The sequence below is a fragment of the Aeromonas sobria genome (assembly GCF_050266975.1).
Classification (GTDB): domain Bacteria; phylum Pseudomonadota; class Gammaproteobacteria; order Enterobacterales; family Aeromonadaceae; genus Aeromonas; species Aeromonas sobria_B.
In genome coordinates, this window is sequence record NZ_JBKISU010000014.1 from 57,672 (window position 1) to 112,224 (window position 54,553).

The following is a 54,553-nucleotide window of genomic DNA, read 5'->3' on the forward strand; positions in this document are numbered from 1 at the left end:
CGGTAGAGGGCGCCAAGCAGGCTGAGCCCCTGACTCCACTCCCCATGACCGGACTGGGCATTGATGTGGCCCACCTCGCCGGCATCGAACAGCGGCACCTGCCACTGACGACTCCAATATTCGGCTCGCTCGAAGCTCATCCAGGGATCGTTGCGGCTGGCGATGATCTGGGCCGACACCCTGATCGAGCCCGTCAGCGCCTCGTCAGGGATGCCGAAACGGGCCGGATCCGCAGGGGCCACTATCAGGAGGGAGGATACCTTGTCCGGTTGCAGCCGGGCGGCGGCGATGGCCGCCAGGGCACCGAAGGAGTGGGCCACCAGATGAACCCGGCCACGCCGGCTCCTGATCTTGCTCGCCAGCTTGGCGCTCCACACCGTCAGGTCCGGCTTGTCCCAGGGCAGACCAACCATGCGCTGCCAATGGGAAAAATGCTGGTGCCAGCGGCTCTGCCAATGATCCGGCCCGCTGTTATGCAGACCGGGAATCAGAAGAATCTTGTTCATCATGGTGCTCCTCTCTGTTAGCGCAGAGGCCGGTACGGCTCAGCGGCCCGGTTGATAAATCTGGTCAAACAACCCGCCCTGGGCGAAATGTTTCTTCTGTGCCTTGTCCCAATCCCCTTCCAGATCCTTGACGGTAAAGAGGGTCAGTTGCGGGAACTGGGATGCCGTCTCCTTCAGGATCGCCGGGTTGCTCGGGCGATAATGGTATTTGGCGATGATGCGCTGACCCTCGTCGGAGTAGAGGTGTTCGAGGTACGCCTTGGCGACTGCCTCTGTGCCGTGCTTCTTGGCCACCTTGTCCACCACGGCCACCGGCGGCTCAGCCAGGATCGAGACCGAGGGCACCACCAACTCGAACTTGTCGCTGGTCCCCGGCTGATTCAGCACCAGTAGGGCTTCGTTCTCCCAGGCCAGCAAGACGTCGCCGAGGCCGCGCTCGATGAAGCTGGTGGTGGCGCCCCGGGCGCCGGAATCGAGCACCTTCACGTTCTTGAACAGCTCGCCCACAAACTGCTTGGCCCCCTCCTCGCTACCGGTGCTCTTGAGGGCATAACCCCAGGCCGCCAGGTAGTTCCAGCGCGCACCGCCCGAGGTTTTGGGGTTGGGGGTGACGATGGCGACATCTTTGCGCACCAGATCGTCCCAATCCTTGATCTGCTTGGGGTTGTCCTTGCGCACCAGGAAAACGATGGTGGAGGTATAGGGGGAGGCGTTGTTGGCCAGCCGGCTCTGCCAGTCGGCGGCGATCAATCCCTCCTTGGCCACGGCTCCGACATCATAGGCCAGGGCCAAAGAGACCACATCGGCTTCCAGCCCCTCAGTCACAGCGCGGGCCTGCTTGCCGGAGCCGCCATGGGACTGGCTCACCACTACATCATCCCCCGTCTTGGCCTTCCATTCCTTGGCGAAGGCGGCGTTGTACTCCTGGAACAGCTCCCGGGTCGGGTCATAGGAAACGTTGAGCAACCGCACCTCGGCGGCATGGGCCTGACCGAGGGTCAGCAATGCGAAGAGGGTGAGGGCTGTCTTGGTCATCTTCATGGTGATACTCCTTTATCTGGGATGGAGTCAGCATGCCGTGACCTCGTTATGCACAGAACCAAGAATAAACGCTTTGCTTATCTCTTTTACTCATATCAATTCGGTGCAAAGCGCCAGTCGAGCGCAGTGTGAGCCAGACCCCGGCTCCCCCGTGCGCGCTGTGCCATCATGGGATCCAGGCAGAGGCGCATGAGCAAGGAGTTCGGCATGTGGATCGATGCAGACCCCATCAACGGGGCCCTGGTCTCCCTGGCCATCGGCCTCATCATAGGGCTGGAGCGGGGCTGGCAGGTGCGCCAGCTGGGGGACAACCAGCGCGTCGCCGGGATGCGCACCTATGGTCTCATCGGCCTGCTGGGCGGCGTCTGCGCCCTGCTGCTGCCGACCCTGGGCACCTGGCTGCCCCTGCTCGGCCTGCTGGCGGTGCTGATGGGCTGCACCCTCTCCATCTGGCTGGCCCAACGCTGGCAGGGGGAGTTCGGCCTCACCAGCTCGGTGGCCATGGTGCTCACCTATCTGCTGGGGCTGATGTCCGTGCTGCTGAGCCCGAGCGAGGCGGTGGCCTGCGCCGTGCTGGCGGCGCTCCTGATGGGGCTCAAGGGCAAGATCCAGCAAGGCATGCTGTTTCTGAGCGAGACGGAGTTTCACGCCACCCTGCGCTTCTTGCTCATCTCCCTGGTGCTGCTGCCCGTGCTGCCGAACCAGGAGATGGGGCCCCTCAACGCCTTCAACCCCTTCCAGATCTGGCTGATGGTGGTGGTCATCGCCGCCATCTCCTTCTCGGGCCACTTCGCGGTGCGCCTGCTCGGCACCCGTGCCGGGCTGGTGCTCACCAGCATGCTGGCGGGACTGGCCTCCTCCACCGCCCTCACCCTGCAATTTGCCCGGCTCAACAAGGAGCAGCCCGGGCTGGAGCGACTGCTGGCCACCGGCATATTGCTGGCGGGGGCCACCATGTGGCTGCGACTGCTAGTGCTGGTGCTGCTCATCCAGCGGGATCTGGCCCTGCGCCTGGCCCCGCCCCTGCTGATCCTGGGGCTGGTCGTCTACGGCTTTGCCTTCTGGTTCTGGCGCCAGCGGGAGGCAACCCCGGATGAGCCCGTCCAGCCCGAGACCCGCAACCCGCTGGATCTCGCCACCGCCATCAAGTTCGGCCTGCTGCTGGCCCTCATCGGCTTCCTGGCCACCCTGCTGCAGAGCGAGGTGGGCGACTCCGGGGTCTATCTGCTGGCCCTGGTGTCGGGGATCACCGACGTGGACGCCATCACATTGTCGCTCTCCCAGCTCACCAGCAAGGAACTGACCCTGGAGGTGGCCACCCGGGGCATACTGCTGGCCGGGCTGGTCAACTCCCTGGTCAAGGGGGTGCTGGCCCTGGTGATAGGGGGTCGCCGCCTGGGCAGCCGGGTGCTGGCGGCCTATCTGATGTCCGCCCTGCTGGCCCTGCCCTTCGCCTGAGGAGGATCCCGGACGCGGCCGGAGGTATACTGGCCGCCTCACAGACCAGCGGAGAAATCGACCCCATGAGCGACTGGGACAAGGTATTGGCGGGGGGCGCCCTCGACAGCCAGAGCGAGGAGATAGCCAGCGATCGCATTCGCGGCCAGGCGCTGCTGGCCCGGCTCAACGCCTCGGCGGCGGGGGATCAGGCCCTGCGCCGGCAGATCTGCGCCGAGCTGTTTGGCCACTGCCCCGACTCCTGCTGGATCAGCACCCCCTTCACCTGCGAGTTTGGCCGCAACATCCACATCGGCGAGCAGACCTTCTTCAACTTCAACGTCACCATTCTCGACGTGGGCGAGGTGCACATCGGCAGCCATGTGCTGCTGGCCCCCAACGTGCAGATCTACACCGCTACCCACGACATGGACCATCTGGCGCGGCGCAGCTGGACCGCCTACAACCAGCCGGTGCGCATCGGCGATGACTGCTGGATTGGCGGCGGTGCCATCATCTGCCCCGGCGTCACCATAGGGCCGCGTTCCATCATAGGGGCCGGCGCCGTGGTGACCCGGGACATACCGGCGGACTCGGTCGCGGTGGGTAATCCGGCCAACGTCATCCGCACCCTCAGCCCGGACGAGCCCCGGGATCAGGCGCTGCTGTCATGATGGCCCTGGCCCTGCTGCCCCTGATCTGGACCGCCTGGCTCGGCATTGAGGGGGCCAACTGGTGGCCGCTGGCCCTGGTCACCACCATGAGCCTGCTCACAGTGCTGGCCTACGCCCACGACAAGCGCCAGGCCATTCGCGGCGGCTGGCGCGTCCCGGAATCCCGCCTCCATCTGTTGGAGCTGTGCGGCGGCTGGCCCGGCGCCCTGGTGGCCCGCCACTGGCTGCGCCACAAGACCCAGAAGGGCAGCTATCGGCTGCGGTTCTGGTTTATCGTGCTGCTGCACCTCAGCCTGTGGGGGCTCTGGATCAGCCGACCGCTCTGGCAGGGGACATGAGCGGACAAGCTCCCGGGCATGGCCGCCAACGGATCGGCATGAGACAACAAGGCCAGCCGGTTATCCCGTTCAGTGCAAGGAGGTTCTTATGACCATGTGGACAGGCATAGTCCTGATCGTCTTTATCAGCGTGCTGTTCGGCTATCTCGGCAAGCGCGCCCGCTACCAGCTGGGGGATGCCCGCATCACGGATCGCCTCGGCAAGCAGGATCTCGTCATCAAGGAGCTGCAGGAGCGGGTCGCCAATCTGGAGGCCATCGTCATCGAGGAAGAGAAGCTCAAGCCATTCAGGGATCTCTGAGCCGGGCACCCAGTCTCCGTTATCCAGAGAGGAAACAATGAACATTCGACGATTCAACATCGGGGATGAAGCCGCGTTATTTAAGGTTTTTTTATCGGCAGTGCATGAAGTTGCATCGGCAGAGTACACAGCGGAGCAGATTCAGGCATGGGCGCCCGAGGATATTTCCCCGACGCTGTGGGCTGACCATATCAGGACATTACGCCCCTTTGTCGCTGACATTGATGGTGACATCGCCGGGTATGCTGACGTTCAGCCCAATGGCTATATCGACCACTTTTTCGTGGCTGGCTCTCATGCACGACAAGGGGTCGGCACCCGCTTGATGATGCGCCTTCATGAAGAGGCCAGGTTATTGGGTATCGACGAACTGACGGCCGATGTGAGCAAGACGGCGGAACCCTTCTTCGCACTGCATGGCTTTCATGTGGAGGAGAGAAGGTATCCAGTCCGCCGTGGCGTCATGATCCCCAATGCATTGATGCGCAAGGCATTGTAGTCCAGGCAGCCAGCCCCATGGCTGGTCTCGAAATGGACGCTATGGCGCCAGCCGTCTGGCCAATGATGCTCTGAACGGACGCGCCATCAACAACGGCAACCCATGGGTTGCCGTTTTACTATCTCTCCACATGGCGGAATGTATCGCTATCGCGGCGAGAGTGGTGACTGTTGCATCGCCTCCGCCAGCGCGGTCTGGCCCTTGGCCTGCAAAGCATCGACGACCCCCAGCCGGTCCCCCTCCTCCTTGTTCTGACTCAGCTTGAACTTGCCCACCAACCCGGTTATCTCGATTTCGATGCCCACCACGGCCGCCACCATGGCTTCGACATAGTCCCTCGGCGCATCCGCCATCTTCCAGGGCCTTGGCTCGGCAGCCTCCTGGGTGCGAGTCAGGGTGGCCAGCAGGCGGCGCACGAAGCGGGCATCGTCCCGCACCCGGATGCGGCCATGGGCATGTACCACGGCATAGTTCCAGGTGGGCACCTGCTTGTGGTGCGCCTGCTTGCTCGGATACCAGTTGGGGGAGATGTAGCCCTCGGCGGCCCGGAAGATCACCAGCACCTCCTGCCCTTCCTTCACCTCCTGCCAGAGCGGGTTGTTGCGAGCCACATGGGCCCGCAAGATCCCATGCTCCCCCTCATCGCCATCGAACTCGAACGGCAGGTGGTTGGCATCCAGCCCCAGCTCGCCAGAGGTGATCAGGGCGCCCAGGGGGTGGGCCTGCATCAGCTGGTGCAAAGAGGCGGGATCGGTAACGGCGAAATGGGGTGGCAGATACATGGGAGCTCCTTGGTTCCGGTTGGCGTGTCCATACGCAATACGGGGGATCATGCCCTGCCTGGCGCCGGCCGTCACCCCGAATCTGCCGACCGGCGCCGCCAGCGACGGGGCCAGCCACGAGCACCACACCGACGTAACGGCCAGGGGACTGACCCCTCCTCCCGCTCAGCCCCTCTGCCCTGTCACTCCCCCCTCCCCTTGGCCAGATAGCCGATACGATAGAGTTCGGCCTCCGGGGGCATTGACGAGGGGAGCGAGGGGAGAAAATCCGCCTCAAGCCACTCCCAGCGGGAGAGATCCCAGCCACTCACCATGGCCTCGCCATGCAGTCCGGCCAACTGGTCGTGGGAAGCGACCTTGGTGCGCCGCAGCCTGGCCATGCAGGTCCCGTCGAGGGAGGCCGGATCCGGCGCCCGCAGCAGCTGCCAGCTCTGGATGCGGGGCCAGCCGAAATGCCGGGTGAGCGCCGCGAATCCCTCGCTCGCCAGGAATCGGTCCATGGCCTCGGCGCTGTGCCACACATAGAAGGGGGCATAGCGGTTCTCCTGCCCCGGCAGGGCCCCATCGTCCTGGCGGCTGTAGAGATAGGCCTTGAACAGCAGACCGGGAAAACCATCCAGCTTGGCGCCATGGTTGGCGATCCTAGCCTCGATCAGTCCCATGTCGTAGTCCGCCGGCAGGGTAAATCTGTAGTGCATGGCGATCATAGGCTCACCTCCAGCCGGAACATCAGACCCCGTCCGAAACTCCACTCCTCACTGCCGTTCATCTGGATCACCACCATGAGGTTGTCGGGATGGATCCCAAGCTCAGCCTCAAGCCGCTCGGCGAGCCGGGCATAGAGCCGCTCCTTGACCGCGGTGCTGCGGGGCTTTCCCGCCAGGATCTGGAACAGGATGAAGCCTTGGTCCCGGCGGCCGGTCTGGTAGTGGGGGTGATAGATGAGGGCACCGGCCGGCAGGATCTCGAGGATCTGGAACTTGTCCTCCGGCGGCACCTCGAACACCTCCACCAGGGTCTGGTGATAGAGGGCGCTGAGCTGTTGCAGGCGCGCGTCGCTCATCCCCTCGCGCACCGTGATGCGGGTCAGCGGCATGGGGTCGCCTCCTCGCGGGCGGGCAGATAGCCCACGGCCGTCACTGCGGCGGGCAAACCGGCGTAGAAGGCGAGATGGGTGAACAGCTCTTCCAGCTCATCCCGCGTCAGGCCGTTTTGCCGGGCGAATGCGATGTGCCAGGGCAGCTGTTGCACCCGGCCCAGGGACGCCAGTATGGCCAGGGTGATCAGGCTGCGCTCGCGGGCTGACAGGGCGGGCCGCTGCCAGATATCGCCAAACAGCGTCTCTTCCGCCAGTTGGGCGAGTCGGGGGGCAAGCTGCGCCAGGGTGGCGCGATCGGGAACATCGGGTGTCATGGCAATCTCCTTGGTGGATGAAGCCACTCTCCCTCACTGCTACAATTTAAAAAATCGAAATATTCAAGACCAACAATCCCGATTATAAGGACGATAATGTCACCCCTTCCCCCCAGCCTGGATCTCGATGCCCTGCGCAGCTACGTGCTGGGGCTGGAGTGCGGCAGCTTCGCCCTGGCGGCGCAGCGGCTGTGCCGCTCCACCTCGGCGGTCAGCGCCCAGTTGAAGAAACTCGAACAGCAGTGCGGCACCGATCTGGTCATGAAGCAGGGCCGTCACCTGGTGCCGACGGCCAGCGGCGAGCGCCTGCTGGGCTACGCCAAGCGGCTGCTGGAGCTCAATGACGAAGCTCTGCTCGCCCTGAAGGGGGAACTGCTGCAAGGGGAGATCCGGCTCGGGGTGCAGGAGGACTTCGGCGAATCTTTGCTCCCCGCCGTGCTGGGGCCCCTCTGCCGCCAGCACCCGGCCCTGCGCATGACGACCCGCATCGATCGCAACGGGGCCCTGGTGCAGGGGATCAGGGCAGGCACCCTCGACATGGCTCTCGCCTGGCAACCACAGGGAGAGCGGGAGGATCTTCCCCTCATCGAGGTGGTGCAGCTGGCCTGGATTGCCCACCCCGAGTGGGATCCTGCCCCTTTGCTCGCGCGGGGGGAGCCTTTTCCCCTGGTGCTCTTCGATGCCCCCTGCCTGATGCGGGCGCGGGCCATCCGCGCCCTCGACGAGGCCGGGATCCCCTGGCGCATCGCCTTCACCAGTCAGAGCCTGGGGGGGATCTGGGCCGCCGTGCAGGCCGGGCTCGGGATCACGGTGCGTTCCGCCATCGGCATGCCGGCCAGTCTAGCGCCCCTCGGCGCCGTGCTGCCGTCACCGGGCACCCTGGGGGTGGTGCTGCTCGGCGCCAGCCATGAGACCGACGAGGCCAGGCGCCAGTTGCAACGGCTGCTCACGGACGCCGTGCATCAGGCCAGCGCCGGGCACAGAGGCTGAGTGCCTCTGCGAGGGTCGGTCACCCCGTCCAAGAAAGTGCATAAAAAAACGGCAACCCTGAGGTTGCCGTTTTTCTTGTCATTGCGCTGGCGCGCCGCGGGGATCAGCCCACCCGCTTGGCCAGCCAGGCTTCGGCGGCGGCCAGCGCGCCTTCTACCTGCTCGCGGGCGACGCCGCCCTTGGCGACCCGCTTGGCCAGAGTCGCTTCCAGCTCCAGGTTCGGGTAGACATCCTCGCCGATGACAGGGCTGAACCCCTGGAATTCGCAGAGGGACAGCTCCTCCAGCGGCTTCTTCAGCTTGATGGCCTGGACCACCACTTCACCGACGATATGGTGCGCCTCGCGAAACGGAATGCCCTTGGCCACCAGATAATCCGCCAGCTCGGTGGCGTTGGCGTAGCCACCCTGGGCCGCCGCCTTGGTGCGCTCGCCATTCACTTTCAAGTCGATCAGCACCAGGGCCGCCATGTCGAGACAGTCGTGCCAGGTATCCAGGGCGTCAAACAGCCCTTCCTTGTCTTCCTGCATGTCCTTGTTGTAGGCCAGCGGCAATGCTTTTAGGCTCATCAGCATGCCCATCTGGGCGCCCACTACCCGGCCAGTCTTGCCACGAATGAGCTCAAGAGCATCCGGGTTCTTCTTCTGGGGCATCAGGGAGGACCCCGAGGTGACCGCATCGGAGAGCTCCACGAAGCCCGCCTCGCCGGTGTTGTAGAAGATGAGATCTTCGGCAAAGCGCGACAGGTGGGCCATGGACAGCGACGCCACGTGCATCAGCTCCACCACGTGATCCCGATCCGACACCGAATCCAGGCTGTTGCGGGTGGCGCCGCTAAAGCCCATGTCGAGCGCCAGCGCTTCCCGGTCGATGGCATAGGCGGTGCCGGCCAGGGCGCCGCAGCCGAGCGGGCTGGTGTCGAGACGCTTGAGGGCATCCTGCAGGCGGGAATGGTCCCGCTCCAGCATCTCCACATAGGCCAGAGCCCAGTGGGCGAAGGTGACCGGCTGAGCCCGCTGCAGGTGGGTGTAACCGGGCAGCACCGCGGCCTGGTTGGCGCGGGCACAGGCCACCAGTCCCTGTTGCAGGGCGCTGATGGAGGCGAGCAGCAACTCGCCCTGGGCCTTGCACCAGAGTTTCAGATCGGTGGCGACCTGATCGTTGCGCGAGCGGCCGGTGTGCAGCTTCTTGCCGAGATCGCCAACGGCATCGATGAGCTTGCCCTCGACCCAGGAGTGGATGTCTTCGGCATCCGAGCTCAGGATCTGCCGGGGATCCTGCTGCACCGAGGCGAGCAGCACCTCCAGCGCCTGTTGCAGCCGACCCTGTTCGTCCTGGGTCAGCACACCCACCGTGACCAGGGCGCGGGCCCAGGCCATGGAGCCTTGAATGTCCTGCTCCGCCAGACGGTAATCGAAGCGCAGCGAGTCGTTGAATTGCTTGAACCGGCTATCGGCCCCCTGACTGAAGCGTCCACCCCAAAGTGCCATACTGCTCTCCTTGAATGCGTTGTCGGCGGCGCCTTGCGCCTGCCGCGGATTGTCTCGATGAAGGGTTATCTCATGAAAGGGGCGCCTGCGCCCCTTTCATCACGCTTGAGGGTCGCCCTGCCGACCCTCCCACCCCGATGGCTAAGGGCCCCTGACCCTTAGCCATCGCGGCGCCTTGATAAACGAGGGGGCCTGGCCCCCTCGTCTGGCTCATCGTCAGTGACGATCAACCGTGGGTATGGTCACCGCCGACCGCCAGATTCTGCTCTTTCAGGGCACGAATGCGGCTGGCCAGGGTGTAGAGGCGGATGAAGCCTTCGGCATGGCTCTGGTCGTACACCTCGTCGGCGCCGAAGGTGGCGAAGTCTTCGGAGTAGAGGCTGTTGCCGGAGCGTTTCTGGGTCGCGCTCACCTGGCCCTTGTACATCTTCAGCACCACTTCACCGTCCAGATCCTCGGCGATGGCATTGGCGGACGCCAGTACCGCCTTGCACAGGGGGGTGAACCAGCGGCCGTCATAGACCAGGTGGGAGAACTCGGCCCCCAGCTTCTCGCGCCAGGCGCGGGTGGGCTTGTCCAGCACCAGCTCTTCGATGGCGCGCAGGGCCGCCATCATGACGGTGCCACCCGGGGTCTCGTAGCAGCCGCGGGACTTCATGCCCACCAGACGGTTCTCAGTGATGTCGATGCGGCCGACGCCGTGCTTGCCGGCACGCTCGTTCAGGGTCACCAGCACCTGATAGGGGCTCAGGGGCTGGTCGTCCACGGCCACGATCTCGCCCTGCTTGACGGTCAGCTTGACGTATTCCGGCTCGTTCGGTGCCTGCTCCGGGGAGACGGTCCACTGCCAGACCGCTTCGGACGGCTCGTTCCAGGTGCTCTCCAGCTCGCCACCTTCGGTGGAGATATGCCAGGCGTTGGCGTCACGGCTGTAGATCTTCTTCAGGGTCGCCTTGCAGGGGATGTTGCGCGCTTCCAGATAGGCGAGCAGCTCTTCACGGGAACGCATGTCCCAGATGCGCCAGGGGGCGATCACTTTCAGCTGGGGCGCCAGGGAGGCCACGGCCCCTTCGAAACGCACCTGGTCGTTGCCCTTGCCGGTGCAGCCGTGGGCGATGGCGTCGGCCCCTTCGGCCTTGGCCACTTCCACCATGGCCTTGGCGATCACCGGACGGGCCATGGAGGTACCCAGCAGGTAGGTGCCCTCATAGATGGCGCCCGTCTTCAGGGTCGGATAGACGTAGTCCTTGACGAACTCTTCCTTCAGGTCATAGACCACACACTTGGCGGCGCCGGAGGCCAGGGCCTTCTCTTCCACCCCTTCCAGATCGTCTTCGCCCTGACCGACGTCGGCAACGAAGGCGATGATTTCGGCGTTGTAGTGCTCTTTGAGCCAGGGAATGATGGCCGAGGTATCCAGTCCGCCCGAGTAAGCCAGTACTATCTTGTTGATTCCGCTCATTTACTTCTCTCCATGATCAATCTTGAAAACATTAAAAACAGGGTCGGTCGCTCATTTGTGACCCAGCAGGGTCAGCAGCACGGCGTTCTGGATATGCATCCGGTTCTCTGCCTCGTCCAGAATGAGGGAGGCGGGGCCATCCATCACTTCCGAGGTGATCTCCAGTTCCCGATGGGCCGGCTGGCAATGCAGCACATGCGCGATGCCGGTCCGGTCGAGCAGGGCCTGGTTGATCTGATAAGGCATGAAGATCTCTTTTACCTGTTCCATCGGGGTGTTGTCACCCATGGAGACCCAGGTGTCGGTATAAACCACGTCAAAGCCTTCGATATCGGCGACGTCATCGCTGATATGGATGGTGGCCCCCGACTCGGCCGCCAGGGCCTGAGCCTCGAGGAAGATCTGGGTATCCGGGCCGTGACCCTTGGGGCAGATCAGGGTGACATCGGTGCCCAGCGTCGCCCCCAGCAGCAGCAGGGAGTGGCTGACGTTGTTGCCATCGCCGAGGTAGGCCAGTTTCACCTTGGACAGATCGTCGTAGTGCTCGGCGATGGTCATGAAGTCCGCCAGCCCCTGGCAGGGGTGGTAGAGGTTGCACAGGCTGTTGACCACGGGCACGGTCGCATACTGCTGCAGATCAACGAGCGTCTGGTGATCGAATACCCGGGCGACGATGGCGTCACACCAGCGGGACAGGTTGGCGGCGAAATCCTGCACGGATTCCCGCTTGCCCAGGGCCCCGTTCTGCTGATCCAGATAGACGCTGTGGCCACCCAGCTTGGCGATGCCGATGTCGAAGGTGACCCGGGTACGCAGGGAGGGCTTCTCGAACAGGGTCACCACGGCCTTGCCTGCCAGGGCATGGGCATACTTCTTGGGATCGGCCTTGACCTGTTTGCCCAGGGCTATCAACGCCAGGATCTGGGCCTTGCTGAGGTCGCTGTCTTTGAGCAGGTGTTGCATCGAATCGTCCTTTTGTCGTGCCTTAGAGGGTAACCTGGGTGCCGATGGCGGCGCCACCAAGCAGCTGGAGCAGCTGATCCGGGTAGCGCCAGCTGGCGACACAGACCGGCTTGCCCAGGGTCTCTGCGGCATGGAGCGCCGCCTTCACCTTGACCGCCATGCCATCGGTGATGACCCCTTTCTCCATCAGATCCAGCGCCGTCTGTTTATCGAGCTGCGGCACCAGCTTGCCCTTGCCATCCAGGATGCCGCTCACATCCGACAGCATCACCAGGTCGGCGCCCAGGGCTTCGGCAATCGCCGTGGCCGCCTGATCCGCGTTGACGTTCATCAGCTGACCCTCCGCCGTGATGCCGATGGAGCTGATGACCGGCAGGAACTGCTGGGAGAGCACCCCCTGCACCAGGGCTGGGTTGCCCGGGGTGCAGTCGCCGACCGCGCCGAGCTGCGGATCCAGCTGCACCACCTGGCACAGGCCGCCATCGGCCAGGCACAGGCCCACGGCCGGGATACCGCAGGCGATGGCCTTGGCCATCATCTGCTTGTTGGCGGTACCGGCCAGGGCACCGGCGATGAAGGGGATCTGCTCGAACGGGGTCACCCGCAGGCCGTTCTTCTTGCTGGAGGTCATCCCCAGCCCCTTGAGCAGATCATCCACCAGGCAGCCACCGCCGTGCACCAGCACCAGGGGTCTGTGCTGATCGTCCAGGAAGGTTTTCAGGGTGGCGAACAGGGCGGTCAGGGCCTCGTCGTTCTCGATGAGGGCTCCACCCAACTTGATTACCAGTGTCTGTTTGTCCATTTTCTTCACCCTTCCTTAAATCAGGCCCGTGGCCGGTTCAAAACCAAACTTGATGTTCACGCACTGGATGGCCTGGGAGGCCGCCCCCTTGAGCAGGTTGTCGATGGCGGAGACCACCACCAGCATGTTGCCCTGCTGCTGCCAGGCCAGATCGCAATAGGGCGTGCTGGCCACGCCACGGATGGAGGGCATCTGGCCGGTGAGGCGTACCAGAGGCTTGCCTTCGTAGGCGGCGAGATAGGCCTGATCCACCTGCTCCGGGGTCACGTCGTCCGCCAGCTGCACGTAGATGGTGGCCAGGATGCCGCGCACATAGTTGCCAAGGTGAGGCTGGAACAGCACCCCCTTGCCCAGGTGGTGGCTGATCTCCGGCTGATGCCGGTGAGTGAAGGTGCCGTAGGGGCTCAGGCTCACTTCGCAGAAGCTGGTATTGACCGCTGCCTTGCGGCCGGCGCCCGAGACACCGGAGACCGCATTGATGATGGGCTGCCACTCCGCCTTGATGAGACCCGCCTGCTGCAGCGGCTTGAGGGCGCACAGGGAGGCGGTGGGGTAGCAGCCGGGTACCGCAATCAGCTGGGCGGCGTTGATCGCATCGGCATTCCACTCCGCCAGACCATAGGCCGCCTGGGCGAGCCACTGCTCGTTCTCATGGGTGAAGCCGTAGTAATCCTGATAGAACTGCTGATCCTGCACCCGGAAGGCGCCGGAGAGATCGAACACCGGCAGCCCCTTGGCCAGGAACTTGGGGGCGAGCTCGGCGCTCACCTCGTGGGCGGTGGCCAGCAGCACCAGGTCGGCCTGGGTCAGGATCCGGGTCATGCCGTCTTCGTCCAGGGGCAGCAACGGCTGATCCAGCTCCCCCACCCACTGGGGATGCAGAGAGGAGAAGCGCTTGTGGGCGTCCTGGCTGCCGGCGGAAACATAGAGGCCGAACAGCTTGAGTTGAGGGTGGTTCTGCACCAGGGCGGCCAGCTCTGCTCCCGCGTAGCCACTGGCACCGACGATAACGGTGTTAAGCATTGATCGATTCCAAAATCTGAGGTCTGGGTTCACAGCATGATGCTGCATAAAGATTAAGAGGCCGTGAATCGCCTCTTCTGCCTTGCCAGGCAAGGGGCGATGAGCTGGCTGGCTCACGCGGAGACAATTCAGGCGGGGTTGCGTCGTCGGTGATAGATCAGGTGACAGAACATTGACTTTCCCTTACAACTAGAGCCTTATCGGTGAGCGCAAGAATAGAATATTCATTCACTCAGTTTGCATTTGTATTTTCTAACAGAAACCTTCCTAGGGTGCAAGGAGGAGCTAGTGGCCAATCAGGATTTTTTTTCACTTTATAAGAATATTATTGCAATTCCTTCCATCAGCAGCACGGATCCCAAGTGGGATCAGAGCAACGAGGGGGTGATCCGACTGCTGGCGGACTGGTTTGATCAGCTCGGCTTTCGCTGCGAAGTGACGGCCCTGCCGGATCTGCCCGGCAAGTTCAATCTGGTGGCGACCTATGGTCAGGGAGAAGGGGGGCTGCTGCTGGCGGGCCATACCGATACTGTGCCCTTCGATCAGGGCGCCTGGCGCAAGGATCCCTTCAAGGTGACCGAGGAGGGCAACCGCCTGTACGGCCTGGGCACCATCGACATGAAGGGCTTCTTCGCCTTCATCGTGGAGGCGCTCAAGGATATCGATCTCAAGACCCTCACCAAGCCCCTGCGCATCCTGGCCACCGCCGACGAGGAGACCACCATGGCGGGGGCCCGCGCCATTGCCGCGGCGGCCGAACTCAAACCCGACTATGCGGTGATCGGCGAACCCACCGGCCTGGTGCCTGTGGTGGCCCACAAGGGCCACATGTCCGAAGCCATCCGCATCACGGGCAAGAGCGGTCACAGCTCGGATCCCGCCAACGGGGTCAACGCCCTGGAGATCATGCACCAGGCCATGGGCCAGGTGCTGAAGCTGCAGCAGAGCCTCAAGGATAAGTATGCAGATCACCGCTTCAAGGTGCCCCAGCCGACCCTGAATCTGGGCTATATCCAGGGGGGCGACAGCCCGAACCGCATCTGCGGCTGCTGCGAGCTGCACATCGACATGCGTCCCACCCCGCAAGTGGGGCCGGACGAGCTGATGGGGATGCTCAAGGAGGCGCTCGCTCCCATAGAGGTTCACCAGCCGGGCTGCCTGCACCTGCAACACCTGCACGAACCCATCCCCGCCTATGCCTGTGACGCCGATTCCCAGCTGGTGCGCGAGGCGCAGCAGGCGAGCGGACACAAGGCGGAATCGGTGAACTACTGCACCGAGGCCCCCTTCATCCAGCAGCTGGGCTGCCAGACCATAGTGATGGGCCCGGGCCACATCGCCCAGGCCCACCAGCCGGACGAATACCTGGATCTGTCGTTCGTCGAGCCGACCAAGTCGGTGCTGCAACACCTGATCCGCCGCTTCTGCTGCTAGGCCTGGGCTGGGCTCCAGCCATCCACACGACTCACCCGGCGCCGTCATGATCAAAGGGGCGGGGTGAGGCGGCTACCGGGCGCAGGGAGTCGCAATCGGATATGTAGGAAAGTTACATGACAGAAGGCGGGACAACCGGACTCGGTCCAGTACCAGGATCATCGAAAATACATGTTCTTAATCGGCCTGTTATTTGACCTCGCGCAGACATTCTGGGTAGATTGTCCCCCTAAGATGACGGAGCATATGTTGTAATCGCACAACAATAAGTGAGGCTGTCTCTCACCTTGGAAGGAGAGAGGCACCAACCAGAATAAGGATGTGGAATGAACGAAAAGTACGCCGCTCTACGGGCCAACGTAGGCATGCTGGGCCAGCTGCTGGGTAAATCCATCAAGGATCATCAGGGACAGGCTTTCCTCGACAAGATCGAAACCATTCGTCAACTGGCCAAGTCCTCTCGCAAGGGCAACGAGGCCGACAGGGAGCGTCTGCTCGACACCCTGCGCACCCTCTCGGACGACGAACTGTTGCCGGTGGCCCGCGCCTTCAGCCAGTTCCTCAACCTGGCCAACGTGGCCGAACAGTTCCACACCATCTCCCGCCGCAGCGAAGAACAGGTCTGCACCCCGGATCCCCTGGAGCAGATGTTCGCCAAGCTCAAGGCGTCCAACCTGTCGCAAGAGGCCATCATCCAGGCGGTGCGCGAGCTGGATATCGATCTGGTGCTGACCGCTCACCCGACCGAGGTGACCCGTCGTACCCTGATCCACAAGCATGTGCAGCTCAACGACTGCCTGGAGGCGCTGGAGCTCTCCGATCTGCTGCCCCGTGAGCGGGACAAGATCCTCAATCGCATCGAACAGCTGGTCAATCAGGCCTGGCACACCAACGAGATCCGGGTACAGCGTCCCACCCCGGTGGACGAGGCCAAGTGGGGCTTCGCCGTGGTGGAAAACAGCCTCTGGCCCGCGATCCCCGAATTCATGCGCAACCTGGACGAACGGTTGCAGCAACACCTGGGGGTGCGCCTGCCCCTGGACGCAGCCCCGGTCAAGTTCACCTCCTGGATGGGGGGCGACCGTGACGGCAACCCCTTCGTCACCGCCAAGGTGACCGCCGAGGTGCTGGAGCTGGGCCGCTGGATGGCGGTGAGCCTGTTCTACAAGGACATCAAGGAGCTCACCTCGGAGCTCTCCATGTCCGACTGCACCCAGGCGGTGCGCGATCGCGTCGGCGACAGTGCCGAACCCTATCGCGCCCTGGTGCGCGAGCTGCGCGAGCAGCTGCGCGAGACCCAGGAGTTCCTCACCGCCAAGGTGCAGGGCCAGGTGAGCGAGAGCCGGGATCTGGTCAAGACCACGGCCCAGCTGCGCGAGCCCCTGGAGCTCTGCTACCACTCCCTGCACGCCTGCGGCATGGGCAACATCGCCGATGGCATGCTGCTGGACGTACTGCGCAAGCTGGCCTGTTTCGGCATCCACCTGGTCAAGCTGGACATCCGTCAGGACGGCGAGCGTCACGGCCAGGTCTTCTCCGAGCTGACCCGTTATCTGGGCATGGGGGACTACGCCGAGTGGAGCGAGGACGACAAGCAGGCCTTCCTGCTGAACGAACTGAACTCGCGCCGCCCCCTGCTGCCGAGCGACTGGACACCGAGCGACGAGACCCAGGAGACCATCGACACCTGCAAGGTGATCGCCGCCCATGATCCGGATGCGTTCGGCATCTACATCATCTCCATGGCCGGCGCCCCGTCCGACGTGCTGGCGGTGCAGCTGTTGCTCAAAGAAGCCGGCTGCACCTTCCGCATGCCGGTGGCGCCGCTGTTCGAGACCCAGGAAGACCTGATGGCGGGCACCGCCGTCATGGATCGCCTGCTGTCGGTGGACTGGTATCGCGGCTACATCCAGGGTCGCCAATACGTGATGATCGGCTACTCGGATTCGGCCAAGGATGCGGGCATGATGGCCGCCGGCTGGGCCCAGTACGCCGCCATGGAGTCCCTGGTGGCCCTGGCCGAGACCAACAAGGTGCGCCTGACCCTGTTCCATGGCCGCGGCGGCACCGTCGGTCGCGGCGGCGCCCCCGCCCATCAGGCGATCCTGTCCCAGCCGCCGGGATCCCTGCGCGGCGGCCTGAGGGTCACCGAGCAAGGGGAGATGATCCGCTTCAAGTTCGGCCTGCCCAAGGTGGCCATCAACAGCCTGAACCTCTACACCAGCGCCGTGCTGGAGGGCAACCTGCTGCCGCCGCCCAAGCCCAAAGAGAGCTGGCGCACCGTGATCGAGCAGGTGGCCGAGTCCTCCTGCGAGCACTATCGCAGCATAGTGCGCGGCCACCCGGACTTCGTGCCCTACTTCCGCGCCGCCACCCCGGAGATGGAGCTCGGCAAGCTGCCGCTCGGCTCCCGCCCTGCCAAGCGCAAGCCCAATGGCGGTGTCGAGAGCCTGCGCGCCATCCCCTGGATCTTCGCCTGGACCCAGAACCGGCTGATGCTGCCGGCCTGGCTCGGCGCCCACCAGGGGCTGCAACAGGCCATCGACAACGGTCACCAGGCCGTGCTGGAAGAGATGAGCCGCCAGTGGCCCTTCTTCCGCACCCGCCTCGAGATGCTGGAGATGGTGTTCCTCAAGGCCGACAGCTGGCTGGCGGAGTACTATGACACCCGTCTGGTGCCGGAGAACCTCTGGCCGCTCGGCAAGCAGCTGCGCCAGGAACTCGCCGACGCCGCCGATGTGGTGCTGGCCCTGCGCCCGCAAGGGGACCTGCTCGATGATCAGCCCTGGATCAAGGAGTCCATCAAGCTGCGCAACCCCTACACGGATCCCCTCAACGTGCTGCAGGCCGAGCTGCTCAACCGCTCGCGCCGCGACCCGGAGTCCCTGCACGAGGAGATAGATCAGGCGCTGATGGTCACCATCGCCGGTATCGCCGCCGGCATGCGCAACACGGGTTGATGGCTGGCAAGCTGGCAATCACATAGTCAAAGGGCGCCAATCTGGCGCCCTTTTTCGTTCCATGGATCCTGTGTGTCCTGCTGACCACAGACCCTATGCGATCCGGTTGCGCCCCCGGCGCTTGGCCTCATAGAGGCGCTGATCCACGCATTGCAGCCAGTCGTCCATGCAGCGATAACTCATCTGGTAGGGGGTAATGCCCGCGCTGATGGTGACGGCAATCTCCTGGCGCTGATGCAAGAAGGGGTGGTTCGCTATCTGCTGGCGGGTACGCTCCATGATGCCGTGGGCCGCTTCCAGCGCGGTGTGGCGCAGCAGCATGATGAACTCCTCCCCACCAAAGCGGGCCACCAGATCCTGACTGCGCACCGTCTGCATCAGCAACTGGGCCAGTTCCCTGAGTACGGCATCTCCGGCAAGATGGCCGTGTTCATCGTTGATCTGCTTGAAGAAATCGATATCGATCAGGGCCAGACAGCAGGCCTCCCCCTCGGCTGGGTGGCGCTGGATGTGCTCTAGCAAGAGGTTGGCCTGGCTGAAGAAGCTGCTGCGGTTGGGCAGCTTGGTGAGAAAATCGTGCTCGGCATTGAAGCGCAGCACCCGTTCCATCCGGCTGCGCTCATCTTCCAGGTTGCGGGCATGGATCAGGGTGCCGAGGGTGGTGGTGAGCGGCTCGAGCAGGGTGACCAGGGCCTCGTCGAAGCCGCCGGGACGATTCGCCAGGGCTATCATGCCGATGGCCTCCCCCTTGTGGCGGATCGGGATGCCGAGGAAGCTGTCCAGATGGGGATGGCCATGGGGAGAGACGCCGCGGCTCGCCGGGTGACGCGGCAGATCATTGCAGCACACCAGGGTGTTGTGGGTCACCACATGACCGAACAGGTTGTCGAGCTTGCTGAAGATGAGCCCCCCCCCTCTCCTGGCGCTGCTGCTCGTACCAGGCATGGGTGGCCTCATCCCAGGAGACATTGGAGATGGAGGGGATATAGAGGCTGAGCCCCTTCTCCTCGTGCTGGACTATGCCGATGAAGCCGTAGGCGCTCTGGCTCACGCTCAGCAACCGCTCGAACACGGTGTCGCAGGCGGAGGCGAGGTTGCGATCGAGCAGAAAACTCTGATGGGCGGCGACTATGATGTCGAACAGCTGGCTCTGCTGCTCGACACGCAGCTCGGCCAGCACCTCCGAGGTGATGTCGTGAGCCAGCTTGATCACCCCGAGCAGCGAGCCCGCCTCGTCGGTGATGGCCGTGTAGGTGGCATGGATCCAGACGCTCCTGCCGCTGCGCATGATGCGGCGGCACTTGCCGGCATAGATCTCGCCGCAGAGCACCCCCTGCCAGAAACGGCCATGTTCACCCCGTTGCTCGAAGGGAACCAGCAGGAGATGGGACTGGCCGATCAGCTCCTCGGGAGCGTAGCCGAGGATGGCACAGAACCTGGGGTTGACCGACACAATGCGACCGCTGAGATCGAACGCGACTATGCCATAGGCGCGGTCGATCGCGGTCAATCTGGCCTGGGCATCATAACGCCCAAGCGCGTCGGTATCCTCATCAGGAGGACGGATCACGGGGATATTCATGGCTACGATTCCTTTCGATAGTCCACATATAACCACAACAGGCATAGGCACGCGGGGCTGAGACCCCAGAGCATAGGTGCGAACATTCGACTGCGCTAATGTTGGTCGCCCCGGGAGGCGGCCAGGGGCGCGAGCTACTTGCCATACCAGCCCCCTGAGCGCACACTCTCTGACCTTGTCGCGATTCAAGGAATCTCCATGACCCCCGCAATCAACCTGCTGAAAAAGCTCAAGATCCCCCACAGGCTCTACCCCTACGAGTGTGAGGCCCACGACGACTTCGGCAAACATGCCGCGGCCCAGCTCGGCCTGCCCCAGGCCCAGGTGTTCAAGACCCTGCTCGCCCATCACGACAAGCAGGCGGTGGTGGCCATAGTGCCCTCCTCCGGTATGTGCAGCCTCAAGCAGCTCGCCAAGGCCACCGGGCTCAAGAAGGTGGAGATGATGAAACCGGCCGATGCCGAGAAGCTGACCGGCTACAAGGTGGGGGGCATCAGCCCCCTGGCCCAGAAGAAGCCGCTGCCGACCGTGCTGGACGACTCCGCCATGGCGTTCGACGAGATCCTGGTGAGCGGCGGCAAGCGCGGCCTCTCGGTGGGGGTGGCGCCCAAGGACATGATTGCACTGCTGAAGTGGCTCGCCGCCCCCATCGGCGAGCCCCACGAATAAACGCCACGAGCGAACGCCATGGACTGCATGCTCCAGAGCAAGGCACGAGCGAGCGCCATGGGTCGGCGCCATGGCTGGGCAGCTTGCAGCATGAGAGAGGCCCCGCAAGCGGGGCCTCTTCAGCTTTGCCAGTCAGGCGGGACCCCAGGCTTATGGCGTCACCCGGCAGGCGGCGGTCAGATCCGATAACCGCAGCCGCTGGCGCCCCTGTGCGTCGAAGTTGGCGTCGTCCAGCCAAAGCTCGAAGCAGCGTTGCAGGGCGGGCCATTCGCCGTCGAGCACCGAGAACCAGGCGGTATCCCGGTTGCGCCCCTTGTCCACCCTGGCCTGGCGGAAGGTTCCCTCATAGCTGAACCCCAGCCGCAGTGCCGCCTGGCGGGACGGCACGTTAAGCCCGTTGCACTTCCACTCGTAGCGGCGATACCCCAGGGCGAAGGCCCGCCCCATCATCAGCGCCATGGCCGCCGTGGAGAGGCGGGTGCGCTGCATGGCGGGGGAAAAATGGAGCCAGCCCACCTCGATGCTGCCCGCCCCGGGGTCGATGCGCAGGTAGCTGGCCAGCCCCAGTCCCTGGCCGCTCGCCTCATCGACGATCGTGTAGAACTGGGGATCCCCCTTGGCGGCGCACTGCTGCAACCAGGCCAGCATGGCCGGCTCGTCCGCGAAGGGGCCGCTGGTGAGATAGGTCCACATGGCGCCATCATCGGCGGCAAAGGCCTGCCAGAGCGAGGGGCAGTGGCGCGCGGGATCCAGGGGCTCCAGGCGGCAGCCCCAGCCGCTCATGATCCGCTGGGGTGGGAACTCGGCCCCCGCCCAATGTGCCAGCTCGGCGCCGACCGCCTGGCCGAAGCCGTTTATCTCCACCTCAGCAGCCACAGTCGCTCCCCCCTGCCAGCAGGCGACCGGGCGCTTGGCCGGTGGCGACGGCAAAGCCGTCCTGCCGCCACCAGTGCAATCCGCCGATCAGCTCCTTCACCTTGAAGCCCAGGGCCGCCAGTTTCAGGGCGCCGCGGGTCGAGCCGTTGCAGCCGATGCCATCGCAGTAGCAGACATAGACGAGATCCCGATCCAGGGAGGCCGTGCTGGCCGCGTCCATGGTGCGGTGGGGCAAGGAGAGGGCGCCGGGAATATGGCCCTCGGCATAGTGCCCCGGGGAGCGGGTGTCGATGACGACGATGGCGGCCTCCCCCGCCAGCAGGTCGGCGGCGAGGTCGGCCGGGTCGGTGCGATAGGCGAGCTGGTCGGTAAAGAAGCTGACGGCAGCCTGGGGGCTGGCCAATCCGGTGGCGAGAACGGCACTCATGGTTATCTCCCTCTACATGATGCGGGTGGTCAATGAGCCTAATCTAGCGCCATAATGGCCCTGCCAAGATAGCCAATTCTGGCAGACAGACCAGACCAATTCACCACCCGGAGCCCACCATGCCCGCCCTGCCGACCCTGTTCGCCAATCTGCAGCAGGGGGACTTGCCACTGCACGAGCAACTGGTACGCGCCCTGCGCACCGCCATCCTGGCCGGTCAGCTGCCCCTCCACAGCCGCTTGCCCGCCAGCCGGGCCCTGGCCCGGGATCTCGCCCTGTCCCGCAGCACAGTGGAGCTGGCCTACGCCAGGCTCGAGGCCGAGGGCTATCTGGTGCGCAAGGTGGGGGCCGGCAGCTTCGTCGCCATAGCGCCGCGCCAGACGCCCCCCAGGTCCGTCCCGCTCAGGGCGGCGCGATCCCTTTCCCGGCGCGGCGAGGCCATGCAGGCCAGCGGCAGCTGCCGCGAGGAGGTCAACCCCAGGCCCAATTTCGGGGCGGGTCAGGCCGATGCCCTCGCCTTCCCCGGCGAGCTGTGGGGCAAGCTGTTGCAGCAGCGCTGGCGCCGGGAGGGGGAGCAGTTGATGCGCTACGGCGATCCCCAGGGATTGCCGGCCCTGCGCGAGGCCATCGCCGGCTATCTGATGCAGTCGCGGGGAGTCAACTGCGATCCGGAGCAGATCCTGATCCTCACCAGCTCCCAGCAGGGGATCCAGCTCGCCGCCCAGCTGCTGACGGATCCGGGCGACTGCGTCTGGCTGGAGGAGCCGGGCTACCCGGGGGCCCGCAGCGCCATGGTGAGTGCCGGTGCCAGGGTGCATCCCGTGCCCGTGGACGAGGAGGGGCTCAATCCAGTCGGCTCCTTGCCCGCCCCCAGGCTCATCTACTGCACTCCCTCCCACCAGTATCCCCTCGGCATGGCCATGAGCCTGCCAAGGCGGATGGCGCTGCTGGCCGAGGCGGCGCGCCACAACGCCTGGATCATAGAGGACGACTATGACGGCGAGTTCCAGTATGACCAGCGTCCGCTCCCCGCCCTGCAGGGGCTGGACAGCCAGGGGCGGGTGCTCTACGTGGGCACCTTCAGTAAGGTGCTTTTCGGATCCCTTCGCCTCGCCTATCTGGTGCTGCCCCACGCCCTGATGGCCCCCTTCTGCCAGGCCCGCGCCGCCATCGACGGCCACAGCAACCAGCTGTTGCAGGGGGTGACGGCCGACTTCATCCAGGGGGGCCACTTCGCCGCCCACCTGCGCCAGATGCGCCCCCTCTACCGCAGCCGCCGCGACCTGCTGGTGGAGACCCTGGCCAGCCAGTGCCCGGCCCTGACCCCCATCCATACCGGTGCCGGCTTGCAGCTGTGCGCCCTGCTCCCCCCGGGGGAGGAGGCGCGCTGGACGGCCCGGGCCAATCGCCAGGGGCTGGGGCTGCGCCCCTTGAGCGACTTCTACCTGACCCCGCCAGACGCGGCGTCGCCGCCCCGCCACGAAGGCTGGCTGCTCGGCTATGGGGCGCTCGACAACGCCAGCCTGCGCCAGCTCTGCCGCGCCCTGGGCCGGCTGATGGCCCAGGCGCCGGACGACCCGGCTCAGCCCGGGGCCAAGGCCGACCCTCCCTGCTGACGCTCGCGGCAAAGGGCCAGCCAGGCCTCGGCACTGCGGGAGAGGTAGCGGCCCCTCGGCCAGATCACCCCGAGCCGCCAGCTCATCTCCGGCAACAGGGGGCGCAGGATCAGACCATCCTGGGTCAGGCGGCGGCAGACGGGTTCGGGCAGGAAGGCGATCCCCATGCCACTGCGCACCATGGCGGTGAGGAAGTCCCACTGGCTGCTGCGCGCCGCCACCTGGGGGGTGAATCCCTCGGCGAGGCAGGCCTGCTCGATGCGCTCGCTCAGGGTGAAGGCCTGGGTGTAGAGCAGCAGGGGCTCTTCCCGCAGATCCGAGAGGCGTACGCAGGCCCGCTCGCGCCAGCGGGGCTCGGCGGGCAGCACCAGTTGGATCGGGTAGCAGTCGAGATCCAGGGTCTCCAGCTCGGCCGTCTCCCGGGCCGGCAGCATGGTGATGGCGAGATCCAGCTCCCCCTCCAGCACCGCCTGCTCGATGCGCCGACCGCCATATTCGACGATGGAGAGCTCGATGGCGGGGTAGCGGCTGCGATAGCGGCGAATGAGATCCGCATAGACGTGGCCCACCATGGGGGGCATGCCCAGGGCCAGCCGTCCCCCCTTGAGGCTCTGCAAGTCCGCCAACTCCGTCTCCAGCTGCTGCATCTGGGCCAGTATCTCCTGGCCCCGGGCAAACAACACCCTCCCCCCGTCGGTCAGGGTGAAGCGGCGGCCCACCCGGCTGAGCAGGGGCTGGCCCAGCTCCTCTTCCAGGTTGCGGATCATCTTGCTGATGGTGGGCTGGGTGACGAACAGCCGCTGGGAGGCGCGGGTGAAACTCTGCTCGCGCACCAGCTCGACGAAGTAACGCAGGGCTCGGATATCCATGGACTCTCTCCGCTGATGGGGGTCATATCATGCCAATTTGGCATAATTTTGATAATTTAAATTCATTTTTTGCAGGTTTGTCCCGGCGCTACACTGGTGCCAGTCTCAACAACCGGCCCGCCCCCATGTCACTGCCCTCCTGGTTGCTCACCCCCTTGCAGGTCTCCCTGCTGGCCGCCATCTGGTGGCTGGCCGATGGCGCCGTGCGCCTGTTCCACCTGCCCCTGCCCGCCAACCTCACCGGCATGCTGGCCCTGCTCGCCCTGATCCTGCTCGGGGTGGTCAAGACCCGCTGGTTCAGTGCGGGATCCCGCTGGCTGCTGGCGGAGATGCTGCTGTTCTTCGTGCCCGCCGTGGTGGCCGTGGTCAACTACCAGGAGCTGATGCTCCATCAGGGGGTGCGGATCCTGCTGGTGATAGGGCTCAGTACCGTGCTGGTGCTCGCCACCACGGCCCTGGTGGTGGACAGGGTCTACCGGCTCGAGCTCAGGCTGGCCCGCAGGCATCGCCGCCATGACTAGCCAAGCCTTGAGCCTGCTCTGCCTGGCGCTCACCCTGCTGTTCTACTACCTCAGCAAGTGGCTCTATCGCCGGGTGCAGATACTGCCGCTGATGCCGCTGCTGCTGGCCCCGGCCCTGCTGGTCGCCCTGGTGCTGCTCTGCCACATCCCCTACGAGGCCTATATGGCCGACAGTCACTGGCTGCTCTGGCTGCTGGGCCCGGCCACGGTCGCCTTCGCCATTCCCGTCTATGAGAACCGGGCCCTGATGCGCAAGCACTGGCTCTCCCTCTCCCTCGGGGTACTCGCCTCCGTGGTGATGGCGGTGGGCAGTTCGGTGCTGCTGGCCCGCTGGTTCGGCTTGTCGGATCTGCTGCAACGCAGCCTCGCCATGCGCTCCATCACCACGCCGTTCGCGGTGGAGGCGAGCCGGAGCGTCGGGGGCCAGAGCGATCTGACCGCCCTGTTCGTGGTGCTGACCGGGGTGATCGGCATGGCGGTGGGGGAGTGCGTGCTGCGCCGCCTCGCCATCCGCAGCCGGCTCGGCAGGGGGGCGGGCTTTGGCGCCTCGGCCCACGGGGCGGGCACGGCCCGGGCCTATCAGATGGGCAAGGAGGAGGGGGTGGTCGCCAGCATGGTGATGATGATCGCCGGCATGGTGACTGTGCTGCTCGCCCCCCTGCTCGGCCAGCTACTGTGGTGAGCGCGCCCCGAAGCGGCGCCATGATCCGGGGCTCTTCCCCAGGGAGCAGGAGCAACAAATAGGGCGCCATAAGGCGCCCTTTTGTCGTTCCTTGCCCGGCCTCACAGCGCGGCGCAGATCTGCCACAGATCGTACTGGATGGCCCCGGCGGTCACCTCGCGCCCCGCCCCCGGCCCCTGGATCACCAGGGGATTGGTGCGGTAGCTGTCGCTCTCGATGGCGAACACGTTGTCGCAGGGCAAGAGGTTCGCGAACGGGTGGTGGGGCTCCAGCGCCTCCAGGCCGACACGGGCCTTGCCCCCGCGCTCGATCCGGGCCACGTAGCGCAGCACCTTGCCGACCCGGCGCGCCCCCTCGAAGGCGGACTGGATGGGGCCGTCGAGCTCATCCAGCCTGTCCATGAAGCCCTCCACCGACAGCGGACGCAGGGCCAGGGGCACCAGGTTCTCCAGCGCTATGTCGGCGGAGTCCAGCTCGAACCCCGCCTCCCGCGCCAGAATGAGCAGCTTGCGGCGCACGTCCTGGCCGGAGAGATCCTCCCGGGGATCCGGCTCGGTCAGCCCCTGCTGCCAGGCCGCGTCCACCAGCTCGGAGAAGGGGCGGCTGCCGTCATATTGCTGGAACAGCCAGGAGAGGGTGCCGGAGAAGATCCCCGAGACCCCCTGGATGGGGTCGCCGCTCTGGCGCAGCATCTGGATGCTGGACTGGATAGGCAGGCCGGCCCCCACGGTGGCGTTGTAGCGCCACTGCACCTGATGGTCGCGGCAGCTCTGCTTGATGCGCAGGTAGAACTCGCTCTCGGCGGCGCCGGCGAACTTGTTGGCGGCGATGATGTGGCAGCCGAGCTGGGCAAAATCCGGGTAGTAGCGGCTCACCGTCTCGCTGGCGGTCAGATCCAGCGCGATCAGGGCGTCAAAACTGTGCTGCTCCAGCTGGGTCAGCAGCTCGGGCCAGATGAGGGGGCTGGGCTCGAAGTGCTTCTGCACCCTGATGGGATCCAGCCCCTCCTCGTCCAGCAGGCCCCCCTGGGAGTTGAATACCCCGTACAGGGTGAGCGCCACGTTCAGCTCGCGCTCGAGGCGGGCCTGCTCGCGGCCATAGAGGCTGAGCCACTGGCTGCCGATGTTGCCCTTGCCAAACACCACCAGGCCGACCCGGGTCGGGCGGCTGAACAGGGCGCTGTGCAGGGCGATGAGCAGGGGCTCGAGTACCACCTGACGCAGCACGGCCACCAGGCTCAGGCCGTCTCTGGCCACCTGGACGAACTCCTGGGGCTGATCCGACAGCAGCTGGTAGAAACGGTGACACTGCTCGGCGTTGTCGGTCACCCCGGCACCCACCAGGGCCACCAGGCTGTAGCCCTCCTTCTGGATCAGGCCGGTGAAGTTGCCCTGCAGCTGGAAGTCCCGCAGCAGATCATAGGCGCCGACCGCCACCTCCAGGGTGTAGGCGAGGCGCAGCACCCGCCGGTCCGGCTGGCGTTGCAGGGTGAGGGGGCTCAGGCGATGGCGGGCCAGGTGGGCCTCTATGGTCTTGACCGCCTGGTCGAAGTCCCCCTGGGCCAGCACCTTGAGTTCGATCAGGGCTATCTGATCCACGGAGCTGACGATGCGGGCCCCGTTGCTGCGCGGCGCGCGGCGCAAGATGTGGGTGCAGCCCTCGTCGGGGTTGTAGCTGCAGCGCAGGGTGAGGCGCTGGCGGCTGTCTGCCACCGGTTGCAGGGTGCGGGAGTGGAGCACGGAGGAGCCCAGGCGGGCCAGCTCGTTGGCCTCGGCCAGGCTCAGGCGCTCCAGCAGGCGCGCCTCCTTCACCCGGCGCGGATCCGCGCTGTAGACCCCGGCCACGTCGCTCCAGATGGTGGTGGATTCGCCCTCCGCCAGCAGGGCCAGGAGGCTGGCGCTGTAGTCGGAGCCGTTGCGCCCGAGCAGCAGGGAACGTCCCTCCATGTCGGCGGCGATGAAGCCGGTCACCACGATGCGGCCGTCATGCTCGGCCAGACGGGCCTTGAGCAACTCGCTGGAGAGGGCCTCGTCCACCTTGACCAGGGCGCCATCCTCGGCGCGCAGGAAGCTGCGGGCGTCGAGCCAGATGGCGGGTTCGCCCCGGCTGGTGAGCAGGGCGGCCAGCAGGCGCGCCGACCAGACTTCCCCGAAGGCGAGCAGGCCGTTGCGCTCGAAGCGGTCGAACTGCCCCTCCAGGGTCTGGCCCAGGCGGCCGAGATCCCCGTTGAGCTGCTCGGTCAGGCTCTGGTGCAGCTCCCCCTCCAGCAGGCCGTCGATCAGCCCCTGCTGGTAGGCACGCAGGGCATGGAGGGCCTCACCGGCCGCTTCGTCCCCCGCTTCGGCCAGCTCCACCAGCTGGATCAGCCGGTTGGTGGTCTTGCCCGCCGCCGACACCACGATCAGCTCGCTGCCATCTCCCTGCTGTTCGACGATGGCCGCCACCCGGCGATAACAGACGGGGTCGGCCAGGCTGCTGCCGCCAAACTTGTGTACCTGTCGATGCTTCACCCCTGCCGTCACGCCAACCTCCTTCACGCTGTCTCGCTTGTTGTTCACTGCTGCCTGCCCACTCAAGGGGGCGTTCTGCTCGGCCTGACTCATTTCGCCGCCTCCCGCTCTGCCGCCGCCAGGGCCTGGGCCAGATCCGCCACCAGATCCTCGCCGTGCTCTATGCCCACCGAGATCCGCAGCAGCTGGGGACTGATCCCCGCCGCCTGCTGGGCCTCGGCGCTCATGGCCCTGTGGGTCATGCTGGCCGGGTGAGCCACCAGGCTCTCCACCCCGCCCAGGGACTCGGCCACCGAGAAGTAGTTGAGGGCGCCGAGGAAGGCCCGCAGACCCGCCTCGTCGCAGTCGAGCTCGAAGCTCAGCATGGCGCCGAAGCCGGATTGCTGGCGACGGGCAATCTCGTGGCCAGGGTGACTGGGCAGGCTGGGGTGATAGATGGTCTTGACCAGGGGCTGTGTCTGCAGGAAGGCCAGAATGTGCTGGGTGTTCTCCTGATGGGTGCGCAGGCGCGGCCCCAGGGTACGCAGACCGCGCAGGGTCAAATAGGAATCGAAGGCGCCGCTGGTCAGCCCCAGGCAGTTGGCCCACCACAGCAGGCTGTCGGCCAGCTCGGCCTCCTTGGCGATCGCCACCCCGCCCACCACGTCGGAGTGACCATTGATGTACTTGGTGGTGGAGTGGACCACCAGATCGGCCCCCAGGGCCAGGGGTTGCTGCAACAGCGGCGAGAGGAAGGTGTTGTCCACCGCCACCAGGGCGCCCACCCCGTGGGAAGCCTCGCAGATGGCCGCCACGTCCACCACCCGCAGCAGCGGGTTGGAGGGCGTCTCCACCCACACCAGCTTGGGCCCCTCTGCCAGGGCGGCGGCCAGGGCCTGCTCGTCCCCCTGATCGACGAACTTGACGCGATAGTTGCCCTTGGCGGCCAGGAATTCGAACAGGCGCCAGGTGCCGCCGTAACAGTCATGGGGGGCGATCAGCAGATCCCCCGCCTGCAGCAGGGCCTGGGTCACCAGATGGATGGCCCCCATGCCGGTGCCGGTCACCACGGCGCCCGCCCCCCCTTCCAGGGCGGCCAGCGCGTCCGCCAGATTGCCACGGGTCGGATTGCCGGAGCGGGCATAATCGTATTGACGGGGCACGCCGAAGTCGGCAAAGGTGTAGTTGCTGGAGAGATAGATGGGGGGCACCACGGCGCCATGCTGGGTATCTGTCTCTATGCCGGTGCGCACCGCCAGGGTTGCCTTGTGGGTCATCTCTCTCTCCTCATCCTTGCGCGAGTCCACTCTCGCCATTGCCCGAGACATTACGCCACCCCAAGAGGGCCGTCAACACTTCTAGACGTCTAAATGGCTTTGCTGTTGGATTGCCATTGAATTCCTTAAGGGTTAAAATCCGCGCTCAAGGCCAAATGAGAACAGGTGAATCATGGGTACAGAGTGGAACGGCGACTACGTCAGCCCCTATGCGGAACACGGTAAGAAGAGTGAACAGGTCAAGAAGATTACCGTCTCGATCCCGCTCAAGGTGCTGAAGGTGTTGACCGACGAGCGCACCCGTCGCCAGGTGAACAACCTGCGTCATGCGACCAACAGCGAGCTGCTCTGCGAGGCCTTTCTCCATGCGTTCACCGGTCAGCCGCTGCCCTGCGACGACGATCTTCGCAAGGATCATCCGGACAGCGTCCCGGCAGAAGCCCGCGCCATCATGGAGGCCTTGGGCAAAGAGATCGAAGACTACGACGCCGAGTGATCTGGCGGCCCATGGCAGATGATCTTTCCCCTTCGATGACGCGGCCTTGTGCCGCGTCATCCTTATCCAGCCCCCCGTTCAGCCTGCGCCGCTACCAGAGCAACATCCAGAGCCACAGTCACGACCATGCCCAGCTGGTGATCCCCCTGGACGGCCCCCTCGAGATCGAGGTGCAGGGTCAGGGGCGGCGCCTCGCCCCCGGCTTTGCCTGCATCATAGCCCCGGGCCTGCGTCACGACTACGCCGCGGATCCGGCGCTCTCGTTTCTGGTGCAGGAGAGCCTCTGGCTGCCGGAGTCCCTGGACGAGCGCCCCTTCATCCCCCTGGACGATCCCCAGCGCCACTACCTCGCCTTTCTCCATCAGATGGTGCGCCAGGGTCGCCATCTGGCCAGCATGGAGCAGATCTGGCTGAGCCTGCTGGCCGAGGGTCAGGGCATGGGCCCCGCCCTCGCCCCGCGCATGACAAGAGTGCAGCGCCACATCGAGGCCCACCTCGCCGAGCCCCTCGGCAACGAGCGGCTCGCCGCCATCGCCTGCCTCGGCCAGAGCCAGTTCAAGCACGCCTTTCGCCAGCAGTTCGGCCTGAGCGCCTCCCGCTACATCCGCGGGCGGCGCATGGCCCTGGCGCGTACCCTGCTGGCCCAAACCGCCCTGCCCATCGGCGAGGTAGCCAGCCGCTGCGGCTATCAGGATCAGGGGGCCTTCGCCGAGCGCTTCCTGGCCGAGACCGGCCTCACCCCCACCCGCTGGCGCCGGCAAAACGGCCCGCTGCCGTAACCGGTCGGCTCTTTGCCGAAGACAATCCCCGGGCATTCGAGGCATGCTGAGGCTCATGCAAGGTATGGGCAACGAGGAGCCAAGATGCAGACCATAAGCTGGCAAGAGTTCGAGATGGTGGAGCTGAGAGTGGGCACCCTGGTGCGGGTCGAGCCCTTCCCCGAGGCGCGCAAGCCCGCCTACAAGGTGTGGGCGGATTTCGGCCCCGAACTGGGGGTGCGCAAGAGCAGCGCCCGGATAACGGATCTCTATCAGCCGGAAGATCTGGTGGGACGCCAGATCGTCGCCGTGGTCAACTTCCCTCCCAAGCAGATAGGCCCCGTCCAGTCGGAGTTTCTGCTGACCGGCTTCTACCGGGCCGATGGCGCCGTGGTGATGGCCATCCCGGAGCAGGCGGTGGAGAACGGCGCCAAGCTGGGCTGATGACCCCATGAAAACAGAGAGGCGACCCCGGGGTCGCCTCTTCTCTTTCTGGCCGCAGCGCCGCTGTTACTTCAACAGGCTGAACAGCAGGGCCGAGACCGCAAGGGTCCCGGTCAGCAGGATGAAGCCGTTGGCCCAGCCCTTGCGAAAACGGGCCAGCGCCTCCACCCGATAGATGGCCACCACCGGCATGATGAACAGGATCATGGCGATGACGGGGCCGGAGAGGGTCTCCATCAGGCCGAGGATGCCTGGGTTGATGACCGCCGCCCCCCAGATGGCGAAGAACATCAGGGCTATGCCCAGCCGGTCCGCCCTGGCCAGCGACAGCCCTGTGGGCTTGGCGATCAGGCTTTTCAGGCTCTCCCGGGCGCCGAGGAAGTGGCCGAGGAAGGAGGAGCTGATGGCGATGAAGGCGATGAGCGGCCCTAGCGTCACGATCACAGGGTTGTCGGTGATGTTGGCGAGGTAGGAGAGCACCGAGACGTTCTGGGCCTTGGCCTCGGCCAACTGGGCCGGGGAGAGGCTCAACACGCAGGAGAAGACGAAGAAGAGCACGAAACCCACCAGCATGACGGTGGTGTTGCGCAGGATCAGGCCGCTCCTGGCTTCGGCCTGCTCGCCATACTCGCGGCGCTGCACGTTGGCAAAGCCGGAGATGGCGGCGGCGTGGCTGAAGGCGAACACTGTGACCGGCAGCGCCAGCCAGACGGTGTTGAGGAAGCTGGCCCCCTCGAAGGCGGTCATTTGTGGCAAGTGCCACTGGGGAATGAGGTAGACGGAGAGGGCCGCCAGAATGGCCGCCAGCGGATAGACCATGAAGGCGAAGGCCCGCAGCATCGCCTTCTCGCCGGCCATCATCACGGCGATCATGGCAAGCACCAGCAGGCCGGAGAGCATGACCCGGTTCGGAGCAGCCATGCCGAGCTGGTTGACCATGAAGCTCTCCACCGTGTTGGTCAGGCCGACGCCATAGATGAGCAGGATGGGGAAGATGGAGAGGAAGTAGAGCACGGAGATGAGGCGACCGGCCATCTTGCCGAAGTGCTCCTCGGCCACCTCGGTGAAGTCGGCGTGGGGGCGCGACGACGAGAGTACGAAGCGCGCCAGCCCGCGGTGGGCCAGGAAGGTCATGGGACCGGCCAGCACGGCAACTATCGCCAGGGGCCAGATGCCCCCCAGACCCAGGTTGATGGGCAAAAACAGGATGCCGGCGCCGACCGCGGTGCCAAACAGGCTGATGACCCAGTGGGTGTCGTGACGGCGCCAGCCGGTGCGGCCGATGGATGGGGAGCCTGATAACGCCCGGGAGACCTCTGCAGATGAACTCATTAATAAACCACTCATGCCCAGTATTAAAATCTGGAAGCATTGTGCTCCTTTAGCATTTAATTCTCAAAAATCCGCATTGGCAGATCTCACTGGCAAAGCGCGCCTCAGCCAGTGGGATTGGGCAGGGGATGGGAAGTGGATAATTCAGTTGAACCGTACACAGGCAATAATGCGAAATATAAAACCAAAATATTAATAAATTTTGACGTTATATTTTGAAGAAATGGACGTTGTCGGAATTACATGAAAAAACATCCCAGCAGCGAGCGGGAACTTGTGATGATCCACTGTTATCGCCGGGCATAGCCAGCGGATATCCCTGAATATGTCGCGTTAAAGCAGCGGATCACACCAGGCAAACCGGCGACCAGCGGGCCGCCTGTTTGGCTGACATGCTTGAATATCAACCGCCTCAATGGGCCAGGATCTTGTGCCAGGCGAGATCCGGATCCCCCATCACGATGAAGTCCGGGTTCTCGAGCGACTCGGTCTCGTTGTAGCGCAGCGGTTGCAGCGCCAGGCTGAGGATGCGCCCCCCGGCCGCCTCGACGATGCACTGGGCGGCGGCGGTGTCCCACTCCCCGGTGGGGCCGAGGCGCACGTAGCAATCCGCCGCCCCCTCCGCCACCAGACAGGACTTGAGGGAGCTGGAGCCGAGCGGGATCAGATCGTAGTGGATGGCCGGGTTGAGGCGGCGGGTCAGATTCTCCAGCTTCTGGCGGCGGCTGATGGCCACCACCAGGGAGTCCGGCTGGTCGTGCTCGTGGTGCACGGCGCTGATGGGATGCACCTCGCCGTTCGCCTCCTTGAAGGCGCCGTGGCCGCGCACCGCCCAGTAGAGCACGTCGGATTCGGGGGCATAGATGACCCCGAGCACGGGCACATTGTCCCGCACCAGGGCGATCAGGGTGGCGAAATCGCCGCTGCCGGCGATGAACTCGCCGGTGCCGTCGAGGGGATCCACCAGCCAGTATTGCCGCCAGTTGGCGCGCTGGCTGAAGGGCACATCGGCCGCCTCTTCGGTCAGCACGGGGACATGGGGGGTGAGCGCCGACAGCGCCTGCTTGAGGTAGGCGTCGGCCGCGAGATCGGCACTGGTGACCGGGGAGTCATCCGCCTTGAGCTCCCGCTCGAACTGGCCCCCCCGATAGATCTCGTGGAGTATCCTGCCGGCCTCGCGGGCGATCTCCTTGACCCCGGGCACCCAGCTCAGTAATTCCTGCATCTTCTCATCCTCCATGGCACCGCTCGTTATTTTTCCTGCCGGGCCAACCACTTCTGGGTCAGCAGCAGGGCACTGATGCTGCGTGATTCGGTGAAGTCTTCCCGCTCGAGCAGCTCATCGATGCGAGAGAGGGGCCAGGGGATCACCTCGAGGGGCTCGGGCTCGTCGCCGAGCCGCCACTCGGGGAAGAGATCCCGTGCCAGCAGTATGTCCATCTTGCTGGCGAAGTAGCCCGGGGCCAGGGAGACCTGTTTGAGCGGGATCAGGCTGCCTGCCCCGAAGCCCGCCTCCTCCATCAGCTCCCGATTGCCCGCCGTCAGGGCATCCTCGCCGGGATCGATCAACCCCTTGGGAAAGCCCAGCTCGTAAGAGTGGGTCCCGGCGGCATATTCACGGATCAGCAGCAGGGTGTCGGCGTCCAGCATGGGCACCACCATGACGGCGCCCCGGTTGCCGCCACGCATCCGCTCATAGACCCGCTCCTCGCCATTGGAGAACTTGAGATGCAGGGATTCCACCTTGAACAGGCGGCTTTCGGCCACGATTTCGGCCTTGATGATGTCGGGTTTGCGCTTGTTGGGATCCATAGCCGGGCCACTGGCGAGAGTCATGACTCAAGAGTAAACGAGTCGCAGGACGAACACCACGGGCAAAGGGGCGCAAGCTCCCGCCCTCCGCCCCCTCCCCTTCGCAACCCCCATGGGGATGCTTCACCGCGGCCAGCTCACCAGCCGGTACTGCTTCTTGCCCCGGCGCAGCAGCAGGTAGCGACCAAACAGCCGATCCGCAGCCCCCAGCCGCTCATCCTGTCTTATGGCGCCGTTGAGGCTGACGGCCCCCGCCGCCAGCAGCTCGCGGGCGATGCGCTTCGAGCTCGCCAGACCACTCTCCACCAGCAGGGTGACCAGGTCTGTTTCCCCCTCGATGCGGCAGCAAGGCAGGCCATCCTGGGCCAGCTGGGCGAGATCGCTCTCCCCGAGCCCGGCCACGTCGCCACTGAACAAGAGCTCGCCGATGCGCCGCGCCGCCGCCAGCGCCCCCTTGCCGTGCACCAGTTCGGTCAGCTCGTCCGCCAGCACCTGCTGGGCCAGCTTGCGCCCCTGTCGCTTGGCGTCTTCCGCCTCCAGATCCCTGATGGCCAAGAGCGGCATAAAGCTGTAGTAGCGCAGGAAGCGGTAGACATCCTCGTCAGCGGTGCCGAGCCAGAACTGATGGAAGGCGTAGGGGGAGGTGAGCGCCGGATCCAGCCAGATGGCCCCACCCTCGGTCTTGCCGAACTTGGTGCCGTCCGCCTTGGTGATGAGGGGCAGGGTCATGCCGTGGACCTGGGTCTGATGCAGCCGCCGGGTGAGATCCATGCCGCTGGTGATGTTGCCCCACTGGTCGTTGCCGCCGATCTGCAGGGTGCAACCGAGGCGCTGGTTGAGCACGGCGAAGTCCTGGGATTGCAGCAGGGCATAGGCGAACTCGGTGAAGGAGATGCCCTGATCCGGACGGGCGAGGCGCTGGCGCACCGATTCCCGCGCCAGCATGGCGTTGACCGAGAAGTGCTTGCCGACGTCTCGCAGAAAATCGAGGGCGGACATCTGCCCCATCCAGTCGGCGTTGTTGACCAGCACGGGGGCCGTCAGCCCCTCGCTCGCCGGCAGCAGTGCCCGGATCTGGGCCGACAGGCTGGCCACCCAGCCCTGCACGGTATCGGCGCTGTTGAGGCTGCGCTCGGTCGCCTTGAAGCTGGGATCGCCGATGAGGCCGGTGGCGCCGCCCACCAGGGCCACAGGGGTGTGGCCGGCGAGCTGGAAGCGGCGCAGCATCAGGAGCGGTACCAGATGGCCGATGTGCAGGCTGCCGGCGGTGGGATCGAAGCCGCAGTAGAGGGTGCGTGGCGTGGCCAGATGATCCCGCAGGGACGCCGGGTCGGACATCTGGGCCACCAGGCCGCGTTCGGTAAGATCGTCAAGCAAATGGGGGTCTGTCATGGGGTCTCCAACCTCAGGGGAAAGCGCCCATCCTCGCCCCTCAGGCCGGCGGCGGATATGTCCCCCAAGGGACAGTTTTGCCACTCCCGTGCTAGCATGCCGCCATCATGGGGAGCCTGTCCCCGCCACCCGGAGCCCGTCGCCATGACCCCACCGCTTGCCGCAGATGCGCTGACCGCCAGCCTGACCGCCGTCGTCGATGCCCTGCACAGCCCGGCCTTTGCACCGGCCCTGGTGCGCCTCATCCAACAGCAGGTGGCGTTCGACTGCGCCCTGCTGCTCGGGGTGGGCCAGCGCCCCGTCTACCTCTATGACAACCTGAGCCACCAGCGGGCCCTGCTGTTCGAGCGCTACCTCACCAGCCACTTCAGCCAGGATCCCTTTATGCAGGCGCTGGAGCAGGGGCTGGGGGCCGGGGTCTGGACCCTGGCGCAGGTGTCGAAGGGGCGCCTTGACCCCGAGTATCGCCACCACTTCTATCAGGCCACCGGCTGGCAGGAGGAGGTGGGGCTGATCCTGCCGGTGCGCAGTGGCCTCACCCTGATGCTGTTTCTCGGCCGCCTCGACAAGCGCCAGAGCCTGCGCCCGGAGGAGCGGGCCCGACTGGAGGCCATCTTCCCGCTGGTCCACTCCCTATGTCGTCAGCACTGGTGCCAGGAGGAGGTGCGGCTGGCACAGAGCCCCCAGCCCGAGGGGACCGACCTCAGGGGGGCGGTGGAGCAGGCCATCGCCAGCGTGGGCGGGGACAGGCTCACCCGCCGGGAGCGCCAGGTGGCAGGATTGCTGCTGCAGGGGCTGGATACCGAGGCCATCGCCGCCGAACTCGGCATCGGCGGCGGCACGGTCAAAAATCACCGCAAGCACCTTTACGGCAAGCTGCGGCTCGGCTCCCGGGCCGAACTGTTTCGCCTCTTTCTCAACCACCTCATCACCACGCCCCTGAGCGGCGCCCCACCCGAGGATCCCGCTCCATAACGACACCACCCCGCCGAGGCGGGGTGGTGTTGATGCTGGCCAAACCAACCGGCTGCGCCGTCAGATCCGGCCCTGATAGCGCAGCGGGAAGCGGCCCTGACCGTCGGGCTGACCGAGGAAGGGCAGCCCCTGCTTCATCTGATCCGGCAGCGCGGGCCCGGGCTTGAGGCTGCCCAGGAACAGGTACTGGCGATTGGCCTTGAGCTCCAGCTGGCCCGCCACCTGCACCGCCTCCGACCCCTGCTTGAGATCCACCTTCAGGGTCGAATCCAGGCAGGTGAGCCTCGCCTCGGGATCCCCCAGCAGCAGCTTGCCCGCCGGCGTCTGGGTCTCGGCGCCGTACCAGTAGAGGTTGCCATACAGGCTGTCGCACCAGGGCTGGCCCTGGGCGAACTGATCCACCTTGAGCTGCAGCTGGCCCGCCGCCGTCAGGGGGAAGGGCAGGCGCATGGGCAGCCGCGCCAGCAGCCAGGGGGCGGGGGCGTTCAGGGTGAGGTCGCGACCGAAGGCGGCGCCATTCCAGCCGATCACCCCCTGGCCGTTGAGGCCGTCCCGCTCGCCGAAGCGCAGGGCGACCTCGGGGGCCAGCCGCAGCAGCGACCAGCCGTCGAGATCCCAGCGCAGCCGGGTCAGGGACTCGCTGGCGTATTGCAGCCGGGCCACCTCCCCCTGCCAGAGGGTGCCGCTCACCCCTTCCAACCTGACCATGGGGGGCAGGGGCAGATGACGCGCCACCAGGCTGGCGGGCACGCTGATCAGCAGGAAGCCGAGCCAGGCCAGCAGGAAGACGACCAGTATCCAGATCTTGCGTTTCATTGCGGGCGACTCACCTGTAAGCGTCTCACCTTGACCATGCCGGCGGGCAGTTGCTCGCGGGCCACCTCTATCACTTCTACCTTGACACCGTACTTGTCCGCCAGCTCGGCCAGCCACATCAGCAGATCGTCGAAGGCGACCTGGTCTATCCAGACTTGCAGCTCCTGGCCCTGGGGTTGCAGCCGGGCGATCTTGATCTTGTGGTTGAAGGCGGTGCGATTGACCACGCCATCCAGGGTGCCCCCCAGATCCAGGTCGCGGCCGCTGCCCGCCTGGGCCGCCAGCACCTGCTCTCCCTTCTCTTTCAGCCAGATCAGGGTCTGCTGCTGGCTCTTCACCTGGCGCTCCCGCTCCTCGATGCGATTGCCGAGAGGCTGCCACACCAGCCAGTAGAAGAGACCGATGAGCAGCACGCTGCCCCCCACCGCCAGCAGCCGCTGTTCCCGGGCGCTGAGACCACGCCACCAGAGTTCAAACCTTGCCATCATGATGATTTATCCTTGAGCACCAGCGCCCCTTCTACCCTGCCCTCGGTGCTTCGCACCTCTCCCTGCTGCACCTCGAAGCGCTTGCCCGCCAGCTCGCGGAAACGCTCGATCTCGGTGAAGCCGGGGGCCGTCACCTGCAACCTGAGCTCGCCCCGGGTGGCGTCGAAGCGCAGCACCTCGGGTTTGAGCCCGGGCACCTCGGCAAACACAGGGGCCAGCTCGGTCAACAGCAGCAGCACGCCGCTCTGGGGCGCCGCCCCCAGCAGCCGCAGGTGCTGCTCCATCTGGCTGCGCACGTTCACTATCCGGCTCTCCCCGGGGAAGATGCGGGTGTAGACCTGCCGGATCTCCCCCTTGAGGACCTTGTCCTGCTCCGCCAGCTGATACAGGGCCAGCCCCCGCTGCCCCAGGGTGACCAGCAGCAGGGCCGCCGCCACGCCCAGCACCTTGCGCCACTGCAACCAGTGACGGCCGTATTCGGTCTGGGGCCGGAAGGGACCCTGCAACAGGTTGATCTGGCCGCGTAGCGCCTCCCGCGCCAGCAGCAGCATGGGCAGTTCCGGATCCGCCGCCTGCCAGTCGGCGCCCGCGATGGCGGGAGCCGGGGTATGGCTATGGAGAGTGACGGGTTCGGCCTGGGCCGCCAGCAGCAGGCCGAGCAGGGTCTGGTCGGCCACCAGCCCCTGATGGGGGCCTTGGCGCACCAGCCAGTGCCTGCCCAGTTGCAGGGCGGACCAGCCGTCCGCCGCCTGAGGCAGTGCCAGCACGTCTGGCAGCATCTGCACGCAGCCGAGCCCGGCCGCCTCCAGCCAGCCGAGCCAGCGGCGCATCTGCTGGCTGTCCACCGCCATCAGATCCACTTCGTGTCCCTCATGACCCAGCACCACCAGATGCAGGGACTCCACGTCCGAGGCGATCTGCTCCTCCAGCAGGTAGGGCAGGGCCGCCGCCGATTGGCGGTTGTACTTGCCCGGCAGGCGTACCCGCCGGAAGATGACGGCGCTGCCGGGCACCAGGGTCACCACGGGGCGCCCTCCGGCCCGCTCGCGCAGCTCGTGCAGCCCATGGGCCGAGGCCAGGGTGCCGGAGGCGATGATCTCCCCCTCCCGCGCCGACCAGACCAGCCAGTCGACCGGCTCTTCCTGGGTTGTGCCCAGACGGATGACCAGACTCTCGTTCAACACTCTCTCCTTGGTCTGCCCCGACGGTGCGGCGGCTGACGCTTGCTATTGGCTGCGGGGTGGCGCGCCGGGTCGGAGCCGCTCACTCGGCGCCCCCATTGACCCGGCGCAGCACCACCGGCTTGTTCTCTTTGCTGCGCTGGAAGTAGGTCTCCAGCCTGGCCCGGGTATCGGCCACCTCGGCCAGCAGGTAGGCCGCAAAATAGTCGCTCTTGACGCCGAGCGCCTCGTTCAATCCGGTCAGCCCGGCGCCAGCCGCCAGAGCGGGCAGGGATGTCATCTCCTGCTTGTCCTGCCACCCCTTCCTGGGGCGGTCGCTGAGCACGGCCCTGGCATCGTCCCCCCCTATCTTGCCGAGGTAGAGGGCCGCCAGCAGCTCGGCCTGCTCCGGGGCTAGGGTGTTGATGTTGACCAGCAGCTTGTCGTTGGGCAGGGCGCAGACATAGGGCGCCAGCCTGGCGTAGAGGGCACTGCCCACCCCGCGCACCGCCCGCAACTCATCCACCCCCAGCATCTTCTGATTGGCGGGCAGATAGGGGGGATCCAGCCCCTCGTAGTAGGCATCCTCGGCGCCGTAGCTGGAGACCAGCACGGTATCGCCGTCGGTCCAGTCACGCACCGCGTCCGTCAGCTGTACGGCCTCATACTCATCCACCTCGAGCAGGGTCAGCAGGGTGCGAAACACCTTGACCGGATAGGGCGGGTTCGCCTCATCGTCCGTGCCGTCCCCCTTGCGCGCCACGCTCAGGCTGTTGAGGTTGAAGCACCCCTGCAGATCCCGCACCTCCCCCTTGAGGGTGCCATCCTCCACCGGGAAGACCCCGTCCTTGCGGGCCCAATACTGGCCCAGGCTCACCACCTTGGGGTCATCCTTGAAGTCCTGGGCCAGGACCTTGCTGACCAGGGCCTCGGCGGACAGGGCATACCACCAGGCCTGCTTGCCCGTGGTGAGGTTGCTGGTGCGACGCAGCTCCAGCTGCAATCGCCCGCTCATATTGCTGGCGATGATGACCATCACCGAGAGGATGAGCAGCACCACCAGCAGCGCCATGCCCCGGTTTCGGCCAGGCCCGCGCCCCTCAGGATTGCGTCGGTGCATCTTCGATCCTCGCCCCTGGGGCACCGATCAGGAACTGACGGCGCAGGGTGCCGTAATCCTCCAGATCCAGCTCCACCGCCAGCCCCTCGGGCAGACGATCGGCCGTGGTCCACTCCGAGCGCCAGCTCCCCTCGGCATAGAAGAAGATCCGCAGCCCGCTCACCTTGCCGAGCAGGGGCTGCACCCTGGGTTCGGTGCCGATCACGGGATCCGGATAGAGGTAGCTCAGCCGCTCCAGGGTCTGTCCCTTGAGCCGCCAGCCCACCCGCTGCAAGCCGGAGCGCGGCAAGATGCCGTCCGGGTTGAGCCAGCCGCCGCGGATGAAGGCCATGCCCCAGTCGTCACTCTCCTGACCGAAGCGGGTCGCCGCCAGCAGCACCCGGTTGCTCTCCCCCTCGATGCGGCCGGTGCGCGGCACCATCTGGCCCACGTCCCGCTCCAGCAGGTCGAAGGCGCGCTGCAGCTCGGCCAGACGCAGCTCCTTCTTCCTGGCCACCTCGTCACTGGTGAGCACCCCCTGCAACACCTGATAGGCCCCCAGGCTGAGGCCGGCGAAGATGGCGATGGCCACCAGCATCTCAAGCAGGGTAAAGCCGGTGTGACGGGGGCGAGGAGGGAGACGCATCATCGGCTGATATAAGTCCGCATCATGGCGACCGGGTTGTCGGCCTTGGGGGCGCTGCGCACCTCCAGATCCAGCGCCTTGAAGTTGGCATCGCTGGTGGCGACGCCACGATAGCGCCAGAACCAGAGCTGGCCGGCCATCTCCTCCTGCCCCTCGACCCAGCTGTCGCTGGGCCACCTGGCCTCGAGTTTCTGCTGCACCAGCTGGTTCTGGGCGACCCAGGTGGCCAGGGTCTTCTGCTCCAGATGGCTGAGACCAGAGAGGTGCTCGCTGGCGCTCTTCATCACGGCGAGCCCGGCGATGGCGAACACCACCAGGGCCACCATCACCTCCAGCAGCGTCATGCCGCGCGCCTTCATGGGGTCGCCTCCCCGGATTCATCAAGGCTCAGGGTACCGAACTCGTCGGCGCGCACCACACGCACATACTGGGCATCATCGACCCGCTGGTTCAGAGTCAGCACGAAAGGGGTCAGCTCATCACCGGGGAAGATGAGCACCTGGGGACGGCTTGCCTCTCCCCGCTCGTCCTCCTGTGGTTGCCAGGCAAAACCGGCCAGCTCCAGGGTGAGGCGGATATCGTCGCCGAGCTCGACCGGGCCCAGCAGCTTGTCTCCCTCCAGGGGTTGCCAGCTGCGATCCTTGCCCTGGCGGCGCATGAACTGCCAGCCATGGTCATCGAGGCGCAGCCCCAGCAGGCGACCATCCATCACCGCCTGCTGCTGGGCCTGCTGCAACACCGCCATGAAGCGACGCGCCTGCTTGTCCAGCTCCCTGTCCCCCCGGGCGCCCCCCATGCTGAGGGTGACGGCGGTGGCCACCAGTCCCATCAACATGGCGACCAGCAACACCTCCAGCAGAGTAAAACCGGCCTGGCGACTCTGCTTCATGGCATCTGCCTTAGCTGCATGGCGGTGGCCCCGGGCCATCCCATCAACATGGCGACCAGCAACACCTCCAGCAGAGTAAAACCGGCCTGGCGACTATGTTTCATGACGTCGGCCTTAGCTGCATGGCGGTGGCCCCGGGCCATCCCATCAACATGGCCACCGGCAAGACCTCCAGCAGGGTGAAACCAGATTGACGACGAGCAGATGGTGCAACCCTCATTCAGGCTGCTCCAGCAAGGAGGAACAAACGGGGCGGCCAAGCACTTATTGGAAATCCTTCAGATTCCAGTTGCCGATGTCGTCATCGCTGCCCGCTTCCCCGTCCAGTCCCATGGAGAAGATGTCAATCTTGCCGAACTGGCCCGGGCTCAGCAGCTGGTACGGATTGCCCCAGGGATCCTGTGGCAGGCGCTTGATGTAGCCGCCGTCACGGTAGCTGCGCGGCTCGGGGGCGGCGCTCGGCTTGTTGACCAGGGCGTCCAGCCCCTGCTCCGTGGTGGGGTAGCGGTTGTTGTCCAGCTTGTACATGTCGAGGGCATTTTCCAGCGCCACTATGTCGGAGACCGCTTTTTGCTGGTCGGCCTTCTCCTTGTTGCCCATCAGGTTGGGCACCACCAGGCTGGCCAGGATCCCCAGGATCACGATGACCACCATGACTTCCAGCAGGGTGAAACCGGATTGACGACGCTTTTGCATGACTGACTCCCTAACGAATGAGATGGCGCAGGCCATCAGAAAGTGATCTGTGGGTCGACGTATCGCCGGGTGGCACCATCGAACACCGGAAACTTACAACTTCACCATATTGTTGAGCTCGAGCGAATTGACTGCAGGATTGACCGACATCACCTGCACGCCAGCATCACAGATTGACCATGTTGTTCAGCTCCAGGATCGGCTGCAGGATCGACATCACGATAAAGAGCACCACCCCGGCCATGGAGACCACCAGCATGGGTTCGAACACCCCGAGGGCGATGTTCACCTGGCTCTCGAACTCCCTGTCCTGGTTGTCCGCCGCCCGCTCCAGCATGCTGTCGAGCTCGCCGCTCTGCTCGCCGGAGGCGATCATGTGCAGCATCATGGGCGGAAAAATTTTGGTTTCATCCAGCGACTTGCGCAGGCTGGTCCCCTCCCGCACCCGCTCGCTCGCCGCCAGGATGCGGGCGCGGGCAAAATCGTTGGAGAGCACCTCCCCCGCGATCTTCATCCCCTCCAGCAGGGGCACGGCGCTGGCGTTGAGGATGCTCAAGGTACGGGCGAAGCGGGCGGTATTGAGGCCGCGGCTGACTCTGCCTATCACCGGCAGGCGCAGCAAGAGCCCATGCCAGCGCTGGCGGCGCGCGGGATCCGTCAGCCACCAGCGCCAGATCAGGCCGCCCAGGCCGAGCAGCAGCAGGAACCAGAGGCCGTAATGCTGCATCAGCTCGCTGGTGCCGATGAGAAAGCGGGTCGTCATCGGCAGCTGCTGGCCCATGTGCTCGAACTGGGCCACCACCTTGGGCACCACGGCGGTGAGCAGTATGGAGATGACGCCGATGGCCACCAGGGTCAGCACCATGGGGTAGATCATCGCCTGCAGCAGCTTGGTGCGCATGTGCTGGCGCTGCTCCGTGTAGTCGGCGAGGCGGTTGAGCACCTTCTCCAGGTGCCCCGATTTCTCGCCGGCCGCCACCATGGAGCGAAACAGCTGATCGAACACATGGGGGAAGGCCCCCAGCGAATCGGCCAAGGTGTACCCCTCGACCACACGACCGCGCACCGTGGCCACCAGGCTGCGCAGGTGCGCCTTCTCGCACTGCTGGGAGACGGCCCTGAGCGCCTCTTCAATGGTGAGACCGGCCCCCACCAGGGTCGCCAGCTGGCGGGTGATCAGCGCCAGTTCCGCCGTGCTGGCGCCGCGGCGAAACAGCACGAAGCGGTTCGCCTCCCGCTTCGCCTTCTCCGTGGTCTCGCTCACCTCCAGCGGGGTCAGCCCCTGCTCGCGCAGCTGCTGGCGCACCTGGCGCGCCGAATCCCCCTCGGCCACCCCTTGCTTCTGGCGGCCCTTGTCGTCGAGGGCCTTATATTCGAATGCAGCCAAGTCCTATCCTCAATCTTCCCGGGTCACCCGCAGCACTTCTTCCAGGCTGGTCTGGCCCTGGAGCACCTTGTCGATGCCGTCGCGGCGGATGCTGGGGGTGTGGGGGCGGATCAACCGCTCGATGGCCAGTTCGCCGCTGGCCGCGTGGACGGCTTCGCGTACCGCCTCGTCCACCACCACCAGCTCGTGGATGCCGGTCCGGCCGCGATAGCCGGTGTGGTTGCACTGCTCACAGCCCACCGGGTGCCAGATCTCTCGGGCGGCCTCGTGGCCCTCGATGCGCATCAGCTCACGCTCCTGCGGGCTGGCCGGGCGCGCCTCCTTGCAGTCGGGGCAGAGGGTGCGCACCAGCCGCTGGGCCAGCACGGCCAGCAAGGATGAGGAGAGCAGGAAGGGCTCTATGCCCATGTCCCGCATCCGGGTGATGGCGCCGATGGCGGTGTTGGTGTGCAGGGTCGACATCACCAGGTGACCGGTGAGGGACGCCTGCACTGCTATCTGGGCGGTCTCGAGATCCCGGATCTCCCCCACCATGACCACGTCGGGATCCTGACGCAAGATGGCCCGCAGGCCGCGGGCGAAGGTCATGTCCACCTTGGGATTGACCTGGGTCTGACCCACCCCTTCCAGGTCATATTCGATAGGGTCTTCCACCGTGAGGATGTTGCGATCCCGCGAGTTGATCTCGGACAGGGCCGCATACAGGGTGGTGGACTTGCCCGAGCCGGTCGGCCCGGTCACCAGTATGATGCCGTGGGGCTTGCGAATCAGCTCCCCGATGATCTCGCGGTTGGCGAGCGTCATGCCGAGCTGCTTGAGCTCGAGGCGCACGTTGTTCTTGTCCAGCAGTCGCAATACCACCCGCTCGCCGTAGCTGGACGGCATGGTGGAGACCCGCACGTCCACCGCCCGGCCGCCGATGCGCAGCGAGATGCGGCCATCTTGCGGCACCCGCTTCTCGGCGATGTCCATGCGCGACATCACCTTGATGCGCGACACCAGCAGGGAGGCGAGCTTGCGATGGGGGCGCAGTATCTCCCGCAGCACCCCATCGATGCGAAAGCGAATGACCAGGGCCCGCTCGAAGGTCTCGATATGGATATCGGACGCCTCTTCCTTGATCGCCTCGCTCAGCATGGCGTTGATGAGACGGATGATGGGGGCGTCGTCGTCGGCGTCCAGCAGATCCTCGCTCTGGGGCAGCTCCTCGGCCAGGGCGAAGAAGTCCATCTCGTTGCCGAGATCCTCCATCAGCTGGCGCGCCTCGGAGGAGTCGCGCTGATAGTGGGCCATCAGCCGCTGCTCAAATTCCTCCCCCTCCAGGGGTTGCACGGTGAAGTCGCTGCCGGCCACCCGCTGCACCTCGAGCAGGGCCTGGGGACTGACCCCGGGTCGGCACAGCAGCACGGGAGCGCCGGCCTCCTCGGTCAGGATGACGCCGAAATTGCGGGCGAAGGCGAACGGCAGCTCGGGCAGCGCCGCCGGCAGTTCGCCATCATCGAGTCGATAGGCCGCCATCAGGGCTTGCTCTGCACGAAGGGCTTCACGCTGTCCGCCGTGGCCTGTTGCCGGTTTCTCATGGACTGGATCTGCTGCTGCACCTCGGGGGAGACCATGACGTCCTGGCCATAGGCCGGCAGGACCTGGCGCGCCGGCGAGGTGAGATAGCCCTCCTCGGCGGCCCTGTCCAGCTGCTCGGCCCTGAACAGGGTGTACTTGTTGCTGGAGATGCCGGAATAGACGTTGGCATCGCGCAATATGGTCGGCCGGATGAAGATCATCAGGTTGCGCTTGGAGGTGGTATTGGAGGTGGAGCGGAACAGGTAGCCCAGCACGGGAATGTCACCCAGCAGGGGCACCTTGGAGACCTGCTCCTTGGTCTGTTCGTCCATCAGCCCCCCCAGCACCACGGTTTCGCCGCTCTTGACCAGCACCGCATTCTTGACGGTGCGGGTGTCGAAGGTGGGGCCGAGATCCGCCGTGCCGGTGGCCTGGGTCTGGGCCACGCTGGAGACCTCCTGCTCGATATTGAGCAGCACGGAGTCCCCCTCGTTGATCTGGGGTGTCACCACCAGCTTGGTGCCCACCGTCTTGCGCTCTATGGTGTTGAAGATGTTGTCCCCCGAGGTGGAGCTCTGGGATCCGGTCTGCACCGGCACCTCCTGACCCACGTTGAACGACGCCTCCTTGTTGTCCATGGTGACTATGCTCGGGGTCGACAGGATGTCGTTCTTGGTGTTGGTGGAGAGTGCGGTCACCAGCATGGCCCAGTCCCCCTGATAGAAGCCGGCGGCCATGCCGCTGAAGCTGCCCACCAGGCTGCTCAGGGTGTCGATGTCGTCATTCTCCTTGTAGTCGATGGCCCCCGCCGCCACGCTGCCGATCGGCAGATTGGTGTTGGTGAACTGGGTGCCACCGCCATTGGTGTTGGCCCACTGCACCCCGAGGTTGAGGCCGTCGCCATCGGCGACCTCCACTATGATGGCCTCCACCAGCACCTGGGCACGGCGGATGTCGAGCTTGGCGATCACCTGCTCCAGCTCCGCCATCACGTCCGGCTGGGCGGTGATCACCAGGGCATTGGTGGTCTCGTCCGCCGAGATGGCGAGCTGGCCGCCCCCTATGCTGCTGCCGGCACCGGCTGCCGCCGTGCCGCCCTTCTTGTCGGCCTCTATGCTGGAGCTGACCCCCTTGAGCACATCCACCAGATCCTTGGCCTTGCCATATTTGAGGTAGAAGACCCGGGTATTGCCCTGGCTCTGCAGGTCGCGGTCGAGCTGGTGCACCATCTGGATGATGCGGGCCCGCGCCTTGGGTTCGCCACTGACCACCACCGAGTTGGTGCGCTCGTCCGCCACCACCTTGGGGGTCAGCTGGAAGCCGGCATTGCCGCCCTGGGCGTTGCCTTCCTTGTTGAGGTTGGTCACCAGCCGCACCATCTCGCCGGCGGAGGCGTATTTCAGCTTGATGATGTCCACATCCTGATCCCCGGCCTTGTCGACCCGGCGCACCACTTCCACCAGGCGATTGACCACGGCGGCGCGGCCTGTGATGAGCAGGACGTTGGAGGGTTCATAGTGGACCACGTTGCCGCCGCCGGCGTTGTCATTGAGCTGACGCAGCAGGGGGGCGAGTTCGCGTACCGAGACGTTGCGCACCGGCACCACCCGGGTCACCATCTCGTCCCCCGTGCCCGGGTTGCGGTCGTCCACCACAGGGATGGCCGAGGTCTTGGCATCCTTGGAACGCACCACCTTGAGCACGCCGTTGTCCATGGGCACCACGGCGAAACCATAGACGTCCAGCACGCTCAGGAAGAATTGATAGTACTGATCCTCGTTGAGCAGATCGTAACTGCGCACGTTGATCTTGCCGCGCACAGAGGGCTCTATGATGATGGTTTTATTGAGGTTCTTTCCAACCGTGTTGATGAACTCCTCGATCTCCGCGTTCTTGAAGCTGGCAGAATATTCGGTCGCCCAGACGGAGCCCGTCATCAGCAAGGCCGCCGCCACAGACGCCAGGCGCCAGCCTTTCCCTTTGTTTCTCATGCGTGCACTACTCCGGATCATTATTCTGACAAGCCGACATAGACGTCATACAGCTGTCCCTGCCGTTCGACCGTCACTGTCATCTCGGTGGCGCTCGCCACCTGTTGCATCGCCTGCATGGCCTGGGCGTTATCCCGCAGATCCAGACCATTGATGCTGACGGCCAGGTCATTGGCGACCAGGCCGAGTTGGTTGAAGAGTTCCGGGTCCCGGCCCGGATTGAGGCGATAACCCGTCATGCGGCCATCGACCCGCACCGGGGAGATATTGAGGTAATCGGTCAGCTTGCCGGGGTTGCTCATCAGCGCGCCCCGCACCTCATCGAGCCTGCCCCCCGCTTGCTCCTGCGCCGGGACCGGCTTGCCATACTGCTCACCGTCCAGCATCAGGGTCTCGTCGCGCCCGTTGCGCGCTATGATGACGCGATCGGCAAACACCTGCCGCAGCTGGGCCTGGGTGCCATCTATATAGTCATCGATACCGTAGGAGTTCTGGCTGCCGCCATGGGCGATGATGGCGATGGACTTGGCGGGATCCGAGCTCGCCAGCACCCCGTTGAGCTGGGCGTTGAGCTGGGTCTTGGGGGCATCGGCCGCCACCCGGGTCTGGGCCTTGGCCAGCTCGGCGCGGCCAAACAGGGCGAGACGCGTGAGGGGCACCAGGTCCGTGCCCTGACGGCCACCTCCTGGCCCCACGGTGCCCGGTTGCCAGGCAACGGGCTGCTCAGGACTCGCCAGCGACAGCAGTCGCCAGGTCAATCCGGCACTCTGGTGCGCCAGCAGCAGCAGCAGGCCCCAGAACAGCCACTGGCTGAGACGGGCAAGGGGCAGCCGCTTGCCCAGGGCAAGCAAGGTAGACAGCAAGTCATCCTTGAACGGTAGCGTCATGTTTCTCAAAATAATTTTCTATCCAAATCGGTCAGCTATTGTGTACGGCAATGGCCCGGGAGACAACTGACCGCATGCGCAATATGGCCAAAAATGCTCGCGCCGTCACTGACAGCCAGCCCAGATTCAATCCTGGGCCCCGGCTCTGGTATAATCGGCGTCCATATCACATCGTCGGAGCCCGTCATGAGCAAAGCCGTTTCGCCCGAATCCTCCCTGCGTCTGGACAAGTGGCTCTGGGCCGCCCGCTTCTACAAGAGCCGCAGTCTGGCCCGGGATCAGATCGACGGCGGCAAGGTGCACTACAACGGCCAGCGCAGCAAACCGGGCAAGGCGGTCGAGGTCGGCGCCCTGATCCGCTTCTGGCAGGGTCAGGACGAACGGGAAGTGCGGGTGCTGACCCTGTGCGAGCAGCGAAGATCGGCCCCCCTGGCCCAGCTGATGTACGAGGAGACGGCCGAGAGCCTCAAACGCCGGGCCGAGAACGCCGAGGCGCGCCGCTTCAACAGCCAGTTTGCACCGAGCCCGGAGCGCCGTCCCGACAAGCAGGAGCGCCGCCAGCTGATCCGGGTCAAGCAATCCTGAGCCAACCCCATGACCCTTGTATGACGACAGGGACCCAAGAAAGTTCACCCCCGGCCGCGAGGCGCCGGGCGTCCAAGCCATTACCACCCCGAAGGAAGATGAGATGAGTCACCAAGATCTGCTGTATCGCTATCTGTTTGAAGAGTACGAAGTGCGGGGTGAGCTGGTCCAGCTGGATAGCACCTACCGCCATGTGGTCGAGGCGCAGAGCTACCCGGTACAGGTGCAGCACCTGCTGGGGGAGCTGCTGGTGGCCACCAGCCTGCTGACCGCCACCCTCAAGTTCGAAGGCTCCATCACGGTGCAGTTGCAGGGGGACGGCCCGGTGCGTCTGGCCGTCATCAACGGCGACCACAACCAGCAGCTGCGCGGCGTGGCCCGCCATGAGGGAGAGCTGCCGAGCGATGGCAAGCTGCAGAGCCTGATCGGCAACGGCCAGCTGGTGATCACCATCACCCCGGAACAGGGTGAGCGCTATCAGGGCATCATCGCCCTGGAATCCGACACCCTGGCCGGCTGCCTGGAGCAGTACTTCGCCCAGTCCGAACAGCTGGCCACCAAGCTCTGGATCCGCACCGGTCACCTGGATGGCGCCCCCCGCGCCGCCGGCATCCTGTTGCAGGAGCTGCCCGCCCAGAGCGAGGATCACAGCGCAGATTTCGAGCACCTGACCCAGCTCACCGCCACCATCAAGGACGAGGAGCTGTTTGGTCTGGAGGCCGAGGAGATCCTCTATCGCCTCTATCACCAGGACAAGGTGCGGGTGTTCGATCCCCAGGCCGTCGCCTTCCGCTGCACCTGCTCCCGGGAGCGTTGCGAGGGCGCCCTGCTGCAGATAGAGAAGGAAGAGGTGCTCGATATGCTGCAGGAGCAGGGCAAGATAGAGATGCACTGCGACTACTGCGGGGCTCACTATCCTTTTGATGCGATCGATGTCGAAACCCTGTTCAGCGGGGCTCCCGGTAATGATGCAAACCAGTTACACTAAATGAAGGCGGGGAAACCCGCCTTTCACTTAAAAAATAAAAAAATACCCTACTTTATAAACTTTGATGAAGGTCGCTAAATTCTACTACCTAGGTGGTAGAGTTGATGCCAGATAGAACCCTACACACCTCTGAACCCAGGAGAATACAATGACAATCGTGGCAGCACCCACCCTGGCCCAAGGATTACAACTGGAGCAATACGGCATCCATAATGCCGTGGAAATCCTGCGTAACCCCTCCTATGAGCAACTGTTCGTAGAAGAGACTCGTCCCGATCTCGAAGGTTTCGAGCGCGGGGTGGTGACAGAACTTGGCGCCGTCAATGTCAACACCGGCATCTTTACCGGTCGTTCCCCGAAAGATAAATATATCGTCAAAGACGGCACCACCCAGGATACCGTGTGGTGGTCTGACCAGGGCAAGAACGATAACAAGGCGATCACCCCTGCGGTATGGGCAGATCTGAAGGCGCTGGTCACCCAGCAGCTCTCCGACAAGCGTCTGTTCGTCATCGACGGCTACTGCGGTGCCAACCCGGATACTCGGCTGGCGGTGCGCGTCATCACAGAAGTGGCCTGGCAGGCGCACTTCGTCAAGAACATGTTCATCCGCCCGAGCGAGGAAGAGCTCAAGAGCTTCAAACCGGACTTCGTGGTGATGAACGGCGCCAAGTGCACCAACCCGAACTGGCAGGCCCAGGGTCTCAACTCCGAGAACTTCGTCGCCTTCAACCTGACCGAGAAGATCCAGCTCATCGGCGGCACCTGGTACGGTGGCGAGATGAAGAAGGGCATGTTCTCCATGATGAACTACTTCCTGCCCCTGCGCGGCATCGCCTCCATGCACTGCTCCGCCAACGTGGGTCAGGATGGGGACGTGGCCATCTTCTTCGGCCTGTCCGGCACCGGCAAGACCACCCTCTCCACCGATCCCAAGCGTCAGCTCATCGGCGATGACGAGCACGGCTGGGACGATGACGGCGTGTTCAACTTCGAAGGAGGCTGCTACGCCAAGACCATCAAGCTCTCCAAGGAGGCCGAGCCGGACATCTTCAACGCCATCCGCCGCGATGCGCTGCTGGAGAACGTGACCGTGGCCGACGATGGCACCATCGACTTCGACGATGGCTCCAAGACCGAGAACACCCGGGTCTCCTACCCCATCTATCACATCGAGAACATCGTCAAGCCGGTCTCCAAGGCGGGTCATGCCACCAAGGTGATCTTCCTGACCGCCGACGCCTTCGGCGTGCTGCCCCCGGTCGCCAAGCTGACCAAGGAGCAGACCAAGTACCACTTCCTGTCCGGTTTCACCGCCAAGCTGGCCGGTACCGAGCGTGGCATCACAGAGCCGACCCCCACCTTCTCTTCCTGCTTCGGCGCGGCCTTCCTCAGCCTGCACCCCACCAAGTACGGTGAAGAGCTGGTCAAGCGGATGGAAGCGTCCGGCGCCGAGGCCTATCTGGTCAACACCGGCTGGAATGGCACCGGCAAGCGCATCTCCATCAAGGACACCCGCGCCATCATAGACGCCATCCTGGATGGCTCCATTGAGCAGGCCGACACCAAGGTGCTGCCCATCTTCAATCTGGCAGTGCCGACCGCGCTGCCGGGCGTGAACCCGGCCATCCTGGATCCTCGCGACACTTATGCCGACCAAGCCGAGTGGGATGCCAAGGCCGTGGATCTGGCGGGGCGCTTCATCAAGAACTTCGAGCGCTTCACCGACAACGACGAAGGCAAGCGCCTGGTCGCCGCGGGTCCCCAGCTGTAACGACCCCAGCCGCCCATGACCAGACCGGCCAGCTCAGCTGGCCGGTCTTTTTTTCGCCTCGCTGCGGCAATTCCCCCGGCCAGCCTTGCCATGGGCACGCCCGCGCGTTAGATTCAGCCACACTTTATACAATATACAATTTTGCAACCTGCCCCCGATGCCACCATGAGCCCGACCTACAAGACCCGCACCCAGATGGTGGCGGACAGCCTGAGGACCAGGATACTGCGGGGCGACTTCCCCGCCGGCGCCCCCCTGCGTCAGGACGCCATCGCCAGGGAGCTGGCGGTGAGCCGCATCCCGGTGCGCGAGGCCTTGATGCAGCTGGAGGCCCAGGGGCTGGTGAAGTTCGAGCCCCATCGCGGCGCCGTGGTCACCCGGCTGGATCCGGACTCCGTGGCCGAGCTCTTTTATTTGCGGGCCCTGCTGGAAGCCGATACCCTGTTTCACGCCGTCGATCTGATGACGGAGGAGACCTTCGTCAACGCCCAGGCCATTCTCGATCAGTTCGATGCCGCGCTCGCATCGGGTACCCAGGTCGAGCATTGGGCCGAGCTCAATCACAGCTTCCACGCCACCCTCTACCGGGCCGCCAATCGCCCCCAGGCGATGGAGCTGATCGCCCAGATCAACCTGAGTTGCGATCGCTACGTGCGCTTCGAACTGCTGTTTGCCCAGAACGGGGTAGACAAGGCGGAGCGTGAACACGCCGAGCTGCTGGCCCTGTGCCGGGCGAGGCGCAAACACGAGGCCGCCGTCCTGCTCAAGCAGCACATACAGGCAGCCGGCCACTCCGTCGGCCACATGCTGAGCCGCGGCAAACCCGGCTGAACCCTCTCATCGACCAACCATCTGGCAATTACGATATGAACCATTTCGAGATCATTGCAGCCCGCGTCGCCCAGGTCAGGGCCACCCTGGCCCAGCAGGAGCTGGACGCCTTCATCGTGCCCCATGATGACGAACATCTGGGAGAATACATTCCGGCCCATGCCGAACGCCTCGCCTGGCTGACCGGGTTCAATGGCTCGGCGGGTCTGGCCATCATACTGCCCCAGCAGGCGGCCCTGTTCGTCGATGGCCGCTACACGGTACAGGCCAGATTGCAGAGCCCGGCCGAGACCTTTGCCTTCCTGCACCTGGTCGATGATCCCCACGTCGGCTGGCTCACTGAGCAGCTGGAACCCGGCGCCCGGGTCGGTTTCGATCCCCGCCTGCACAGCCTGACCTGGTACCAGAGCGCCAAGGCCCAGCTCGGCGAGCGCGGCATCGCGCTCGTCGCCGTCACCGACAACCCCATCGACCTGCACTGGACCGATCGCCCCGCCCCCGGCAAGCATCCGGTCATCCTCTACAGCGAGGCGCTGGCGGGCCAGTCGAGCCAGGCCAAGCGCGAGCTGCTGGCGAGCGATCTGCGCAAACGCGGCCTGGATGCGGTGCTGCTGACCCAGGCCGAACCCATCAACTGGCTGCTCAACCTGAGAGGCCGCGACGTGGAGCGCCTGCCGGTAGTGCTGGGCTTTGCCGTGCTCTATGCCAATGCCAGCATGGATTTCATCGTCGATACCGACAAGCTGGACTGCATCGCCTTCAGCCAGCACGCGGGGCAGGATGTCTCCGTCTACCCCATCGACAAGCTGGGCGCCCTGCTCAGACGCATAGGGAGCGATCAGCAACGGGTGCTGGCAGACCCGAACAGCGCCAATGCCTGGACCCAGCTCACCATGGAAGAGGCTGGCGCCATCCTGGTGGCGGGCCAGGATCCCACCATGCTGCCCAAGGCGTGCAAGAACGAGACCGAGCTGGCGGGCATGCGCGCCGCTCACCTGCGCGACGGTGTCGCCGTCACCCGCTTCCTCGCCTGGCTGGATCGGCTGATCGCCAGCGGCGAGTTCGACGGGGTGGACGAGGGCACCCTGGCCGACCAGCTGGAGGCCTTTCGCAAGGAGCAAGAGCACTATGTCGAGCCGAGCTTCGACACCATCTCCGCGCTCGGCCCCAATGCCGCCATGTGCCACTATCGCCACACCAACGGGGTACCGCGCCCCTTCGGCCAGGATGCCATCTATCTGGTGGACTCCGGTGGCCAGTATCTTGATGGCACCACCGACATCACCCGCACCGTCAAGGTGGGTGAGGTGAGCGCCGAGCACAAGGCCATGTTCACCCGGGTGCTGCAGGGCCACATCGCCCTGGATCAGGCCCGCTTCCCCCGTGGCACCTCGGGCATCCAGCTCGACGTGCTGGCCCGCATGCCCCTGTGGCAGGCCGGCTACAACTATGACCACGGCACAGGCCACGGGGTCGGCCACTTCCTGAGCGTGCACGAGGGTCCCCAGCGCATCTCCCCCAAGGGCAGCCTGGTGCCCCTGATGCCGGGCATGGTGCTCTCCAACGAGCCCGGCTACTACCGGGAGGACGCCTTCGGCATTCGCTGCGAGAACCTGGAGATAGTGGTCGAACTGCCCAGCCAGGGGGAGCTGGCCATGCTGGGCTTCGAGCGGCTGACCTATGTGCCGTTCGATACGCGTCTCATCGACCGCGACCTGCTGAGCCCGGCCGAGTTTCGCTGGATCAACGAGTACCATGCCGAGGTCTATCGCAGGCTGAGCCCGCTGCTGGAGGGCGAGGATCTCGCCTGGCTGGAGCAGGCCACCCGCCTCCTCTGAGGCGATGCCACTACCACAGGGCCTTCGGGCCCTGTTTTGTTGCGAGGCGATCGGGATCGCCCGCTCCCTTGAATCCCCTCCGGGCAGGGGCTACCCTTGCCGGCCGAGTGTCGCTCATCGGCGGCCCATTCACCGAGGAGATCCCGTGACCCCCATCCTTAGAGTCGCCACCCCGGCCGACATGCACGCCATCTGGCAGATAGAGCGCCAGGTATTCGGTGACGCCGTCTACCCCGACTTCTTCTTTCGTCAGGCCATGGATCTGTGGCCGGACTTGCTGCTGGTGGCCGAGCGCGATGGCCAGTTGCTCGGCTATGGCCTGGGCGGCGTGGGGCAAGAGGGCGCCCAGGGCTGGCTGCTCTCCCTGGCCGTGCTGCCCCAGGCCCGCGGCCTCGGCCTGGCCGCGGCCATCATCACCCGCCTGGAGCAGACCCTGATGGCACAAGGGTGCCGCCGGGTGCGCCTGACGGTGGATCCGGCCAACCCGGCCCGGCGCCTCTACCAGCGGCTCGGCTACCGCGAGCTGGCCCGGGATGATGCCTATTTCGGCCCCGGGGAAGCAAGATGCCTGCTCGAACATGCGCTCG

The 54,553-nt window shown here is 65.1% G+C and carries 57 protein-coding genes (2 of these 57 only partly in view); 22 read left to right on the forward strand and 35 right to left on the reverse strand.

The window, feature by feature from the left end; genetic code table 11:
* On the reverse strand, positions 1-506 hold the 5' portion of the coding sequence (locus tag ACLHZ1_RS09905; protein ID WP_427261950.1) for an RBBP9/YdeN family alpha/beta hydrolase. 79 nt of this gene lie to the left of the window's left edge; 506 of the gene's 585 nt are visible here — the first part of the coding sequence; the start codon lies at positions 504-506; the stop codon falls past the left edge of the window.
* A gap of 39 nt (positions 507-545) precedes the next feature.
* Entirely contained in the window at positions 546-1,547 is a 1,002-nt protein-coding gene (locus ACLHZ1_RS09910) for a sulfate ABC transporter substrate-binding protein (RefSeq protein WP_427261951.1), read from the reverse strand.
* Positions 1,548-1,754: 207 nt separating this feature from the next.
* Between ACLHZ1_RS09910 and ACLHZ1_RS09915 the strand changes: the two genes are divergently transcribed.
* The 5 genes from ACLHZ1_RS09915 (at position 1,755) to ACLHZ1_RS09935 (ending at position 4,796) form a co-directional block, all read left to right on the forward strand.
* Positions 1,755-3,005 (forward strand): MgtC/SapB family protein, encoded by a 1,251-nt coding sequence (locus ACLHZ1_RS09915; protein ID WP_427261952.1) that lies wholly within the window; start codon positions 1,755-1,757, stop codon positions 3,003-3,005.
* Between the two features lie 65 nt (positions 3,006-3,070).
* On the forward strand, positions 3,071-3,658 hold the full coding sequence (locus ACLHZ1_RS09920) for a sugar O-acetyltransferase (RefSeq protein ID WP_427261953.1): 588 nt from the start codon (positions 3,071-3,073) through the stop codon (positions 3,656-3,658).
* The gene (locus tag ACLHZ1_RS09925; protein ID WP_427261954.1) at positions 3,655-3,996 is read left to right on the forward strand and encodes a DUF1294 domain-containing protein; all 342 of its coding nucleotides are present in this window, start codon (positions 3,655-3,657) and stop codon (positions 3,994-3,996) included. Before ACLHZ1_RS09920 ends, ACLHZ1_RS09925 begins: the two co-directional genes overlap by 4 nt.
* Positions 3,997-4,084: 88 nt before the next feature.
* On the forward strand, positions 4,085-4,297 hold the full coding sequence (locus tag ACLHZ1_RS09930) for a hypothetical protein (RefSeq protein WP_427261955.1): 213 nt from the start codon (positions 4,085-4,087) through the stop codon (positions 4,295-4,297).
* 37 nt (positions 4,298-4,334) lie between these two features.
* On the forward strand, positions 4,335-4,796 hold the full coding sequence (locus ACLHZ1_RS09935) for a GNAT family N-acetyltransferase (protein ID WP_427261956.1): 462 nt from the start codon (positions 4,335-4,337) through the stop codon (positions 4,794-4,796).
* A gap of 146 nt (positions 4,797-4,942) precedes the next feature.
* Here ACLHZ1_RS09935 and ACLHZ1_RS09940 read toward each other — a convergent pair whose 3' ends face one another.
* From ACLHZ1_RS09940 to ACLHZ1_RS09955, 4 genes are all read right to left on the reverse strand, one after another.
* On the reverse strand, positions 4,943-5,578 hold the full coding sequence (locus ACLHZ1_RS09940; protein ID WP_427261957.1) for an FMN-binding negative transcriptional regulator: 636 nt from the start codon (positions 5,576-5,578) through the stop codon (positions 4,943-4,945).
* 182 nt (positions 5,579-5,760) lie between these two features.
* Complete coding sequence (locus tag ACLHZ1_RS09945) at positions 5,761-6,276, reverse strand: DUF4865 family protein (protein WP_427261958.1); 516 nt, start codon at positions 6,274-6,276, stop codon at positions 5,761-5,763.
* 5 nt (positions 6,277-6,281) lie between these two features.
* Entirely contained in the window at positions 6,282-6,674 is a 393-nt protein-coding gene (locus ACLHZ1_RS09950; protein WP_427261959.1) for a tautomerase family protein, read from the reverse strand.
* Complete coding sequence (locus ACLHZ1_RS09955; protein ID WP_408793558.1) at positions 6,665-6,991, reverse strand: carboxymuconolactone decarboxylase family protein; 327 nt, start codon at positions 6,989-6,991, stop codon at positions 6,665-6,667. The genes ACLHZ1_RS09950 and ACLHZ1_RS09955 overlap by 10 nt, the downstream gene beginning before the upstream one ends.
* Positions 6,992-7,087: 96 nt before the next feature.
* Here ACLHZ1_RS09955 and ACLHZ1_RS09960 point away from each other — a divergent pair, with 96 nt between their 5' ends.
* Entirely contained in the window at positions 7,088-7,981 is an 894-nt protein-coding gene (locus tag ACLHZ1_RS09960) for a LysR substrate-binding domain-containing protein (protein ID WP_427261960.1), read from the forward strand.
* Between the two features lie 103 nt (positions 7,982-8,084).
* On the opposite strand, the gene argH is transcribed toward ACLHZ1_RS09960, so the two are convergent.
* From argH to argC, 5 genes are all read right to left on the reverse strand, one after another.
* Positions 8,085-9,470, reverse strand: a complete 1,386-nt coding sequence (gene argH, locus ACLHZ1_RS09965; RefSeq protein WP_427261961.1) for an argininosuccinate lyase — start codon at positions 9,468-9,470, stop codon at positions 8,085-8,087.
* A 226-nt stretch (positions 9,471-9,696) separates the two neighbouring features.
* Positions 9,697-10,932 carry an argininosuccinate synthase gene (locus ACLHZ1_RS09970; protein ID WP_042000966.1) on the reverse strand — a complete coding sequence of 412 codons (1,236 nt, stop codon included), beginning with the start codon at positions 10,930-10,932 and terminating at the stop codon, positions 9,697-9,699.
* A gap of 51 nt (positions 10,933-10,983) precedes the next feature.
* Positions 10,984-11,895, reverse strand: coding sequence for an ornithine carbamoyltransferase (locus ACLHZ1_RS09975; RefSeq protein ID WP_427261962.1), 912 nt, complete (start codon positions 11,893-11,895; stop codon positions 10,984-10,986).
* A gap of 22 nt (positions 11,896-11,917) precedes the next feature.
* Positions 11,918-12,697 carry an acetylglutamate kinase gene (gene argB, locus ACLHZ1_RS09980; protein ID WP_408793550.1) on the reverse strand — a complete coding sequence of 260 codons (780 nt, stop codon included), beginning with the start codon at positions 12,695-12,697 and terminating at the stop codon, positions 11,918-11,920.
* A gap of 15 nt (positions 12,698-12,712) precedes the next feature.
* Positions 12,713-13,720 (reverse strand): N-acetyl-gamma-glutamyl-phosphate reductase, encoded by a 1,008-nt coding sequence (gene argC, locus ACLHZ1_RS09985; RefSeq protein WP_427261963.1) that lies wholly within the window; start codon positions 13,718-13,720, stop codon positions 12,713-12,715.
* A gap of 288 nt (positions 13,721-14,008) precedes the next feature.
* Here argC and argE point away from each other — a divergent pair, with 288 nt between their 5' ends.
* Together argE and ppc are read left to right on the forward strand one after the other, a co-directional pair.
* Positions 14,009-15,154: an acetylornithine deacetylase gene (argE, locus tag ACLHZ1_RS09990; protein ID WP_427261964.1), complete on the forward strand. Its 1,146-nt coding sequence runs from the start codon at positions 14,009-14,011 to the stop codon at positions 15,152-15,154.
* Between the two features lie 326 nt (positions 15,155-15,480).
* A complete protein-coding gene (ppc, locus tag ACLHZ1_RS09995; RefSeq protein WP_427261965.1) occupies positions 15,481-18,114 on the forward strand; it encodes a phosphoenolpyruvate carboxylase in 2,634 nt (877 codons plus the stop codon).
* A 93-nt stretch (positions 18,115-18,207) separates the two neighbouring features.
* Here ppc and ACLHZ1_RS10000 read toward each other — a convergent pair whose 3' ends face one another.
* Together ACLHZ1_RS10000 and ACLHZ1_RS10005 are read right to left on the reverse strand one after the other, a co-directional pair.
* On the reverse strand, positions 18,208-19,059 hold the full coding sequence (locus tag ACLHZ1_RS10000) for a GGDEF domain-containing protein (protein WP_427261966.1): 852 nt from the start codon (positions 19,057-19,059) through the stop codon (positions 18,208-18,210).
* The gene (locus ACLHZ1_RS10005; RefSeq protein ID WP_427261967.1) at positions 18,950-19,696 is read right to left on the reverse strand and encodes a PAS domain-containing protein; all 747 of its coding nucleotides are present in this window, start codon (positions 19,694-19,696) and stop codon (positions 18,950-18,952) included. The genes ACLHZ1_RS10000 and ACLHZ1_RS10005 overlap by 110 nt, the downstream gene beginning before the upstream one ends.
* A gap of 198 nt (positions 19,697-19,894) precedes the next feature.
* On the opposite strand from ACLHZ1_RS10005, the gene ybaK reads away from it, so the two are divergent.
* The gene (gene ybaK / locus ACLHZ1_RS10010) at positions 19,895-20,365 is read left to right on the forward strand and encodes a Cys-tRNA(Pro) deacylase (protein ID WP_427261968.1); all 471 of its coding nucleotides are present in this window, start codon (positions 19,895-19,897) and stop codon (positions 20,363-20,365) included.
* 150 nt (positions 20,366-20,515) lie between these two features.
* Here ybaK and ACLHZ1_RS10015 read toward each other — a convergent pair whose 3' ends face one another.
* Entirely contained in the window at positions 20,516-21,241 is a 726-nt protein-coding gene (locus tag ACLHZ1_RS10015) for a GNAT family N-acetyltransferase (protein ID WP_427261969.1), read from the reverse strand.
* Positions 21,231-21,668: a rhodanese-like domain-containing protein gene (locus ACLHZ1_RS10020; protein ID WP_408793529.1), complete on the reverse strand. Its 438-nt coding sequence runs from the start codon at positions 21,666-21,668 to the stop codon at positions 21,231-21,233. Before ACLHZ1_RS10020 ends, ACLHZ1_RS10015 begins: the two co-directional genes overlap by 11 nt.
* Positions 21,669-21,787: 119 nt before the next feature.
* Between ACLHZ1_RS10020 and ACLHZ1_RS10025 the strand changes: the two genes are divergently transcribed.
* Positions 21,788-23,284, forward strand: coding sequence for a PLP-dependent aminotransferase family protein (locus ACLHZ1_RS10025; protein WP_427261970.1), 1,497 nt, complete (start codon positions 21,788-21,790; stop codon positions 23,282-23,284).
* Here the strand turns inward: ACLHZ1_RS10025 and ACLHZ1_RS10030 are convergent.
* The gene (locus tag ACLHZ1_RS10030; RefSeq protein ID WP_427261971.1) at positions 23,251-24,153 is read right to left on the reverse strand and encodes a LysR substrate-binding domain-containing protein; all 903 of its coding nucleotides are present in this window, start codon (positions 24,151-24,153) and stop codon (positions 23,251-23,253) included. The two genes, ACLHZ1_RS10025 and ACLHZ1_RS10030, sit on opposite strands and share 34 nt — an antisense overlap.
* 125 nt (positions 24,154-24,278) lie before the next feature.
* Between ACLHZ1_RS10030 and ACLHZ1_RS10035 the strand changes: the two genes are divergently transcribed.
* Positions 24,279-24,674, forward strand: coding sequence for a CidA/LrgA family protein (locus ACLHZ1_RS10035; RefSeq protein WP_427261972.1), 396 nt, complete (start codon positions 24,279-24,281; stop codon positions 24,672-24,674).
* A complete protein-coding gene (locus tag ACLHZ1_RS10040) occupies positions 24,667-25,356 on the forward strand; it encodes an LrgB family protein (protein ID WP_427261973.1) in 690 nt (229 codons plus the stop codon). The genes ACLHZ1_RS10035 and ACLHZ1_RS10040 overlap by 8 nt, the downstream gene beginning before the upstream one ends.
* A 101-nt stretch (positions 25,357-25,457) precedes the next feature.
* Here ACLHZ1_RS10040 and ACLHZ1_RS10045 read toward each other — a convergent pair whose 3' ends face one another.
* Positions 25,458-27,866: a bifunctional aspartate kinase/homoserine dehydrogenase II gene (locus tag ACLHZ1_RS10045; protein ID WP_427262005.1), complete on the reverse strand. Its 2,409-nt coding sequence runs from the start codon at positions 27,864-27,866 to the stop codon at positions 25,458-25,460.
* A gap of 89 nt (positions 27,867-27,955) precedes the next feature.
* A complete protein-coding gene (gene metB / locus ACLHZ1_RS10050; RefSeq protein WP_427261974.1) occupies positions 27,956-29,122 on the reverse strand; it encodes a cystathionine gamma-synthase in 1,167 nt (388 codons plus the stop codon).
* Between the two features lie 172 nt (positions 29,123-29,294).
* Between metB and metJ the strand changes: the two genes are divergently transcribed.
* The 3 genes from metJ (at position 29,295) to ACLHZ1_RS10065 (ending at position 30,820) form a co-directional block, all read left to right on the forward strand.
* A complete protein-coding gene (gene metJ, locus ACLHZ1_RS10055; protein WP_042001009.1) occupies positions 29,295-29,618 on the forward strand; it encodes a met regulon transcriptional regulator MetJ in 324 nt (107 codons plus the stop codon).
* A 35-nt stretch (positions 29,619-29,653) separates the two neighbouring features.
* Positions 29,654-30,397: a helix-turn-helix domain-containing protein gene (locus ACLHZ1_RS10060; protein WP_427261975.1), complete on the forward strand. Its 744-nt coding sequence runs from the start codon at positions 29,654-29,656 to the stop codon at positions 30,395-30,397.
* 84 nt (positions 30,398-30,481) lie between these two features.
* Positions 30,482-30,820, forward strand: coding sequence for a tRNA-binding protein (locus ACLHZ1_RS10065; protein WP_427261976.1), 339 nt, complete (start codon positions 30,482-30,484; stop codon positions 30,818-30,820).
* Positions 30,821-30,886: 66 nt separating this feature from the next.
* On the opposite strand, the gene ACLHZ1_RS10070 is transcribed toward ACLHZ1_RS10065, so the two are convergent.
* The 4 genes from ACLHZ1_RS10070 to tyrS form a co-directional block, all read right to left on the reverse strand.
* On the reverse strand, positions 30,887-32,152 hold the full coding sequence (locus tag ACLHZ1_RS10070; RefSeq protein WP_427261977.1) for an aromatic amino acid transport family protein: 1,266 nt from the start codon (positions 32,150-32,152) through the stop codon (positions 30,887-30,889).
* A 412-nt stretch (positions 32,153-32,564) separates the two neighbouring features.
* On the reverse strand, positions 32,565-33,377 hold the full coding sequence (cysQ, locus tag ACLHZ1_RS10075; protein WP_427261978.1) for a 3'(2'),5'-bisphosphate nucleotidase CysQ: 813 nt from the start codon (positions 33,375-33,377) through the stop codon (positions 32,565-32,567).
* 26 nt (positions 33,378-33,403) lie between these two features.
* Positions 33,404-33,988 (reverse strand): ADP compounds hydrolase NudE, encoded by a 585-nt coding sequence (nudE, locus tag ACLHZ1_RS10080; protein WP_427261979.1) that lies wholly within the window; start codon positions 33,986-33,988, stop codon positions 33,404-33,406.
* Between the two features lie 99 nt (positions 33,989-34,087).
* Positions 34,088-35,356, reverse strand: a complete 1,269-nt coding sequence (tyrS, locus tag ACLHZ1_RS10085; protein ID WP_427261980.1) for a tyrosine--tRNA ligase — start codon at positions 35,354-35,356, stop codon at positions 34,088-34,090.
* 144 nt (positions 35,357-35,500) lie between these two features.
* On the opposite strand from tyrS, the gene ACLHZ1_RS10090 reads away from it, so the two are divergent.
* On the forward strand, positions 35,501-36,331 hold the full coding sequence (locus ACLHZ1_RS10090; protein ID WP_427261981.1) for a helix-turn-helix transcriptional regulator: 831 nt from the start codon (positions 35,501-35,503) through the stop codon (positions 36,329-36,331).
* 60 nt (positions 36,332-36,391) lie between these two features.
* Here the strand turns inward: ACLHZ1_RS10090 and exeN are convergent, their stop codons facing one another.
* The 13 genes from exeN to exeC all read right to left on the reverse strand — a co-directional run bounded on the left by exeN (position 36,392) and on the right by exeC (position 47,950).
* On the reverse strand, positions 36,392-37,147 hold the full coding sequence (gene exeN / locus ACLHZ1_RS10095) for a GspN family type II secretion system protein ExeN (protein WP_427261982.1): 756 nt from the start codon (positions 37,145-37,147) through the stop codon (positions 36,392-36,394).
* Entirely contained in the window at positions 37,144-37,635 is a 492-nt protein-coding gene (exeM, locus tag ACLHZ1_RS10100; RefSeq protein WP_427261983.1) for a GspM family type II secretion system protein ExeM, read from the reverse strand. Before exeM ends, exeN begins: the two co-directional genes overlap by 4 nt.
* Positions 37,632-38,816 carry a GspL family type II secretion system protein ExeL gene (gene exeL / locus ACLHZ1_RS10105; RefSeq protein WP_427261984.1) on the reverse strand — a complete coding sequence of 395 codons (1,185 nt, stop codon included), beginning with the start codon at positions 38,814-38,816 and terminating at the stop codon, positions 37,632-37,634. Before exeL ends, exeM begins: the two co-directional genes overlap by 4 nt.
* A gap of 82 nt (positions 38,817-38,898) precedes the next feature.
* Positions 38,899-39,915 carry a GspK family T2SS minor pseudopilin variant ExeK gene (gene exeK / locus ACLHZ1_RS10110; protein ID WP_427261985.1) on the reverse strand — a complete coding sequence of 339 codons (1,017 nt, stop codon included), beginning with the start codon at positions 39,913-39,915 and terminating at the stop codon, positions 38,899-38,901.
* Positions 39,896-40,540: a GspJ family T2SS minor pseudopilin variant ExeJ gene (exeJ, locus tag ACLHZ1_RS10115; protein ID WP_427261986.1), complete on the reverse strand. Its 645-nt coding sequence runs from the start codon at positions 40,538-40,540 to the stop codon at positions 39,896-39,898. Before exeJ ends, exeK begins: the two co-directional genes overlap by 20 nt.
* On the reverse strand, positions 40,540-40,899 hold the full coding sequence (gene exeI / locus ACLHZ1_RS10120) for a GspI family T2SS minor pseudopilin variant ExeI (protein WP_427261987.1): 360 nt from the start codon (positions 40,897-40,899) through the stop codon (positions 40,540-40,542). The genes exeJ and exeI overlap by 1 nt, the downstream gene beginning before the upstream one ends.
* Positions 40,896-41,429 carry a GspH family T2SS minor pseudopilin variant ExeH gene (gene exeH, locus ACLHZ1_RS10125; RefSeq protein WP_427261988.1) on the reverse strand — a complete coding sequence of 178 codons (534 nt, stop codon included), beginning with the start codon at positions 41,427-41,429 and terminating at the stop codon, positions 40,896-40,898. The genes exeI and exeH overlap by 4 nt, the downstream gene beginning before the upstream one ends.
* A complete protein-coding gene (locus ACLHZ1_RS10130; RefSeq protein ID WP_427261989.1) occupies positions 41,426-41,533 on the reverse strand; it encodes a prepilin-type N-terminal cleavage/methylation domain-containing protein in 108 nt (35 codons plus the stop codon). The genes exeH and ACLHZ1_RS10130 overlap by 4 nt, the downstream gene beginning before the upstream one ends.
* A gap of 160 nt (positions 41,534-41,693) precedes the next feature.
* Positions 41,694-42,125, reverse strand: coding sequence for a GspG family T2SS major pseudopilin variant ExeG (exeG, locus tag ACLHZ1_RS10135; RefSeq protein ID WP_042001050.1), 432 nt, complete (start codon positions 42,123-42,125; stop codon positions 41,694-41,696).
* Between the two features lie 166 nt (positions 42,126-42,291).
* Positions 42,292-43,512, reverse strand: coding sequence for a GspF family T2SS innner membrane protein variant ExeF (exeF, locus tag ACLHZ1_RS10140; RefSeq protein WP_427261990.1), 1,221 nt, complete (start codon positions 43,510-43,512; stop codon positions 42,292-42,294).
* Between the two features lie 9 nt (positions 43,513-43,521).
* The gene (gspE, locus tag ACLHZ1_RS10145; protein WP_427261991.1) at positions 43,522-45,030 is read right to left on the reverse strand and encodes a type II secretion system ATPase GspE; all 1,509 of its coding nucleotides are present in this window, start codon (positions 45,028-45,030) and stop codon (positions 43,522-43,524) included.
* Positions 45,030-47,063: a GspD family T2SS secretin variant ExeD gene (gene exeD, locus ACLHZ1_RS10150; RefSeq protein WP_427261992.1), complete on the reverse strand. Its 2,034-nt coding sequence runs from the start codon at positions 47,061-47,063 to the stop codon at positions 45,030-45,032. The genes gspE and exeD overlap by 1 nt, the downstream gene beginning before the upstream one ends.
* A gap of 20 nt (positions 47,064-47,083) precedes the next feature.
* Positions 47,084-47,950, reverse strand: a complete 867-nt coding sequence (gene exeC / locus ACLHZ1_RS10155; RefSeq protein ID WP_427261993.1) for a GspC family type II secretion system variant ExeC — start codon at positions 47,948-47,950, stop codon at positions 47,084-47,086.
* A 186-nt stretch (positions 47,951-48,136) separates the two neighbouring features.
* On the opposite strand from exeC, the gene hslR reads away from it, so the two are divergent.
* The 6 genes from hslR to ACLHZ1_RS10185 form a co-directional block, all read left to right on the forward strand.
* A complete protein-coding gene (hslR, locus tag ACLHZ1_RS10160) occupies positions 48,137-48,535 on the forward strand; it encodes a ribosome-associated heat shock protein Hsp15 (RefSeq protein ID WP_427261994.1) in 399 nt (132 codons plus the stop codon).
* Between the two features lie 103 nt (positions 48,536-48,638).
* Positions 48,639-49,523: an Hsp33 family molecular chaperone HslO gene (gene hslO / locus ACLHZ1_RS10165; protein WP_427261995.1), complete on the forward strand. Its 885-nt coding sequence runs from the start codon at positions 48,639-48,641 to the stop codon at positions 49,521-49,523.
* A gap of 148 nt (positions 49,524-49,671) precedes the next feature.
* A complete protein-coding gene (pckA, locus tag ACLHZ1_RS10170) occupies positions 49,672-51,297 on the forward strand; it encodes a phosphoenolpyruvate carboxykinase (ATP) (protein ID WP_427261996.1) in 1,626 nt (541 codons plus the stop codon).
* 165 nt (positions 51,298-51,462) lie between these two features.
* Complete coding sequence (locus ACLHZ1_RS10175) at positions 51,463-52,128, forward strand: GntR family transcriptional regulator (RefSeq protein WP_427261997.1); 666 nt, start codon at positions 51,463-51,465, stop codon at positions 52,126-52,128.
* Between the two features lie 35 nt (positions 52,129-52,163).
* Positions 52,164-53,966 carry an aminopeptidase P family protein gene (locus tag ACLHZ1_RS10180; protein WP_427261999.1) on the forward strand — a complete coding sequence of 601 codons (1,803 nt, stop codon included), beginning with the start codon at positions 52,164-52,166 and terminating at the stop codon, positions 53,964-53,966.
* Positions 53,967-54,147: 181 nt separating this feature from the next.
* A protein-coding gene (locus tag ACLHZ1_RS10185; protein WP_427262006.1) for a GNAT family N-acetyltransferase crosses the window boundary here: on the forward strand, positions 54,148-54,553 show its 5' portion. The gene runs 35 nt beyond the window's last position; only the first 406 of its 441 coding nucleotides appear in the window; the start codon lies at positions 54,148-54,150; the stop codon falls past the right edge of the window.

What these genes read in the sequence shown, in the direction of transcription:
- hslO (WP_427261995.1), top strand. Translation starts at nt 48,639, where the DNA reads ATGAGTCACCAAGATCTGCTGTATCGCTATCTGTTTGAAGAGTACGAA.
- ACLHZ1_RS09975 (WP_427261962.1), bottom strand. Translation starts at nt 11,895, where the DNA reads ATGCAACACCTGCTCAAAGACAGCGACCTCAGCAAGGCCCAGATCCTG.
- ACLHZ1_RS10065 (WP_427261976.1), top strand. Translation starts at nt 30,482, where the DNA reads ATGCAGACCATAAGCTGGCAAGAGTTCGAGATGGTGGAGCTGAGAGTG.
- ACLHZ1_RS10005 (WP_427261967.1), bottom strand. Translation starts at nt 19,696, where the DNA reads ATGAATATCCCCGTGATCCGTCCTCCTGATGAGGATACCGACGCGCTT.
- cysQ (WP_427261978.1), bottom strand. Translation starts at nt 33,377, where the DNA reads ATGCAGGAATTACTGAGCTGGGTGCCCGGGGTCAAGGAGATCGCCCGC.
- argB (WP_408793550.1), bottom strand. Translation starts at nt 12,697, where the DNA reads ATGGACAAACAGACACTGGTAATCAAGTTGGGTGGAGCCCTCATCGAG.
- ACLHZ1_RS10090 (WP_427261981.1), top strand. Translation starts at nt 35,501, where the DNA reads ATGACCCCACCGCTTGCCGCAGATGCGCTGACCGCCAGCCTGACCGCC.
- exeH (WP_427261988.1), bottom strand. Translation starts at nt 41,429, where the DNA reads ATGAAGCAGAGTCGCCAGGCCGGTTTTACTCTGCTGGAGGTGTTGCTG.
- pckA (WP_427261996.1), top strand. Translation starts at nt 49,672, where the DNA reads ATGACAATCGTGGCAGCACCCACCCTGGCCCAAGGATTACAACTGGAG.
- ACLHZ1_RS09970 (WP_042000966.1), bottom strand. Translation starts at nt 10,932, where the DNA reads ATGAGCGGAATCAACAAGATAGTACTGGCTTACTCGGGCGGACTGGAT.
- nudE (WP_427261979.1), bottom strand. Translation starts at nt 33,988, where the DNA reads ATGACTCTCGCCAGTGGCCCGGCTATGGATCCCAACAAGCGCAAACCC.
- tyrS (WP_427261980.1), bottom strand. Translation starts at nt 35,356, where the DNA reads ATGACAGACCCCCATTTGCTTGACGATCTTACCGAACGCGGCCTGGTG.
- ACLHZ1_RS10025 (WP_427261970.1), top strand. Translation starts at nt 21,788, where the DNA reads ATGCCCGCCCTGCCGACCCTGTTCGCCAATCTGCAGCAGGGGGACTTG.
- exeD (WP_427261992.1), bottom strand. Translation starts at nt 47,063, where the DNA reads ATGAGAAACAAAGGGAAAGGCTGGCGCCTGGCGTCTGTGGCGGCGGCC.
- exeJ (WP_427261986.1), bottom strand. Translation starts at nt 40,540, where the DNA reads ATGCGTCTCCCTCCTCGCCCCCGTCACACCGGCTTTACCCTGCTTGAG.
- ACLHZ1_RS10180 (WP_427261999.1), top strand. Translation starts at nt 52,164, where the DNA reads ATGAACCATTTCGAGATCATTGCAGCCCGCGTCGCCCAGGTCAGGGCC.
- ACLHZ1_RS09930 (WP_427261955.1), top strand. Translation starts at nt 4,085, where the DNA reads ATGACCATGTGGACAGGCATAGTCCTGATCGTCTTTATCAGCGTGCTG.
- ACLHZ1_RS10060 (WP_427261975.1), top strand. Translation starts at nt 29,654, where the DNA reads ATGACGCGGCCTTGTGCCGCGTCATCCTTATCCAGCCCCCCGTTCAGC.
- gspE (WP_427261991.1), bottom strand. Translation starts at nt 45,030, where the DNA reads ATGGCGGCCTATCGACTCGATGATGGCGAACTGCCGGCGGCGCTGCCC.
- ppc (WP_427261965.1), top strand. Translation starts at nt 15,481, where the DNA reads ATGAACGAAAAGTACGCCGCTCTACGGGCCAACGTAGGCATGCTGGGC.
- ACLHZ1_RS10030 (WP_427261971.1), bottom strand. Translation starts at nt 24,153, where the DNA reads ATGGATATCCGAGCCCTGCGTTACTTCGTCGAGCTGGTGCGCGAGCAG.
- ACLHZ1_RS09910 (WP_427261951.1), bottom strand. Translation starts at nt 1,547, where the DNA reads ATGAAGATGACCAAGACAGCCCTCACCCTCTTCGCATTGCTGACCCTC.
- ACLHZ1_RS09935 (WP_427261956.1), top strand. Translation starts at nt 4,335, where the DNA reads ATGAACATTCGACGATTCAACATCGGGGATGAAGCCGCGTTATTTAAG.
- ACLHZ1_RS09950 (WP_427261959.1), bottom strand. Translation starts at nt 6,674, where the DNA reads ATGCCGCTGACCCGCATCACGGTGCGCGAGGGGATGAGCGACGCGCGC.
- exeG (WP_042001050.1), bottom strand. Translation starts at nt 42,125, where the DNA reads ATGCAAAAGCGTCGTCAATCCGGTTTCACCCTGCTGGAAGTCATGGTG.
- ACLHZ1_RS10000 (WP_427261966.1), bottom strand. Translation starts at nt 19,059, where the DNA reads ATGCCTGGTACGAGCAGCAGCGCCAGGAGAGGGGGGGGGCTCATCTTC.
- exeM (WP_427261983.1), bottom strand. Translation starts at nt 37,635, where the DNA reads ATGATGGCAAGGTTTGAACTCTGGTGGCGTGGTCTCAGCGCCCGGGAA.
- metB (WP_427261974.1), bottom strand. Translation starts at nt 29,122, where the DNA reads ATGACCCACAAGGCAACCCTGGCGGTGCGCACCGGCATAGAGACAGAT.
- ACLHZ1_RS09955 (WP_408793558.1), bottom strand. Translation starts at nt 6,991, where the DNA reads ATGACACCCGATGTTCCCGATCGCGCCACCCTGGCGCAGCTTGCCCCC.
- exeC (WP_427261993.1), bottom strand. Translation starts at nt 47,950, where the DNA reads ATGACGCTACCGTTCAAGGATGACTTGCTGTCTACCTTGCTTGCCCTG.
- exeK (WP_427261985.1), bottom strand. Translation starts at nt 39,915, where the DNA reads ATGCACCGACGCAATCCTGAGGGGCGCGGGCCTGGCCGAAACCGGGGC.
- ACLHZ1_RS10035 (WP_427261972.1), top strand. Translation starts at nt 24,279, where the DNA reads ATGTCACTGCCCTCCTGGTTGCTCACCCCCTTGCAGGTCTCCCTGCTG.
- ACLHZ1_RS10070 (WP_427261977.1), bottom strand. Translation starts at nt 32,152, where the DNA reads ATGAGTTCATCTGCAGAGGTCTCCCGGGCGTTATCAGGCTCCCCATCC.
- metJ (WP_042001009.1), top strand. Translation starts at nt 29,295, where the DNA reads ATGGGTACAGAGTGGAACGGCGACTACGTCAGCCCCTATGCGGAACAC.
- ACLHZ1_RS10040 (WP_427261973.1), top strand. Translation starts at nt 24,667, where the DNA reads ATGACTAGCCAAGCCTTGAGCCTGCTCTGCCTGGCGCTCACCCTGCTG.
- argH (WP_427261961.1), bottom strand. Translation starts at nt 9,470, where the DNA reads ATGGCACTTTGGGGTGGACGCTTCAGTCAGGGGGCCGATAGCCGGTTC.
- ACLHZ1_RS09945 (WP_427261958.1), bottom strand. Translation starts at nt 6,276, where the DNA reads ATGCACTACAGATTTACCCTGCCGGCGGACTACGACATGGGACTGATC.
- exeN (WP_427261982.1), bottom strand. Translation starts at nt 37,147, where the DNA reads ATGAAACGCAAGATCTGGATACTGGTCGTCTTCCTGCTGGCCTGGCTC.
- exeI (WP_427261987.1), bottom strand. Translation starts at nt 40,899, where the DNA reads ATGAAGGCGCGCGGCATGACGCTGCTGGAGGTGATGGTGGCCCTGGTG.
- ACLHZ1_RS10175 (WP_427261997.1), top strand. Translation starts at nt 51,463, where the DNA reads ATGAGCCCGACCTACAAGACCCGCACCCAGATGGTGGCGGACAGCCTG.
- ACLHZ1_RS10020 (WP_408793529.1), bottom strand. Translation starts at nt 21,668, where the DNA reads ATGAGTGCCGTTCTCGCCACCGGATTGGCCAGCCCCCAGGCTGCCGTC.
- ybaK (WP_427261968.1), top strand. Translation starts at nt 19,895, where the DNA reads ATGACCCCCGCAATCAACCTGCTGAAAAAGCTCAAGATCCCCCACAGG.
- argC (WP_427261963.1), bottom strand. Translation starts at nt 13,720, where the DNA reads ATGCTTAACACCGTTATCGTCGGTGCCAGTGGCTACGCGGGAGCAGAG.
- ACLHZ1_RS09960 (WP_427261960.1), top strand. Translation starts at nt 7,088, where the DNA reads ATGTCACCCCTTCCCCCCAGCCTGGATCTCGATGCCCTGCGCAGCTAC.
- ACLHZ1_RS09915 (WP_427261952.1), top strand. Translation starts at nt 1,755, where the DNA reads ATGTGGATCGATGCAGACCCCATCAACGGGGCCCTGGTCTCCCTGGCC.
- ACLHZ1_RS09925 (WP_427261954.1), top strand. Translation starts at nt 3,655, where the DNA reads ATGATGGCCCTGGCCCTGCTGCCCCTGATCTGGACCGCCTGGCTCGGC.
- hslR (WP_427261994.1), top strand. Translation starts at nt 48,137, where the DNA reads ATGAGCAAAGCCGTTTCGCCCGAATCCTCCCTGCGTCTGGACAAGTGG.
- ACLHZ1_RS09940 (WP_427261957.1), bottom strand. Translation starts at nt 5,578, where the DNA reads ATGTATCTGCCACCCCATTTCGCCGTTACCGATCCCGCCTCTTTGCAC.
- ACLHZ1_RS10130 (WP_427261989.1), bottom strand. Translation starts at nt 41,533, where the DNA reads ATGAAACATAGTCGCCAGGCCGGTTTTACTCTGCTGGAGGTGTTGCTG.
- ACLHZ1_RS09920 (WP_427261953.1), top strand. Translation starts at nt 3,071, where the DNA reads ATGAGCGACTGGGACAAGGTATTGGCGGGGGGCGCCCTCGACAGCCAG.